We start from the raw sequence: 57,671 nt of genomic DNA, 5'->3' as shown, positions 1-57,671 counted from the left end.
AGGCGTCCAACAATCCTTAACAGTCGCTGCCTGACGCGTACGGATCGATCCGACCCAAGACATGCTATTCGACGGTCGCGTCTATACGGCCTGGTACCGGGCGATGCAGCCTTTGATCCGGGCAAGACTAAGCACGCCGGATCAGCGAAATGATTCAAATGATGTAGGTAGCAATCTGCATCTGGCTCGTTTGCTCTTAGACAAATGGCGGGCATATTAGACCAGAAGGTGTTGCAACGACCAGTTGAACGCGCCCTCGCCAGCTTTAAAATCTCGTTGGCACGGCGCAATTGCTTGTTCTCGCGCTCAAGTGCCTTGAAGCGCTCGCGTTCCGACGTAGTCGCGCCCTTACGCTCACCGCTATCCACTTCCTCTTGCTTGATCCACCCCAGCAATGTCTGGCTCGTGCAACCGACTTGGGGGCGATGGATTCGATCGCCGCCCACTGCGACGGATACTCGCCGCGATGCTCTTGCACCATGCGCACTGCACGTTCACGGACTTCAGCAGAAAATTTGTTCGACTTGTTCATAGCTCCATTCTCTCAAGAGTTGGAGCCTCCATCAAATCCGAGGCGGTTCAGCGACTTGAGCGAGGGGCTGCCCTAATATCGCGATACTTTCGGGTTACTTCTCTGTTTTTTATGCTCTCACTGAAGCTTAGCTCGAGGCAATCATTCACTCAATGCTGCTTAGTAGCAGCGGGATCTGTGCCCCTTTCAATCAAGGGGACGTCTTCTAACTCGATACTGGACCACGACACGATATCGGTAAGCGGAACTGTGTGGGCATGAATGGGGCCGACTGGCGAGTAGACTGCACAAAACTTGTCCGTACATGATATTGGCACGCCAGCGACAAGCCCTCCCTTGTCGCGAACGATTTCAACGAACTTCATTTGGTGTGCTTTCATGTCCTTGACGTTCCACTGGCGAATGGCGGTCATCGCCTTCGTAGCATCGTGTTCACCTCTATCACGGACCGGGCCGAGGAGAACAAGCGGCATGATGCTGCATACAAGCAAAACGAATATCACGATGGCTGCAACCCAGAAGAAGACTACTTCGGTTGTGACAAGATTCGCCGGCGCCCGTCCGTGGGTTTTCACTAACTTTGCCGCAACTTTTCGCGTAGCATGATGCTTGAATGCATTGCCGGCAACGAAAATTACTGCGAGCAACGCGGAGAAGACGACGAATAGGCCTAGCAGAAAAGCAAGATAGTCCTCCTGCGCGTAGTAGCCCAGGTACATGAGGTCGTCGACGCTCCACGGAAGTGCGTCCGGCTGGAAATCAAAGCCAAGCAAGTATCCGAGCCTATATGCGTGACCGGCGTTACGCAGTATCCAAAGAAAAAGTTAGTGCAACATTGTTTCTGTAAATTCGTAGCTGCTGGTGTTGCGTGGCTGTGACGGCCGCCGTGATGAGGGCGCGTAGCGCCCGAAGAGCGGAGGACGGCATAGCCGGGCAATGTCCCAATGCCAGTTGAAGGCTGGGACGGCGGGTGTTGCATAGATTAGGCAGACTTCAAATCATGGTCAACGCTTTTCTTCGTAGAACGATGCAAGGCGGTGGCAAGAATCCAGAGGTCGTCGACACCGCTGATTTTTCGGAAAGTCTTTTCAGCTTCCAGAAAGCCCGTGGCCGTCCAGCGCATCGCCATGTCCGCATCGCGGTAGCGCGTCACCCGGCGCGTGACGCGACGCACCGCGCCGTTCGGGTTCTCGATGATGTTGGTCGTGCACAGGCAACGCATGAGCGCCGGCGTCAAGCCCAGTCTGTTGACCGTGAAGGTCTCTTCGAGCCCTTCCAGCAGCGAAGCTGCTGCGTCCGGATACTCGGTCTTGAGCCACGTTGCCTGCGTCTTCAGTTTCGCCAGCCCCTCTTTTTCTGGCAGCTTGTAGGCCGCTTTCATCACTGCGCTAACTTGCGAGACCACTTCCTTGGGCAGACGATCAGTCACGTTGCGCATCTTGTGAGTCCGGCACCGCTGCACGTGTGCTCGCTTGCCGAAGACCGCCTCGATTGCCGCCCGCAGCGCCTTGGAGCCGTCTATCACGAACAGATAGTCGCGCCCGGTCGGCAGACCGCGCTCGATCAGACCATTCAACAGGTCCTTGACTACTTCTGCGTTCTCACTGGAGCCGCTCGCAAGCCCCAGCAGGTGCTTGCCGCCGTCGCTGTCCACGCCGATGGCCGCCAGAATGTGCCGCTTGTCGACAATGATGCCGTCCATGTAGATCGCCAGAATGTCCTTGTCATCGAAGCGCCGTGCCATCAGCGTCTCCAGTGCTTTCTCGCTGGCCTTGATGAACTGGCGCGACACGCTGCTTTTGGAGATGCCCACAGTGCCAGCCATCTTCGGCAGCACCTTCGCGTACTTGCGTGTGGACACCCCCGTCACCAAAATGTCGTGCACCCGCTTTCCCAGTCGCGGATTCTGGTTCAGTTGCTCGTACGCTGGAATCCCCACTTCGACGCCGCCTCTGTTACGCAATCGCGGGCGTTTGACCGCCAGCTTGCGCTCGTCCATCACGATCTGCCCACGCTGCGAACCATGCCAGCGGACGTCGCCACGCGATTTGCCCGGGTGTTTGTCACCCGCGACCTCCATCGCGGACAACACGAGCAACTGTTCGACCAAACCGCGCCCGGCCTCGTGCATCAACTCGTCAATGGTCGCGCGCGTGTTCTGCACCAGTTCCAACAACGGCAGCAGCATCTCACTGTTTTCCGCAAAACAGGCTTTCAGCGCGTCAGCGTCTTGCTTTGCCACGACACTAAACGCAACGCTAGCGCTGTGACGGGTCTTCTTGGTAGGCTTCATTTTGGCGGTTCTCCTGTCCGAGGTTTCGTCGTTGGCAAACCCGATTTTCTCGGATTCACCAGGAAACCGCCGCCTTCAACCTTCAACTACGCTTGGGACATTGCCCATAGCCGCGCGGCAAAACGCTCGCAGCGTCATAGTCGCAGGCGATTCCTTCGGAGCATTCTTACTCACTCTGACGAAGGAGTCGACAGCATGGCGCAACGCGTAGAACATCATCCCCTTGAAGACGCTTTTGCAGCGCTTCTGCTCAACGGCCTGGACGGCGCGGGCGAAGCCCTGCGCATCCTGGTCAACGAAGCAAGCAAGATCGAGCGGGCGCAGTATCTCAATGCCCAGTCTCATGAACGAACCGCGGAACGAATCGATTATGCGAACGGCTTCAAACCCAAAACCGTCATGACACGCGTCGGCGAACTGACCTTCAATGTTCCCCAGGTGCGCGGCAGCGGCTTCTACCCCAGCGCGCTCGAAAAAGGAACTCGCACCGAGCAGGCGGTCAATCTCGCGCTGGCCGAAATGTACGTCCAGGGCGTCTCCACCCGCAAGGTCACCGACGTCCTGGTCAAGCTGCTGGGGCCGGAGGTGTCGATCTCCTCGACTCAGGTCAGCCGGGCTGCCGAACAGCTCGACGCGGGTCTTGCAATCTGGCGTGAGCGTCCCCTTGATGAAACGCCTTACGTCTTTCTCGATGCCCGCTATGAGCGTATTCGTGAAGCGGGTCACCTCGTCGATTGCGCCGTGCTCGTCGCCGTCGGCATCACGGCAGGCGGTCATCGTCGGGTCCTGGGCGTGTCGGTTGCCCTGTCCGAAGCTGAAGTTCACTGGCGAGCCTTCCTCGACAGCCTGGTTCGCCGCGGCCTCAAGGGCGTCAAGCTCATCGTCTCCGACGATCATGCCGGTCTTAAGGCTGCCCGTCGCGCGACGCTGCCAAGCGTGCCCTGGCAACGCTGCCAGTTCCATCTGCAGCAGAATGCGCATGCTTACGTTGCTCGTCTCGATCAGCGCAAACCCGTGGCGCTCCGTATCCGGACCATCTTCAATGCCCCGGATCGCGCCGAAGCCCAACGTCTGCTGAAGCAGGCGGTCGAACTCTGGGCCGTCGAAGCGCCTGCGCTCGCTACCTGGGCCGAAGACAATCTGCCTGAAGGGTTTGCCATCTTCGAGCTGCCGCATGCCCATCGGATCCGCCTGCGCACTACCAATGGCCTCGAACGGATCAATCGCGAGCTCAAGCGTCGCACCCGCGTCGCCTCGATCTTCCCGAACGCCCCATCCTGCCTTCGTCTTGTCTCTGCCTTGCTGGCCGAGTGCGACGAAGAGTGGATGAGCGGAAAAATCTATCTCAACATGAACGCCTGATCTCCGCTTCTCGATGGAATCGCCTGAACGCTTTTACAGAAAAAAAGTTGCACAACCAACGGGTGCCAGGCTTGAAGTCCACCGGCACCGTCAACACCTTGGTCGACTCATTGAAGTCAACCGCGCCCACCGACCACGGAGCGCTGATCCCCAGCGCCGCTTCAAATACCTTGGCCGTCATGCCAATACCCCCGTTTTGCCGTTCAACCAGCCGAAACCTTACCCACTCGATTTTAAAGAGAGCCTGAATTTGGAAGATTTCAACCGCAATTCGATGAGGTCGATCAGGCCCTGACGAGTAGGAAAGTCATCTCTTTGCTAAGCCCCGACTGACCCACGCTAATTTTCAATGACGTATCGCACCGGGGCTTCGCTTCTTCTTTTCGAGGTCCGTCACGCTAGCCTCGAGAAAGAGCCTAATATTTCGACAACGGTCGCGCTCTGGCGATTGTCGGCCATCATGCGATCGTCAAAGTGATCTTCTTTGAGCCTGACGTTATACGACGCACGCCAACCGAATGGCGTCGGCGCAGTTATCGAGCGCTCTGACTCGCTCGGATGTTATTCGACCGCTGCAGCACGAGAGGTCGAAGAACAACACGCCTTCAAACCTTACACGGTCAGCTCAGGGATCACTGATTCAGGTGCAGGAACGGCTGCCGGCGTTGAAACTTTTTCCTTAACTGCGGGCACCTTGCGAGCGGCTTTTTCCGCCGCGCCGTTCTTCGCGACTACGCCAGACCTCTTGGCAGCGACTTTTTTGCTCACAGTAACTGATTTCGTGACCGGAGCTTTCTTCTCGACTTTCTTCTGGACCTTCTTCGCTACGGTTGTCGCCACCTTCTTCGCGGTCGGCACTTTGACCACACCCTTCTTTGCTGCAACCTTCCTAACAACCTTGTTCGTTGCGGTTGCTTTCTTGGCAACCGCGTTCGTCTTACGGCTTGCTTTGCTTGCAACAGGCGCTTCGACCGGGCTGACCTCAGCGTCAATCAGAAATTTAGCGCGGTTCTTTACATTGATTAGCCATGCAGGTGCACGCCCTTTCCCACTCCACGTGGCACCCGATTTCGGGTGCCGGTATTTTGCGGGTTGCGGGCCTTTGGCGTGACGATTGCCCTTCCCTGTCGTTGCTTTCGTCACTGCCGCTTTCGTACTTCCTGCCACGCTGGCCAGGACGTCAGCGCCATCTGCAATCAGGAATTTCGTGCGGTCTCTGACATTAGCAATCCATGCGGGAGCGCTCCCACGTCCCGTCCAGGTGGCACCAGTTTTCAGATTCTGATATTTCGGCGCAACCTTCGTACCCTGTGCGTTGGATACCTTTGATTTCGTCGTGGCTACTGACCCTGCGAGTGCGTTCGCATCTCGCTTTGCTTTTGCCTTGGCCTCAATATCGGCCGTGGTAAGCCCATGTTCAAGCATTAAGCTGCGAATCTGGTCGACTGCTAACTGAGCTTTTTTTGCGATGAGCACTTCAGCTTGTAGCTGCAGTTTCTTTAGCTTTTCCTGGATTACTTCGAGCGTAGGCATTGATAACTCCGAATTAGATTGTTCGCACTATGCCACGTGAACGTACTTCCGAGAACCAGATAGTCCGATTTCGCAGCCTGAATAATGTCAAAGCACTAAGAAATCCAGATATTTCTGTCTTTACCGCTCAGATGACTGCACTGACACCGAGCAGTTCCACGCGATGCGCCCTTTTATGTATGGTTTCCCGTAGCTGAACTTCTCAGCGTGCACGGGCATGCTATCGGGAAACATATCGACAACTGATCGACTTTTGAAAGCAAGTTGCTATGGGCGAGGTCGTGCTTCTTTTCGTGCCCCATGTCATTCACTTCACATGCAACATCGTTAGTCGACATCGCTTGGCGCCACACCGGCATCCATATGTCGCCTTCAGTGCTTTGATTGGCCGGGTCCCCACGTCAAGCCGGTAATCGATCAGGATTTCGTCGCCTGGTTTGATCTTCGCGATGGTGCGGATGTAAATCCTTTCTCCGTCCTGTTCCGCTTCGCAGTTCGGCGCACAGCTAGTAAGCGCTAGTTTAAGCACACGTTGAAGTTGAAGTTTTCGAGTTGAACAATGACGGCTTCGTTTATGAAGGAGTCGGCAGATGGCAAATCGATACGATGAGCGCAGACAGGTGTGGGCCAAGCGATTTGAGGACCAGAAGAACTCTGGTCTGAGCGTGCTGGCATGGTGCAAAGCGGAAGGGGTGAATCAGTCTGGATTTTACAGGAGCCGCCGTCGCATGCTCGAAGTGAGCGGCTCGCAGGCCAAGACGAACTTGATTGCCGTGCCGATGAACCCATCACCTGCTCGGCAGGCAGGATGCGATCGTTGATCAACCGGCGGATCGCGTGACTGGTGATGCCGAGCTGTTTTGCGGCTTCGGACATCGTCAACCATTCCCCATCCTTCTCTGCCGGCCTGTAGGCGTGGATGTCACGCACGCGCCGTATGGAGCTGACACGGTGTGCGGTCCAGGTCTTGCCTTGGCCGGTCCGCATTCCCATCCGGTTCAACGATGCAGCGATGTCCTGATCTGACCATCGGGTTGCCATGCTGCGGATGACCGCGAGCGCTTCGTCGGACGTGCTACATCCATGCTCGCCCGATCCGGGCTTGCGGACCCGTAACTGCGAATGCTGACCGCCTTGCCAGTGAATCGTCAGGATGACTTCACGCGCCGTTTCGTCCACGTCGGCAACAATATCGACGATCAGGGCGCGAACAAGTTGCTGGCGCATGCGCATCGTGACGTTCGGTGCATTCCAGGCAGCAGTGAGGTCTTCCGCAAGCTTCGCAAAGTCAGGAGTGGGGACATCCGCCGCCGGCGTGCTTACCGTCTCCAGGCGCGTCTGGCAGGCCAGCACGCGGTGCAATGCTGCTTCCCAATTCTTCTCCAGCTGCGCGGCAATCAGACGGTTGTCAGGATCGCAGGCGGCATAGCGCCGCTCGGCCAGTGTGGCTTCGTACTGCGCTTGCTGCAGTTCAAGTTCCACGATCCGTCGCTGCCCGTTCAGGGTGTCCACGTGCATTTGCTCGGCCTGCCGGGCTGCTTCGATTGCCATTGGTTCCACGACACGCAATAGCTCCTTCCCGATAGCGGCGTCGATGCGAGAGCCCCCGAAACTCATGCATTGCGGTGGCATGTCAAAGCGGGCACATCGGTAGACAGGTTGCGGTATGCGCCCAGTATAGGCCACGAACAGGCGGCGCCCACAGCGTGCGCAGGCAAGCAGACCTGCCAGCAGTGCCCGGCCTCCGCGGCTCGATTTTACGTCGCCCGCTTTGCCATAGGCATTGGTCGCGAGCTGCTTCTGGTTGCGCTCGAATTCAGCCCAGTCGATGTAGCCTTCGTGATGTTCCCTGAGCAGGACATCCCATTCATCAAACGGCTTGGGGTGCTTGTAGCTCTTGCGCGCGCGCCCATCCACGATCGCCATCTGCTTGCCGCTCTTGCCATATACGTAAGCTCCGGCGTAGAACGGATTCTTGAGCACCGAGATCACGTTTCGATAGCGCACCGGTATCCAGTCGAAGTGGGTCAACGTCCTGCCATCAGAGGGGCGCGGGAAGTGGACCTGTTCAGCTCGCAGCGACAGTAAAACCTGCCGTGCGCTGCCCAGTTCGCGGAAGCGTGCAAAGATCAGGCGTATGACTTCCTGCAATCGCAAATTCGGATCAAGACCCAATCCCACTTCCCGATGCCAGATGTAGCCGAACGGCACGCTGATACGCAAATCGCCGCGGTAAGCCTTCGCGCGTTTGGCATCGAGCATGCGCGTACGAAGCACGTTGAGCTCGAATTCACTGATGCTGCCTTTCATTCCGAGCAGTAACCGGTCGTTTGCCCGACAAGGATCGTACACACCGTCCAGGTCGATTACCCTGGCCTCGACAAGCCCGCAGAGTTCAAGCAGATGGTGCCAGTCGCGCCCGTTACGTGCAAGACGTGAGGCGTCCATACAAAGGACCGCTCCGACTTCGCCAGCACACAGTAAAGCCACGAGGCGCTCGAAACCGGGCCGGGCGACTGCGCCGCTGGCAGAACGGCCCATATCCTCATCGATAACCTCGATGTCGCGAAATCCCCGCCGCTTGGCTTCCTCCACAAGGTCGTATTGCCGACGCCGGCTTTCGAGGTTTGTCTGTACCTGAGTCTGCGTCGACTGCCGGACGTAGATCACCGCTTTGCGTTTAAGAAGGAGCTCAGGCAAACGATCAACGTTCGTCATCGTTATGCTCCTTTGGCGTGGCGACGCCGGCGGCCTGCATCAGCAGGCTCGCCAGATGGGTGATTGCCCTTGCGCGTTGTACCGCGCTCATCCCCTGAAGCTCGACGGCGTCGAACGTCATGTTCATCTGGCGCGGTATCGATTGCAACGACTGCAGACTTGCTGGAACGACGTTTGGCAGCTTGCCCATTGCGCTTCTCCCGGACGATGGTGGAATCGTCCGGTGAGTTTCCTCGCAAACGTCGATCAACAAGCAACTGGTGCAGATTGCGCAGCGCCATCACGGTGACTCTCGGGTCACCAAGCTCCATGCACGAACACGCGGCAGCATCCAGCATCCACCCGGCAATCATCTTGACCGTACCGCATCCGGCATCGATGTGGACTACTCGGCTTCCGCCGCGCTGCTCAACATCTCTAACCTTGACGCGGTGCCCATACAGCGGGTGCCAACGATAATGGACTTCAACTTCCTGCCCGATATGGGCAGAATGAACGGGCAATGGCGACCAGCAGAAAATCGTGGTTGTTCAATGATACGGTGGCCGGGGCGAAAGCCAGTGCAACGATCTACAGCTTGATGCTCACCTGTCGGGCGTGCGACGTTGAGCCGTTCGAGTACCTGTGCGAAGTGCTCACCGAGTTGCCCCAGCGCGCGGCTGGTGCCGACGTGAGCGACTTGCTGCCATTCAACATCGGCGAGCGACTCGCTCGACGCAAACCAACCTCCGACTAACGCTTCTAATGCGTCGGCTCCACGCCAACGCCCACTCCCATCCTTCGCTTTGGACATCGCCGACCTCGGTCGTCGCGGTGCGGCCGTCTTCGTCTTGTCAACGTGTGCGTAATTGAGCGGTTACCACAGCTATGATTGATCCAGCGAGCGGAATTGCCGCCGACTGCACCATCGATCGATCGTCCATCGCCCAGGTTAAAGTAGAAGGTATGGCCCTTTTCCGCCTGCGTGCGCGCAAACTGGCAATTCGCCTGCTGCTCGGACAATATTTCACCCTAGTACTCCAACAGGTAGTCGCCGCGTGCGATGAACGTCGAAGCAAAAACACCTCGTCCGTAATTGACGAGCGTCTAACGAAAAATCTACGCATGCTGCCTCTCTAAAAAACCGTAGCCGACCGCCCTCTTCTCACGGCACAATTCTAGAGGTACAAACGGCAAACGACATCCGGCTCATGCGAAAAGGTACGCTGCGTTTTAGACGACAACCTGCTCGGGGAACACTTGTTCGCTATGAAGAGCGTGTCGCCGAGGTGTTGGGGGGCGCACGGGGCGATCGCGTGATGATCAGATCGATCCATGCAGACGGGTCGACACGCATCACTGCAGTCAAATGGACGAACTTGATTCCACTGAGCAACTTGCTTTTTTGACCAGCGGTCACGACGACGAGTCCGCGAGTCCGTGAGTTCGCGCCTTCGATTCAAGCCGTTGCCTACACGTTAGATCGCCTCGCGGAATCGGTGGGTTTGCTGGTGACGATCAGGTCAAACTTGTACTGCGCAAGATGCCCTGTTGATCGCTCTGGAAAAAAATCCTTTTGCAGTGACTTGTTAATATCGATGCCAACATACATAACACGGATGCGCCTGCATCTGTCCCATCTGCCACATCTGCCACATCTGCCACATCTGCCACATCTGCCACGAAGGGGGTTCGCTTCGCTCGACGGTTTCAAGCAAACAGGTAATCGAAACCGGGAATTGCGTTGTATCGTGGCGGGTACCAGAGTCAACCGCTGGATCAAAGATTGTTCTGTGTTCGATGAATGGTTTGCATGGTCAACGTGATTTCCCTCGTGGCGTCGTTCATTCTCGCGAACGCCTCCGGGAGGTTCCAGCTGTGTAGAAGCTTTTGTTCGAACTCCTCCAGCGACAGGTAAATTGTTTAGGAGTCCGCTGCGTGTGTACCGCTCTGATCGAGCGAAAGTAGTTCGACCTGCTTTCGCTTTTTGCTGGACAGAGCATGCGGGTATTGTCCATCTTGAAGGTCTGGGCAATGCCTTGAGGGTCGCCTCGCCTGCGACTAGCTTCGAAGGCTATCAAGGCTAAAAAATACGGATCGAATGGTGTGACCGACACGTCCCTGAATCCGCAAAACAAACACGTCTGTCGTTGGCGCATACGCGAACATCCATTGTTTCTCGCATCAGCATACGTAGGCACGGCAACCTTGCTAGGGCCTACGCCCGTTATTTTAGCTGCCGGGCAGGGAGTCCTCGGGCACTCAGGCTGAGAACGGTTAGTTTGTCGAACGATACGAATGTTTCTCCACCAAGCCATTGCCCGTCAAATGCCGCAACGCCATCGGCGAAATCACCGCCCTCCTCCATCGCAGCCAGTCCAGCCTCTACCGCGGGTCGATTGACTGCGACGGTCGTCGTACTCATCAAACGGCGAACTGCGTCAGCGATCTCACTCGATGCGATTCCGTACCCTTTTGACAGCACCCATACAAGCTCACACAATGTAGGTAGGGCAATGGCAACGAGAGAGGCGCTGGCGAGCTGAGATTGGGCAAGCTCGCTTTGTTGCGCATCGTCGCCGATCAACGCCCGCACCAGCAAATTGGAGTCGGCGGTGATTCTCATTTTTTGTTATGCCAGGTGTCAGAGGCAAGATTGGCGATCGCTTCGATTGTGAGAGTCGGTTGTCCGGGCTTTTTCAAAAGATTGAACATCGCACTGATTGGCTCCCCTCCCCGCTCGGCGCTGATAACAACGCGACCCTCAGGGAACATCTCGACTGCGATTTTTCCTCCTGGCTGGACGCCGAGATGCTCAAGAACCTCCTTTCGAAGCGTGACCTGCCCTTTAGCGGTGACAGTAAGTTTGATCACAAAATTAGCGGCTTGTCGTAAGTAAGGCATATTAACCTTACTTTTCATTTAAGGCTGTTTGACTTAGCATCATTTGCATCAATACCCGTAGAAGAGCCTGACCTCGGTGCTTCCACACGCTGGAACGTAAATCCGCAGATGAGTGTTGTGGAAAGCCGTAATCTTTGTCAGTTCGACACCACGGTGCACGGCGTACTAGCGACTGTCTCTTTCGTTTAATCATCTTCCCGAAATCTCGCTGCTAGAGGCAGCATATGGTCGTTATGCATTTCCAGAAATGTCTGCGCGGCTTCGCGGTCGCAACAGATTCCGTAACTCTGCGAGATGATTGCGCGCCTTTATTGCGACAGTGGGTTTTGACGTTTCCTCATGGTGAAGTGCCGGTTCTTTCGCGACCTGTAACTTGCCAGACCTGAATGCTTTGGCAAAACCCAGTTGCCAATTAACGGCTTGTCGATGAACGCCTTCTGAAGAATCGAAAAGGGTCAATGCCTGTCCATCAGCACTTAGCGTATAGGTTCGTTTCCCGCCTGCTTCGACGAAAACTTTCCCAGCACATTGGGTAATGACTACGTCGGCTTCCCGCTGCTCGTGCGACTGTTTCTCGGCCTGCTGATGCTCGCGGACCTTGGTTCGAAGTTGATGTGCGAAATCCACAGGATTGCGCAGCAGGGCGCGAAGGTAGTTGATGGGAGCCCTCGCAGTTTTGAGGTGTTGCCATGTGACCTCGACGACGTCCGAGAGGCGTTTGCCGTGATCACGTGCTTCACGCATAAGTTTAAAAATCAAAAAATCTAAAAACCCCAGGGTCCGCAACCGTTGAAGATCGGCAGGCACTTGACCCGGTTGTCTCTTTTGAGAAGAAGTAGGGTAAAGATTCCTATGTATAGCACCGTCTGCCACGGTGGCAGACGGTGGCGTAAATGAAGGATTGTCTGCGAGGCTGGAGGTTGCGTTGGGGTTTGACTTTGTTCCCGAGAGCTCGGGTATGGTAGTTTCCACAAGACCGAGGAGGATTGCTGCACGCTCGGTGAGATGAAGGTAAGAGCGTCCAAAAAGACCCGCTTCGACGTAGCGCGATTGCGCACGGCGTTCGACCAGGCCAGCAGCTTCCAGATCGTCGAGGCTACGATAAAACGTTCGCATGGAAAGCATTGCGCGACCGGTAAGCAGCTCACGGCGCGCATAGATCGCTGCATAGGGTTTGGATGCGTCGACGGTGCGGGCGAGGGCGGCGAGCACCGCGCGGGCGCGCTGGGGGAGCTGTTCGGTTCGAGTCGCTCGAAAGGCCGCACGAAAAATGACCCACGGCAGGTTGACTGATTCTGCGTGAAAAGCGGAGAGGGCATCGCGATCTTCCAGATGCAATTCACCCTCGCCAGCAACGAAGCGTTGCGCGATAGACATGTCGAGCGTCCATTAAGAAATGGATGAGTTTTGCTTGACTGTCGATCTCGTTGCGCTACACTCCGGGATGTTGACATACCCTTTCCAGTTTCCAGCTGGGGAGTGTGGTGCGAGGTTTCCAGCCAAGCCCACTAACGCAAAAGCCCTCGGTTCCAGCCGCGGGCTTTTGTCTTTCTAGCGTCCCTGTTTCATTTCAGATCCAATAAAGTTGGTAATACGATCATGTTCAACCTGTCATCAAAAACTGATGTCGTTGATTTTTAACGAGTTTTAGTTTTCTGATGTCGTCTGGGCGGCTGATTCGGTTTCTAGGAGTTGCTGGAGTAAACCGCGTACTCTAGTTGCCTCCTCTTCCGATCGGAATTGCAACCGCATCACGTTTTTAGCCTGACGAACCTCGCAGTAGGTCGTCTTGCCCTGCCTGATTTTTGTTGCGATAGGTGCAGGAGAATCTTTCTTGGACTTTTGCGGGTCGGCGGATGCTAGCTTCACAGTTTGACCTTGATCGATTTCACCAGCGGCTAACTTTTCGACAGCGAGTGTCACTTGGGCTGCGCGCCCTTTTTTCGTCAAGCTCGCCAGTGCGCTAGCAGCAGATGCCCCCAAAATCGCTGGATTTTCAGCGCAGATTGACAGAACGTCAGCCGGTAAATTGTCGAAGGATAAGACGTACGAAACCGCTGTCTCTGACAAACCAGATTGTTTTGCTAGCTGCGCGTGCGTGAGACTGGGATGGCGGCTACGGCGATCTTTAAAACCCATGTACTTTTCGTAGTCGGTGAGATCCGACTGCATCAGATTGGCAAAGAAGGCGCCGTCGCTCGCCTCATCCGCGTTGCCTTCGTCGAAAACGGCCCTAATCGTCTTTCTACCAAGGTCCCTGAAGGCATCGATTCGATGGTGACCGGAAATGATCTCTAACCGTTCGTCGGGCAGCCGTCGAACGACAATGGGATGAATAAGGCGATTATGTCTAAGGTTTTCCCGTAGCTCGACGTATCGTTCTTCGGTCATGTGCCGGCGCCTTCCCGGTACTTCGACCAATTCACTCAGCGAAACGTCCATTGCGCCAGACGCGCCACTAGCGACCTGTTTTTGCAACGCGACCACCTGAAGCGACATAGCGTCTATTTCTGCTTGCTTCTCTTTAAGTATTGGAAGTGCTTTCATCATTGCCCCAGGGGCAGTCTTAGGGTCCCTCGGTGCACTAACTTCATCCGATACGACGATCGGTGCAATGAGCGCCGTTTTAGCAGCGAGCCTGTCTTTAATGCTCATGCTGACTCCTTCTGTGCTTGCCAAAGAGCAACTAATTCTTGATCAATCATTTCGGCGAATCGGTCGTAGGCCTCTCTTGCGCGCTGATACGTCCGATTGCTGCCGTCGTACTTACTGATGTCATAGACAGTGCCAAACTCAGCTGCGGCGCTTGCGGTAACAGTCGTAGTAGGAATTTCGATCGGCAAGACAAATGATTCATAGGTTCGGTTGATCCAATCCCGCACTGCGTGTGTGGAAGCGAGACTTGAGTCGACCTTGGAAAGGAGTACATGAATAAAGTCGTATCGCTTCTGCTCCACGTCAGGCACTAACCCCTTCATGTTGTCCGCAAGATCAGCGAATAGATTCCAAAACTGTGTCGATGATGCATAGTCAAGGGCCGACGGTGGCGTAGGAACAATCAGCGCGTCGGCTGCCATGAATGCGTTGATAGTCATGTACGAGAGAGCAGGGGGCGTGTCAATGATGACCACGTCATACTCTTCAAGAACAGGCTCCAACCCTTTGTTCAGAACGTTCCAAAATTCGAAATGCGGATCTTTGGACTGCTTGAAAGGAAGGTAAAATTCGGCGGAAAACAGCGCGGCGCTAGCGGCAATCAAATCTACGCCATCCCAATACGTCGGCTGGATAGCGTATTTGACATCGTCTTCTTCCCCGTAAATCAATGGCAAAACCGTTTGCTCTTCCTCGACCTCGCTGTCAGCAAGGGTGCCGGTCAATGCAGTAAGTGACGCTTGCGGATCGAGATCAATGATCAACACTCGCCTGCCATGGAGAGACAGGCCTTGGGCAAGAGTCATCGCGGTAGTCGTCTTTGCGACGCCTCCCTTGAAGTTGCCGATTGCGATTTTTTTGCCTTTGGTTCCGTCCGGGCGCTTAATAAAGGGTCCCAATTTATCTATCCACACCCGAGTCTCGGCGAGGGAAAACTCGCGGGTGCGATTGTTCGCAATTCCCGGTGGCAAGCCGAGCTCCGGCTTATCCCAAGAATAGATAACCTTCTTGCGCTCGACTCGACATAGCGCGGCCACCTGTGACGTCGTAAACACCGGTGATTTTTTTCGCGGATGTGGTGCTAGCATGCTTTCACGGACATTGACGAGCATCTGGCTCGCGCGGTCCGCAACTTTTCTTAGATCGCTCAGCGGTACACCGGGCAGCACATGCTTGATTTCCGGAGCTATCGACAAGATGGGTTTGTCGACACGAGGACGTACATCAGACATATGGGAAACCCCTGACTTTTGGCCGGAAACTAATGGATTACTCGAAACTTGCTCTTTTCGCCAACATCTAGTGCAGTAGCCGACTTTTTGGCGAATTGGAGCGACTGTAAACGGTAAACTTATACAAGACAAGTTTACTTTCCGGACGTGAGCGTCAAGGGGGAAGGGCCGGGCGGAGTCAAACCTCGAACAAACATCAAGTTCGTGAAGCAAACGCCTGTTGCCGTGAAACAATCCTCAGAAAATCGTAATCGGTTTAGCGCCATGCTCTGCAAGGAGCGGCAGCGACACGACATCAATGTTTCACGGAAAAGTGGCGACGCCGACCGCGCGGGCCTCGAAAATCTATAGAAGTCACGCGTTAGGGGCGGCAGTTGAACAAAGCGTAGCAAACAATACGTTTTTGACATCAAACGTAACACTCCCTCTCCTATTTGTTCTACTGCGGAATTGATTAGCACATCTTGCAGACCGATAAAATCGTACTTATAGAAGGTCTGGTGCCACCACTCGTCTATGAAATAAGCAAGATCTATAGCGTCAACGCGCACCAGTTGACTTAGTTGACAAAAGAGACATACGAGAATAGAGTCAATGAAGTCTGCACTGCAGCAGGATGCTTATGCCCAATACCCTCGAATTCATCGCCGACCACCTCCCGACAATCACAGCGGATGACGTGGTCCGTCGATTTTCGGCCACCGTCGACATCCGGGATGCCTCCGCGTTTGCTGCTGAATTGCAGGCGTTCGTTCAGGAGCACGTCGAAGCCGTGGAGCTGCCCGCGAGGCTAGATAGGAAGACCGCGGAACAGCATCTGGCCCGTCAAGCTTCATCGTTGCGAGCCGAAACGCACTGGACGCCCGGCGAGACGGATATTCAGCGCGGTCGCGCCGTGCGCTTGAACCTCTTTAACCAGCCGCACAATCTGCCCTTGGCCGAATTCGCCCGCTTGGCGAATAAATCGCGTCAGCAGATTTACAAGGACATCGAAGCGCGCCGACTGTTGGCGCTCAATGTCGGACCGCGTGGCCAGAAATTACCTGACTGGCAGCTCGATGGCGTGAAGCAGGCATTGACCCAGGCCGTGCTCGAAATGGGTGAGGGGGTCGACAACTGGACGGTGTATCGCGCGCTGTCCGAACCCCTCGAAGGCCTTGGTGGACGCACGCCGGTTGAGGCCGTCACGACGGGCTCGCTCGAGGACGTGGTCAACGCCGTATGCAACGTGTTGGGTGTGCATTGACGCGGGGTGTGCGCGCTGCGTTGCCGTCATTTTCCATTGACGCAGGTGAATTGCTCCAGCACGTGAGTCGGGTTATTTACCGCAACAAGCCGTTGTATTACGGCAATAAAGGCACCAACCGGTACGACGCCCCCGGGCGCAACTTTGGTGTCTTGTATCTGGGCCGTGACCTTCCCACAGCACTGATGGAATCCGTGTTTCATCAGCACGGTTGGCTTTGGGATACGAAGCGCTCGATCGCGTTAGCAGAAGTCGAAAGCCGGATCGTGCGGGTCGTCGGCGTGCTCGAGGATCTGTGTTTGGCCGATCTCACCGCGCCAGGTGTCATGGCGGGAGACTTTGGTTTGAATCTGGAGCAAATGGCCAGCCGTGACTACACCTGCACGCAGCAAGTGTCAGGTGAGGTGTATGCGCTCGTGGGCGATGATGGGCAGCCGCGGTTCGATGGCGTGCTATATCCGTCGCGCAATAATTATCCCGGTACCGGCGTGGCGGTTTTCGAGCGAGCCGAAGCGAAAATCAAAATAATCACGGACGTCGATCTCGTTGACCATATCGGGTGGCCCGACTTCGTCGCGCGCTATCGCATCGGGATAGAGCCCGATGTCGGTCCGACAAATCACGAGGACGAAGTCAACTGATTAAACGCAGATATGTTGAGGTCACGACGGAAAACCGAAGCAGAAGTGGGAGGTTCCTGTCGTTACTTTGCACGTTGCTGCATAAATCAGGTCGGCGTCGCCCGCCGCTGTTGTATCGATCTCGCTCGACTGCGCAGATGGCAATTTCGGCAAGAAAATCTCGGTCGTCAAAACGTAAGATCTTGTCGCTTCGGGACATTAAAAACGCCGATTAGAAAACGCAATTAACCGTCTGTTCGACTTGCCCGCGCGACAACTTCCAATGACCAATGCCGTCTCGGATCAGTAGTAGGAAAACCGTTGACAAGCGGTCGTCGTCATTTCATGCCTCAGCTTAGTTAATATGGTTATTAATGATCCGCAATGGTCGGTGAATCTGGTCAAACACCTTAATGCAGAAGATTAGTATTCCTGATAATTGTTATTATCAGATAAGGTTTTAATGCGTAAAATCCGGGGTATCGCACTTTATCACTGGCTTTGAGCTAATGATCTGCTTTAAAACGGGGTTCGCGGCGGGGCAGGGCACCTTCGGTGGAGCAAGGAGGGAGCTTGGCTAACCAGACCCAGCAACTGAACTTGCCGGCGCCTCGCACCTACACGCGCACCGACTTCACGGCGTTGCGTGCGTTCGTGCAGCACATCGCGCCCGCGTTGATCGCGCGGCGCTATTACGATCCGGATGACCGCAGGGTCTCGCCGCAGGCGGCGACGCCCGACGCGATGGAGCAGTTCCTGCGCACGATGCTCGATGACCTGGTGCAGCTTGCGTTGCGGCACGGCTCGGCCGTGCTCGCCACCCACCTGAAAGCGTCGATCAAGCAGCACGGCAGCGCGAAGCTCACCGCCGTCACGCTGCGCATGGTCGAGCAGGCATCGACCTTGGCGGCGGCCGTGCCCGCGCCCGATCATGGGCTCGGTCTGTGGTTTCGCCCGCTAGTGACCAAAAGACTGGTGGGAGAGGGGATCAACACGCTGGGTCAGCTGATCGCCTACTGCAATTCGCACGGCGGAAGCTGGTGGCGATCGATACCGCGCATCGGGCCGCATCGCGCCCGTGTGATGGTCGCCTGGCTGCGCCGGCACGAGCGCACACTCGGCGTAAAAGTCGACGCCGATGTCGACACCCGTCCGCTCGTACCAGCTTCCGATTTACACAATGTGGTGGTGATCGGCGGGTCGGTCGAGGCGCCGCGACTGGCGCCGTTCGAGCGGCTGGCGATTCCGACAGCGCTGTCGGGTGAACACGGCAGCAATCGCGCGCGCGAGTTCGCGTTCATCCGCGCGCAGCACGATCTCGCTGCCGTCCACGCCTACCTGAATCGCTATCGCGACCGGTTACCGACCCTGCGTGTGTACACCAAGGAGATCGAACGGCTGGTGCTGTGGCTGGTGGTGGTGCGCGGTGTCGCGCTCTCGTCGATGACGGTGGAAGACTGCGAGGCATATAAGGATTTTTTGAAGGGGCCGGTGGCGAGTTTTGTGGGACCGAAACGCTCACGGACGAGCGGCCGGTGGCGACCTTTTACGCCGGAAGGGTTGTCGCCCGACAGTCAAGCGTATGCGGTGCGTGCGATTCGCGCGGCGTTTGCATGGTTAACGACGGTCCGCTATCTGGCAGGGAATCCGTGGAGCGCGGTGACGGATCCCGCGACGGTAACGAAGGAAGTTTCCGTGCAGGTCGACCGTGCGTTGTCGGCCGATCTTTGGGCGCTTGTGCGCCGGGCACTCGATCAGCGCTGCGGGAATCAGCTGCTCAACGAAACGCCGGAACAAGTGCGACAGTGGCGAACAGCGCGCGCGGCGATTTTGCTGATGGGCGATTCGGGTTTGCGTCGCGAAGAAGCGGCGAACGCGCGGCGCCAGGATCTGCGCGCAATGCGTCACGTGGCGTCGGCGGGCGCCGCGAAAAAAGCGGGGGAGGGCGGGGCAGCGCAGGTTGAGATGTGGGCACTGAGCGTGGTCGGCAAGCGGCGCCGGCAGCGGACGGTGCCGGTGAGTGCGGCGACGGTTCGCGCGTTGCGCGCGCACTGGATTGATCGCGGTGAAAACTTCGATGCGGCTCAGGACGATGCTCCGCTGATCGCCCCGCTGGTGATTCCCGCGACCCTTAGCGCACGCGCCAAGCACGGCAATGAAGACGGCGAACGGGGCGAAGACGCGACCGAAGTGCAATCTGATGGCGATGATCGTACGCATGCGAAGAGGGCGTATGCCCCGGATGCGCTCGCGCGGCTGGTGCGGCAGGCCATGAAGCAGCTCGCCGGTGAGTTGTTACGGGAGGGTGTTTTATCGCACGATGCCCATGCGCAGTTGCTGGAAACCTCCGCGCATGCGTTTCGCCACACCTTTTTACAAGGGCCGTTGCTCAGGACATGCCGATCGACGTCGTTCAGCGCGTTCTCGGTCACGCCTCGCTGCAGACAACGTCCATTTATGTGCGCGCCGAACGGCAGCGCATGCTTGATGCCGCGGCCCAATACTATTCAGAAGACGGCGGTTAGCGTACGGATGTTGCTGCAACGTCGCCGACGTCGAGCAATACTGCTGGAAGGACCGCGCTGATGCGAGCGCGAACGGGATGAACCACCGGAGTTCACAGTGAGAAGAAACGCCGAAAACAAGTTGATCGTTGTCGCCGTGCGCATTGATCCGCAGATAGAGCAACGACTGCGACTGCTTGCCGAGACGACGGGGCGCAAGCAGTCGTTTTTTCTGCAGCAGATGATCGAGTGCGGTATCGACGCCATCGAAGAAACCTGGTTGCCGCATGAAACGCTGGGTCAGGTTCCGAGTGGCAAAATGCCGATGTCGCAACCAAACGGCGGAACGTCCGATCTTTTCGGCGATGTCGTCGACGATGAACGTTAGGTTAGAACTGACCTCAACGGCTTTTTATCGGCCTATGCGGTGCTCGGACACAGGCAACAGGACAACGCTATACCGCCGAAAATTTGCCCAACAGCGCAATGCCGGTTCGCTAACTTTGGCTGGGGCGAATGTATTCTGGAGGTGATTCGACCACGCTCAACCTCTGTCGCCATCAAATCAGGTTTTCTTTTCGCGCAGCGACTGCAACGGTGGTCGGCGAATCAGAAAGTGGAACGAAGCGTCGTGTTTCGCCGTCGAGCGCATCGATGCGACCCATCTCGATGTCGTAGACCCACCCGTGCAAATTCATGAGCCCTTGCTCGAGCGCGAGCGCCACCGATGGATGCGTGCGCAGATTCGCCAGTTGCGCGATCACGTTTTCGCGCACAAGGCCGTCAAGCTTCGCGCGAGGCGTGTCGAATTGATGTGCTGCGTTGATTGCTTTTGCGGCGTCCGAATGACGAAGCCAGTTAGCGACCGCCGGAAGATGATCCAGACACGTACAGCGTGAAATTGCACCCATCGCACCGCAATCCGAGTGGCCGCAGATCACGATGTCCTGCACCTTGAGCACTGCGACCGCATATTCAACGGTGGCTGAGACGCCACCGGGTTCTGGACCATAGGACGGCACGATGTTGCCGGCGTTGCGGATCACAAATAGTTCGCCCGGTTCGCGCTGGGTGAGGAGCTCTGGCACGACACGGCTATCCGAGCAGGTGACAAACAACGCCTTCGGGCTTTGGGTCGTAGCGAGTTGCCGGAAAAGCTCGATACGTTGCGGATAGATATCGCGCTGAAAGCGCAGAAAGCCGTCATTAATGTCACGCATGATTTCCTCCAAAGTCGAATGCTTTATGCTGGCACTCGTACTTGACATGCCGTGGCGCCGCTGGGGCCGTTATTATCGACGACATCGTGGATGGGTGTCGATCTACAACGGCCCTCAAGCTTGGGTAAGCCGACGGATACCCATGCGTCATACCCAGGATCGCTGTTGCGCGTTAACCCGATGCGCAAAACCAGCGTCACACCCGAAAACGCGAGTTGACATTTTTATACGCGCAATGTTGGCAAAATTGAGTCGGTGTACGTTAGTGCACGAGATCGCCGACTGCTATGCCGCCTCCTATGGCATGGCGCTCACTCCATCGAATACGTGTTGTCCTGGTCGGCATGGCGTCGAAGACATCAATACCGCGCGCAGCAGTGCCACTACCGGCGACGCGGCTGTGTACCACCGATCTCTGTACATCTACGGCTGTAGTACTAGCGAGATTTTTAACAGGCCTATCGAGTTAACGGCGTTTCTTGAGGATTTCGTAAATGGTATGCTTGCCATCATTGGGTTGGAGGCTTGCAGAAAATCTCAACACCGGGCCCGGTGGTTGATTGAGATGGGCGATCAGGTGAAGGTTACGGCTGTGACCGGCTGTTTTGTGCAATGCGTACCGGTGTACTAATCGTCCAGCATGCAAATGGAACAACATCTAAAAGGAAAATCGTGAAAGCGCTGAAAAAACTTAACTTGAAAGGTGTCGCTGTTTTAGGTGTATTTGGCTTGGGAAGCCTGACATATCTGACCGCGTATGGTCAAAGCCAGGCACTCCCCTTAGTTACTCACGCCGCGTTTTTTTCTGCTGAAACACATCAGATTCCCGTGTTAGACCCGCAAGTTTTCGTCACTGAGCCTTCGGGCTCCGCAGGTATCGGCCCGCAGGGGATCAGACACGTCGCAGGCGTCCGCAACGCGCGTCGAGATGATCTACGGACCTTGCCGATCTTGAATGCTTCCGGCAAACCGCTCGGCATGTCTCTAGGCGCATGGCTGGATGCTAACGGCGAAGTTTTACTAACTCCCCAGGCGAACGGGGGGGAAAAGGTCACGGTGATCCTTTCTAACCTCAAGCCAGGCGGTCACTACAGTCTGTTTGAGAATCACTTCGACCAGAAGCCGGTTGGTTTCACGCCGCTGGATGGAGCCGGCGAGGCGAACAGCTTTGTCGCTGATACCGTGGGCAAGGCGGTCCTGACGACGACTGCACCGGCACCACTTACGCATGACAATGCAGTGCTCGTTGTCTATCACTCGGACGGCAAGACGTACGGAAATTCCCGTGGAGACATTGGCGTCAATGCCCACCATCAGCTGATCGTACGACCGTAGTGGCTACTGACAATCCGGCGTCACTCATTCCCAAGGCATACAGCCCGATCGGCTGTCCCGGTCCTAATGAGGCAATGTCCGAAGCGTAGTTGAAGGTTGAAGGTGGCGGTTTCCTGGTTAATCTGAAAAAATCAGGCTTGCCAACGACGAAACCTCGGACAGGAGAACCGCCGCAGTGAATCCTACCAAGACGACCCGTCACAGAGCTAGCGTTCCATTTGTAAGCGCTAATTTAAGCACACGTTGAAGTTGAAGTTTTCGAGTTGAACAATGACGGCTCTGTTAATGAAGGAGTCGGGCAATGACGAATGGATACGATGAACGCAGGCAGATGTGGGCCAAGCGATTTGGGGACCAGAAGAACTACAAGGGCTTCCCCGTTGAGCAAAAGCTCAATCGAAGCTCGGAGTGCATACATGTTGCATTGCCATTCGGCGTGCGTGAGAAGGTGAAGGACTGCTGTACTACAACCGGTCATATTGGGCTGGTGGCCCGGACCCTGATGAAAGACGCGCGCAAGGACCTCATTCTTTGGATGGGATGGTAATCCCCGTTCTTCTGACAGGCACACCTTGCGCGGGTCCATCCCGCTTCATATCACCGCTGGGAGTGCAAAGTGATCGTTAATCTCTCGTGTTTGCTCTGATGCCTCTGGCTGCTTGCCTATCGGGCGTTATGTTCGTTCATGCGGACGCCGATACGTATTTGAAGGCGTCGCCTTACTTAAGAGTCGCCCGCGCCATGCGCGTATTCTTCGCGGCGATGGCGACAGCCGCCCGCCAGTAGCCGCGACGCTCGACGAGACTTATCACCCAGCGGCTGAAACGGTCCTGCTTGTCGCCCAGACTCGCCATCACCGAGCGAGCTCCGAGTATCAGCAGATTTCCTAGGTACGCATCTCCCGTCTTCGTGATGCCGGCCAGCCGTTCCTTCCCTCCGCTGCTGTACCGGCTTGGCGTGAGGCCTATTGCTGACAGTCGCTTCCATGACCACTCTCCTTTCCGGTGAAGGGAGAATCAGTGGGCGCCGACTGCCCTTGGCGGTACCCGACCGTCAGGTCAGGGTTGTTAAGTTTTCCGTGTTACGAAGGCGAAATTGCGTGTGCGGTCAAAGTTCATGGCATTGCGATGAAGTGTGACGGCGATGTTGTGAACACGTCCGGCACGCAGACAGTTCAACGTCATTGAGCGCAGGCGGCCCAGCACACCGGGTTTATTGCGTACCCTGCAGTGGTCCTCTCGCAGCGTTACGTCGCGCACATGATGATTCTGATTCTCGACGCTCCAGTGCCCTCGAATGGCTGCTTGGAAAGTTGCCGCACTGAGAGTGTCCGTGCTGATCCACCAGGCTGTTTCGTCGGTTTTTTCCCAGCCTGCGCCGTGCCTCTTGCGCTCGACAGTGCGTGAGATTCGGGCGACCTGCTGTACAACCGGCTGCCAACCATCGGGGAGCCAGTTTTGCGGCAAATCAAAGGTGTGCACGGTGCGCGTCTCGATGCGACCATGGCCCTTGTCATGCTGAACGTCGCATTGCGTGGCGGTACGGTGACGTGCCAAGTCCTCACACGCCGCGAGTAAAGTCGGCTGGTTCCCTTTAACCTGCACCAGGATATCGGCTTTCTTTTCTGAAGCGATCATGAGCGTTTTTTTTGACAATGAAGCGCATCCAGTGTGAAGACCCGCCCGGGAAGTCCCATCGATTCGATCAGCGCCTGCGCGGCGGGGATCTCGTTCGATTTTTCCGACACCTCAACGTGTCCGAGCACAATCAGATCATCGTGATCGAAGGCCGACACCAGTTGCTGCGCTGGCGTATCCAGTACGCGTGACGCGCTGCCTCGAAGCGCCTTGCCGTCAATGGCGATGAACTGTCGTCCTGACGCAGGCGTGCTCAGGCCGCAGGCATGGGAGCGAACCGCCGATTCAAGTTCTATTTCGTCTATGCTCAGCAAAAAATTCCTGATTCCCACCCAGCTCGGGGCCTTGCGCCAGGCCGTACCGAACAACTGGTTCAACTGTTCCAACCGCTCGTCGATAAAGGCTTCCATCTTCCTGAGTGAGAACGAGCCTGCCAGCATCGACAACACCACCGCACATAGCAGCGGTTCGAACTCGTAACGCTTGCCATGTGCACCACGCCCATCAACCAGTCCGGAAAAAACACCGCCGAAAATCATCCTTACCTCGCTCCATCATGTTTTCCGAAAGTTAACATGGACGAAGAAAAGTTAACAGCCCTGACCGTCAGGTGCCCTTCGCGTTTCTCCAAAGCAGCCGTCAATATTTTGTGGCGAGATGCCCTGATCTAATGATTGAAGCCTACAGGACAAGGAGCTTTCTGCCCTGTAGGGGTGTTATTTTCGCACTGTCGCCCGTCGGATCGGCCGATATAGAATGGGTAGTGGCAATTACACGGACCTCCCCAACGGTTTACCCTTTGATAAACTCGAGCAGATCAGCGTTAATGGTTTTGGCTTCCGTTGTCGGCATGCCGTGTGGAAAGCCTTTGTAAGTTTTCAAGATGCCCTTCTGCAACAATTTGGCGGTGAGCGGACCGGAGTCAGCATAAGGAACAATCTGATCATCGTCGCCGTGCATCACCAAGGTGGGAACTGTGATTTTCTTCAAGTCATCTGTGAAGTCGGTTTGCGAGAAGGCGACTATGCCGTCGTAATGCGCTTTGGACCCTCCATTCATGCCTTGCCGCCACCAATTCTGGATAATACCTTCGGACGGTTTCGCCCCCTCGCGGTTGTACCCATAGAAGGGTCCAGCGGGCAGGTCACGGAAGAATTGAGCACGATTGTTTGCAACTTGTTCTTGTAACCCGTCAAACACTGATTTCGGCAAACCTCCGGGGTTCGCGGCGGTCTGGAGCATCAATGGTGGAACGGAGCTAATCAGTACGGCCTTTGATACCCGGCTTTCTCCGTGCCGTGCAAGGTAGCGCACAACCTCGCCGCCCCCGGTGGAGTGGCCGATGTGAATGGCATTCTTCAAATCAAGGTGTGCGGTCACCGTAGCCAGATCGTCCGCATAGTGATCCATGTCATGCCCATCGGCGGTTTGAGTTGATCGACCGTGACCTCGTCGGTCATGTGCAATCACGCGAAAGCCGTGATTTAGGAAGAACATCATTTGAGTATCCCAATCGTCGGCGCTCAGAGGCCAACCGTGCGAAAAAACGATCGGCTGTCCGCTACCCCAGTCTTTATAAAATATCTGGATGCCGTCTTTGGTCGTTACCGTATTCATAGCGATATTTCCGTTGGTGTGACCGTTGTAGGCCGGAGTCTTCGTGGCGCGATCAGCGGCAGATGCAGATGCAGCGAAGGGTAAGGTTGAGGCCGCACCGACCGCCGCAGCGATTTTGAAGAGCGCTCGACGCGTCGTCACGAACGGTGATTGGCCCTGTGTATCTGACATAATTTTTCTACCTTTTATAAAAATTTGATGATCGCTTGATATTTAGTCGCCTGCAAGATAGCGATCCATAAGGGCGAGACCTTAAAATACCAGAAGAGTGCTCAGTACAAAAAAAATCGAGGCGGGCAATGTCGCAAGCGTAGATGAAGGTTTTGACGTCGTTTTGACGTGGTTTTGAAGTGGCTTTGAAGTGGTTTTGAAGGGGGTCTGAGCTTCCCCCTGTTTTTCGTGTTCCAAGGGTCGAACATTATGCCGCCAGATTCTTCTCCTGGTGAGTCGTGATCCAGTCTTGCATGAACTGGGTCGGCGACACTTGGCCGAGCGTGGAGTGGCGACGACTTCGGTTATAAAATACTTCGACGTATTCAAACAAGTCCGCGATCGCGTCAGCATGCGTGGCGTACCGTCTCTCGTGAACTCGTTCGTTCTTCAAGCTGTTGAAGAAGCTTTCAGTCGGGGCATTGTCCCAACAATTTCCTTTGCGACTCATTGAACACGTCATCCCGTACTCGACGAGTTTCGCCTGAAAGGCATGACTTGCGTATTGGCTGCCACGATCCGAATGGCACAGCGCACCCGGGGCCGGCTTACGGCGGAACCATGCCATTGTCAGCGCGTCGATCACCAAGTCGGTGCTCATTTTCGCTTTGATCGACCAGCCAACGACCTCACGGTTAAACAGGTCCAATACGATCGCCAGATACAGCCAGCCCTCGTCGGTCCAGATATAAGTGATGTCCGAAGTGAAGACCAGGTTACGGGCATCTGTCGTGAAGTTTCTGTCGAGCAAATTGGGGGCGATCGGCAGCTTGTGCTTCGAATCTGTGGTGACTTTGTAGCGACGCTGATCCCACCGATCACCAAGCCTTCTTCGCTCCAGTCAAACTGAAACGCTTCGCCTAATGAGAAGTGCAGCGGTACAAACGCGTTTGCTGAAATCGACTTGCCTTCGGCGACTCGCCACGTCCGGATAAAATCAGTCACCCGCGAATAACAGCCGTCATAGCCGGCGGCCTGAAGCTGCTCAAACAGCGTCCATGTCCTGCGCCGCTCCTTCCTCGGGCGCAGCGCGTCAACAACCAACGCCTCGATAAGCTTCTCGTGAAACGGCGTGAGCTTGGATACCCGCTCCGCGCGTTCGTACTTCGGTTCCTGCGCGGTACCTTCTTTTAAATACTTACGAATTGTGATGCGCGACAAACTCGTCAGCCGCGCGATCTCGCGCACCGACTTGTCCTGGCGGTGAAACATCCGCCGTACTTTGCCAATCATGGTCATCGGGAGCATCCTCTAAACCTCTGCTTCTAAAAGCAGCAGGTTAGGCTGGTTGCCCAGGTTACTTTTAAGTCGGCGAGACCCGAATCAGTGGTCTACTTTTCGGTCGGCGTCTACACCCTGCCCATCAATTCCGCTAATAAGTGATTCTTCAATTTTCAAAAAAATACAAAGATATCCTAAATAAAAGATGGCTAAAAAGTCGGAAAACACCTTGTTTTTGGACAGCGCGCATATTCGAATGGGTGGAGCAGCGAAACACTTTCTCCACGCGATGTTAGCCGAATTAGCAAGGCGCCGCGCTAGCAGAATTAATGGGCACGATTAGCGTTGCTATGGACATGGTTACCGTTAATAACGGACTTCAACAACAGCGGTTCAATATGGCGGATTTTAGTACAGCAGTCCTTCACCTCCTCACACGCACCGACGCGGCTTGCAGAATGTATCAACGTGCGAATTTCGATTGAGCTTGTGCTCAAAGAGGAAGCCCTTGTAGTTTCTCTGGGGAGCGGCGACTTCATCCAGCGCTTACTACATCTTGGCAAAGGTTGCCGAGAGCCGGCACGTTGTCTTCGAGCGTGTTGGCATTGATCATATCAAGACTTCGAAACAAGGCACCGAACTTTCCCATTGCTAAAGGACAACGCCTCGCCTAATGTTAAAGGTGTAAACCTTAACGAAGGCCCAACGAGCGGCTTTTCTTTCTACCAAAAGGCCTTAGCATGAACTGTGATCCAACCGATACGGCGGTGGTATTCATCGACCCACAGAACGATGTCCTGAGTCCTACGGGCAAGAATTGGGGCGCGGTTGGTGCGAGCGTCACTGAGAATAAAACCGTCGAAAACATGCTGAGAATTTTCAAGGCCGCCAAAGCCGCGAAGGTCAATGTATTTATATCTCCGCACTACTTCTTTCCGACCGATCGCGCATGGAATTTTAACGGCCCGCTGGAAACAGACGAGTTCGCAACCGGTACATTCGCGCGAGCGGGCACTCTGAACCTCCAGGGATTTGAAGGCTCAGGCGCAGACTGGCTCGTAGAGTTCAAACCTTACATCGATGACGGCCAAACTATCGTCGCGAGTCCTCATAAGGTCTTCGGACCGCAAACCAACGACCTTGTGCTGCAATTACGCAAACGGCATATAAGCAAAGTGGTACTGGGCGGCATGCTCGCCAACATGTGCGTGGAGGCTCATTTGCGAGACCTCCTCGAGCATGGCTTTGAAGTGTTCGTGGTAGCAGATGCAACAGCCGGACCTCGTCATCCAGTCTGGGGCGATGGGTATAAAGCCGCGATGATCAACTATGCGTTCCTCGCGCACGCCGTAGTATGCACCGACGAAGTCATTGCGGCGATGACTTGATGCGCCTGTCGTCAGCGTCCGAATATTTAGAACATTGCATCTCTCGCTGCTAATCGTAACAATCTGGTGCGACATGTACTGATAGTTGGTGCGAGTGGCGTTGCTTCGCGCGAGATACAGCGCTGGCAGTTATTTCGCCATTCTCCCGTGTTCGCCGTCAAACGAGCCGGCGACAGACTACGTCGGCTTTGTGCTAGGTGCTGTCCGGTGCAAATGCGATGGACAGTCCGAGCTGCGGGCCGATACGGTCGTGCAGAAATGATCGGGGAAAGGCTGTCTCACCAAAGGAGAATCGTAATGACCAGTTCCGCATCAAGTACTTCGTCAGCTGCCAATCTCCACACGCCCGCCATTCTGGTAACGCATCATCGGACGGCGATAGTCGACGGATTGAAGATTTTTTATCGTCATGCCGGTCCGGCGGACGCTCCCGTTGTCCTGCTGTTGCATGGTTTTCCAACCTCGTCGCACATGTTCCGGAACCTGATCCCTGCACTCGCCGACCGCTACCATGTGATTGCACCGGACTATCCCGGCTTTGGTCAGAGCGACATGCCGGATCGCGCCGCTTTCGCCTATACGTTCGACCGCTATGCCGAACTGGTGGATGGTCTGCTCGACCATCTCGGCGCTAGCCGGTACACGATGTATGTCATGGACTATGGCGCGCCGGTTGGCTGGCGGCTGGCTCTCAAGCATCCGGACCGTGTGGCCGGCTTCATCGTCCAGAACGGGAATGCCTACGATGAGGGCCTCAAGGCGTTCTGGGACCCGATCAAGACCTACTGGGCCGACGGCTCGGACGCCAGCCGGAAAGCGTTGCTGCCGCTGTTCACGCTCGAGACGACCATTTTTCAGTATACCGATGGCGTGTCCGACCGCACCCGTGTTTCCCCGGACAACTGGGTCCACGACCAGGTGCTGCTCGATCGTCCCGGCAACAACGACATCCAGCTCGACCTGTTCTATGACTATCGAACCAATCTGCCGCTCTACCCGAAGGTGCAGGCGTATTTCCGTGAGCATAAGCCGCCGATGCTAATCGTGTGGGGGAAGAATGACGTCATCTTCCCGGCGGATGGAGCTTTCCCGTATAAAGAGGACTTGCCGGACGTACAGACTCATATGCTCGACACAGGTCACTTTGCGCTAGAAGACAAGGCGGATGAGATGGTGCCGCTGATACGCGACTTCCTTGCTCAACAGGTCGATTCAAGAGCGTGATTAAATATTATGGTGATTCCTATGTTGACGGCGAATTTCGCTGGCATTGACTTTTATCCCCGGACCGCCGCATGACTCGGGGATGAACCTGGTTTGCAATGCGCCTTGTTGTTATTGCGAAGGTGGGCCGCCAAGCATTGCCTTCCGGGGAAGAATTTGTAGTTGATGGCTCCTGCCTCGAGTAATTTGCTTATGCTCGCAGCCAGCTAGAGAATAAATCATGAATCGCCTGACGATCCGATGGCTAGCGGCGACCTTGCTGTTTTGCAGGCTTTCCACTGAGCGAGACGACCCTACACCGCCGACAGCCCTAAACGGGGTGACTGCCGTGCTTGTACACGGCACGTTCGCCGATGAGTCGAGTTGGAGCAAAATCATCCCGCTTCTCGAAGCGCGCGGCCTGCAGGTGGTCTCCGTGCAAAACCCGCCGCGTTTGCTGAGTCAGCTGAAAGCTGTTGCCGCCGCCTTTATCGCAGCGGCGAGCAAAGTATGATAAGGGCCCGACAGCGTGGCGTTCGTTGACTTATCAATAGTCAAACCATATAGGGTGCCGACATCGTGCGGGGGTGCGACAAATTGCATTCAAGGGATTTGCTAACGGAGATTGCCATGAGCCTCAATGCTGCGGAGAGGGTCGAAGACTCAGAAACAGGAAAACGGAGCGGGGCTCTAGTTCCACTGCGCTGGACGCACAGAGCTGTTCGCTGTGGTACCGGAGGCTTCGCGAGGCAAGGCGCCCGGACCTAATGGGTACCTGATCGAGAGATCAAGCCCGGGATTTCCTGGATCAGTGCCGGTGGATACGACACAATTTTTATGCCGGCCGATCAGGGGGCATCGTTATGGACACCCCTCCTGTAGTGCACGACGTATAAGACTATCGCGCCAATCTGCCGCTCTATCCGCACATGCAGCGTTGATATTCTCAGCTATTCAAAGATAAATGTCATTAAACATGCATTCACCTGATCGGAGCAGCATTCTGCGTTCCTCGCTAGCGGTGGCGCAGGCCGCCAGGCGTATCCGTGGGGCGGATTCCGTTGTGTCGTTCGCTAGCAACGGCTTCGTCGAGGCCATTTTCTGATTTCGTAAGAAGGAGAACATGCATGATCGCAATCAAAGCAGTCAAGTTGGCAAGCGGAGTCCTGATCGTCCTGGCTTCATTCAACGCTTATGCGCAGTCAAGTGAAGCTGGCGCGATGGCATCCCCCGCACCGAGTGCGAAGTCCGCGAGGGCGGAAAACCGCGCTCTGGGCAAGAAAGTGCGCGCAGCGCTCGCAAAGGCCAACGGGATTGACGTTGCCAACATAAGCGTGCGTGTCCGCGGCAGCGCGGTCTCGCTGTCCGGCAGCGTGCCAGACGCGTCCCAGGTCGGTCAAGCCACGACGGCCGTGAAGGGCCTGCCGGGCGTCGCTTCCGTCGACAATCACCTCACGATCCGATCGGAGGAGGGCGGTCAGTAAGCAGACGAGCGCGCAGGGCAAAGCAGTGATAGCGCCTTCCCCGGAATGCTCCGGATTACCCCCAAGTTGAATGATCATGCTATTCGTTTTGCCTGAAGATCTGATACATCTTCGTGATCTCGTGCAATATGAGGAACCGGCACCAGATGACCGTTGGGCCCGTGGTCGGTCATGCTTGCGATTCAGGTATCCGCTGAGCATGGCGCTCCACAACACCGCTTGCTGCAAGGCTGGGGGCTTCTTTAGCGGGTGCCTGGTATGGTGGGATTGGCATCGCTATCAAGGCAGGTTACCTGAGTGCGAGCGCTGATGCAGCAAAATCCCAATGCCGCAAGCAAGGAGTGTCAAATGACGAAGAGAGTTGCGGAAGACATTCACGGTTACTCATACGGGATGGCCGAGATCGCATCATCGGCTGTTTCGCTGCAGGAGTTGGAGGACCTTAAGGCTACCGTGGGCTTCACCGAAGACGACAAGCGCTATTTGCTTCTTGCCGGCGAGGTGCTCGCGGACCAGACCCATGACGTCGTGCTCCGATGGCGCAGTGGCATCATTGCTGGCATACCACACCTTGCGAGGCACTCGCGCGCGAATGATCGGAGGCCGCTTCCTGACTATCTTGCGAAGAGTAATCTTCGGTTTGAACAGTGGATCCTCGACACCTGCTTTCGTCCATACGACCGCGATTGGCTCGATTATCAACAGGAAATTGCCCTGCGGCACACCAGCCTGAAGAAGAACCAGACGGACCAGGTCGAATCCACTTCGCATGTGCCACTGCGCGACATTATCGGATTTGTGGCCGTCATTAACGAAACCATCAAGCCCTATCTTGCCAGCAAGAGTCACTCGAAAGCAGAGGTTGAGAAGATGCACCGGGCATGGTGTAAATCCATTCAACTACAGATGGCGCTTTGGGCAGGCCCCTACGTCAACGCATCACAGGCGCCCAATGAGTGGTAACCGCCTGGCGCAGACCAAGAAAAGCGGCTCGCTGGGGGGTTGTCGGGCTCTTTCGCTTGTTGACGAAGGTCCGGTCACCGGCTTATTTGATTTTCGCCGCCCATATGCGGCCCGATCTTGCTGCGCCGCCGCAGAGTAGCATGGACGCGATTGAAGCAACGAATACGAGGCCGAAAAAAGGGCCGGCATATTCGCGCCAAATCTCCTTAGCCACGCCCAGCCCACCATGCCGGACATTCGCAAACGCGCGGTGCCCGCAGCATTGGCCACAGGGATCCCAGTCCCTGAGCCGCGAAGACGAGGACGAACGTGGTAATGTCAAGCTAGACGTCGCCTCAACGATTAAATTTAGGCGGCTTTTCGCTCCTTTCTGTGGACGCGTTTGATGGGTTCGAAATTGTCTGAAATAGGTGGACAAGTGAACACTATTGACTTGGCCCTGCAAAATTCAGTTTGCTTAACGCACGACACCGATCGAGGCATTTTGAGATGATGCCAACACGGATGGCGACCTCCGTCGCTTGTGAACCAATGCAGCGTGCCCAAAGACAATTCCCCGTGAGCGTTTTATACCGTTACATCGTATTTTCGATCGGCGAACGTCGGTGGTAGCCACTGCACTTTTTCCATTCGCCTCGGCCATCTCGCGCAATGTCGTCGATCGCCTCATTGCGCCAGCTTGCTCCTGGTGTGTCCTCAGACCAAGGTTTGGCGCCTTCACGCGGCGCAATCGATGGCGTAGCGCCGCGCCCAGCGATCGCCTGATGGCACTGCTTTGTATCGTATGCACCGTCACCGCCTATCGTATCGATGGGCTCATCGGCAGGAATCTGGGCTAACAAACCGGGCAATGCACTAGCGTCGTCGACGTCTTGATGAGTCATCATCGCCGCGCGTATCTGGCCCGTCTTCACGTCCAGCCGGAGATGGACCTTACGCCACGTGCGCCGCTTGGAGTAGCCGTGCTTGCGCACCTTCCATTCGCCTTCGCTCTATACGCGTAGTGTTGACGAAATTATGTTGGTTTACGATAACAGAGCGGGCCAGCCCCTTCGATATCCTGACCGTTAAAGTTCGGCTCTGTCGTATCGGCAGTGCACAGCACCACGGCAACTGTCCCATGCGTGCCGTGGTACGGTCCCAATGCGGCGGTTGTGTCGCAGTAAGACGGGAGGGACGAGTAAATTTGATACCGAAGAAATACCTTATGAAACGAGCGAGCAGAACTGCTGGGCAGCGGACAGCGGGATTTTTTATCCAAGCGTTTCATCTGCCCTTTCTTGACCATGTGCATAGTCTCAATGCCACTGAGAATAACGCGCGCACAGTCAAAGTCCGTGAACCCCTGCATCGGGCAAGCGATGCGTTTGATGGCCCGATGGTCCTGTTCGACCACGTTGTTCAAAAACTTGGCTTGACGAATCTTGATGGGCGTCCCGCGCTCGGCATTCACCGCATGAAGCGCGGACAGTTTGGAACCGCTCTTGTCGATTGTCACCGTCTCGGGCGAGCCGTTCTGACCGATTGCCTTTTTAAAAAAACCGCCGGGCAGCCTTGTCCCGCTTGGCTCTGAACAGAAACTCGATAGTGTTGCCCGCCTTGTCCAAGGCGCGATAAAGATATTTCCACGAGTCTTTGACCTTGATATAGGTTTCATCCATGCGCTAACTCTTGCCCACCGGGCGCTTGTGCTTGCGAAAAGTCTTTTCAAACAAAGGCACCAGCTTGATGACCCAACGATGCACTGTTGAATGATCCACGCCAATGGCGCGCTCAGCCATCACCCCCTCGAGATTTCGAAGACTTAGCGAATGGGCCACATACCACCGCACGCACAACAACATCACGTCCAGCGGATAGTGTAACCGCTGCAGCACCTTGGTAACGCCAGCAGCAAGGTCCGTTCGTGGTGTTGCGTTCTTCTTTATCGCGGGCCCAAGCAAAGTTTTGGCAACCCGAACTTTACCGCGGCACCGCTATGCGACAAAACCACTGCGATGACGTTTAGTAACAGACTCCTTCAGAATTTAATGAGAACGTTGCCCGATTTCGAGGGTGCCGTCACGGCCGAAATGGCCGAGGATAAATCGCCGACCTCAAACTGATCGGCGTGACCGAATAGTTCCGGATGATTTCGGGCGACCTCGAGCGCTTGACCGATGTCGGCATGCTGCTGTTTCGCTGCCGCACCGAACCAGTGTCCAACCGTGACGCCCTGCAGACGCTGGCCGCGATTCATCAGTTTTGCCGTTGCGGCTGGACTATCGTCGAGCGCGCCATAGCTCATAATTGTAGCGCTGTCAGCCATCAGGTCCGAAAGCTCGCCTATCATGTCGCCGCTCACGCAATCGAAGGCCAAGGCAAGCTCGCCGCTCGCGTGCTCGCGTACCTGATCACGCCAGTCGGGCTGGGATATGCTGATAACGGCGCCTCCTGGCAAGACGCTCCGCAGCACGTCGGCGCTCTGCTCGGAGCGTACCAGCCGTATCGGTGAGATGCCACGCTGCAAGGCAAAATGGGTGATCAACTTGCTTACCGCTGAGGCGGCACCAGTCTGGATAATGGTCTGGACGTTTGCATGGACCGCTGACGCTTGGCGTAGCACGTGCAACGCGGTAATGGAGTTAATTAACATCTGGGCAGCGATGTCATCAGGTATCTGCGCCGGCACTGGAACGAGCGCCGCAGCTGGGAGTACGCGCCAGCTTTGCCAGGCGTCAGGCGCAAAAAAAGCGACTCTGGCACCAATCTCCAGCCCGCTGGCCGCCAATGTGGCCGATGCCGCTTCGGTGACAACTCCCACGGCTTCCAGTCCGGGCACGCGCGGGCCGTCCGTGGACTGGCCGCGCTTGCCTGCATAAGTGCCGGTAACCAGATGAAGGTCGCCGCGATGGATGGCGCTGTGCGTTACGCGCACCAAGACTTCGCCGTCCGCCGGCGAAGCAGGACGATGGGCTGCGCTCACGCGCAATACGGATGCGGGGTCGCCGAAAGTGTTGTGCACTACCTGGCACGCGGTTTCAAGATTGCTGTTCATTGAGATACTCCTGTGGCAAACCGAAAGGGAAAGAACGTGGGGCGGGCCAGGGCACGAAGAAGTCGTGTCCGGCAATGGGCGCGCCCATACCTTGAATCGCGCCCCCACGTTTGAGGTTGCCGAGGTCTATCGGGGCAAAACCTAAAGTTTCAAATAGCAAGGCCACGGTGTTTTTGGCTGCTGCGTTATCGGCCGAGACAAACAGCACACGGCGCATGCCGTTACGTTGTGGCTCTTGTGAAAAGTTACTCATGAAGGAGGTGTTGATCGCCTTCACAACAGACGCACCTGGCGCCAACTGCGCCACGATTTCGCTAGAAGTCTGGCCGCCTAGATCGACCAGGCCACCCTGCGGAGTGCCGTCGAAAGGGTTGGTGGCATCGATCAGGATTTGCTGCCGCCACGCCGGCAAACCCGACAGCGCTGACGCGACGTTTTGCCAAGCCACCCCTAGCAGCACAAGCGGCACCTGAGCCGCGTCTTCCTTGCTCACTGCCCGAGCATTGGGTCCCAGCTGCGCGACAACACTCGCCAGGCTTTCCGGCCCCTTGCTATTGCTGATCATGACAGTGTGTCCGGTGCCGATCACCTTGCGAGCGAAGGCGCATGCGACTTGACCTGCACCAATAATCCCAATATCCATCTTTTTGCTCCTTAGCCACTATGCAATTGTTGCGCTGCGCAAGCCTAAGACGGGGTTTGCACCCAATGGTGGCCCACTTGAAAGACCACCAGTATTCATCGCTAAAAGGTGTATTTATTAACCATGCTCTAGATTTTGCCGATCTCCCGCAGTGAAGCGCCCGGGTTTGTCGGAGACCACCGAGATTGGCGCTACGCCGCGCGAGCGAGTAACTCCTTTCCGATTGTAAGCTTCCTCCGCTTCGGCAGGCGAGATATAGCCCAGTGGGCCGAGCAGCCGACGATGGTTATACCAATGGGCCCATTCGAGTGTCGCCAGTTCGATTGCCTGCACGTGCGGCCACGACCTTCGATGGATCACCCCGCTTTGTATAAGCAATTGATGGTTTCGGCCAATGCGTTGTCGTACGAATCACCGACGCTGCCCGCTGATGGTTGCACACCCGCACCCAGCAAGCGGTCTGTATAGCGAACGCAAAGATATTGCGATCCGTCGTCCGAATGATGTTTGAGACCCTCGCCCGGCTGCGTTCGTGCAGCGCCTGATTTAGCGCATCCAGTACGAAGTCTGTGCGCATCGAGGACGACACGCGCCAGCCAACTATACGCCTTGCGAACACATCGGTTACGAACGCCACGTACACGAAGCCCGACCATGTCGAAATATATGTAAAATCCGCAACGCACAGCGCGTTAGGTCGGTCGGCCCGGAACTGCCGCTTCACCTAATCCGACTGGCACGGCACCGCATCATCTCGCTAAGTGGTCCTGATCACGCGGCCGCGCCGCACACCGTGGATGCCCATCGCTTTCATCGGGCGCTCGACCGTGCAACGCGCAACCTTCACCTCGTCACGCAACTGCTTTCGCCACACCTTGCGTGCTCCATACACGGCGAAATCGTCTTCCCAGATCTGTCTAATTTGAGCCTTCAATACAGCGTCGCGGCGAGTTCGTGTCGACCATTGCTGCGGGTCGTGGCGTCGGGCCATATGCCGATAGTATGTCGACGGGGCGATCGGCAGCAACCGGCAGATCGACTCGACCCCGTAGAGCGCACGATGATCGTCGATAAACGTGATCATGGCTTCGGTCGGCGGTCGAGCTCCGCCTGCGAGAAATACGCGGACGCCTTACGGCAGGATCTCGTTGACTGTACGCAGTTCCCGAACCTCACGTTCAAGCTCTTTGAGTCGCGCCAGATCCGCCGTAGTTATGCCAGCCCGTTGCCCTGGATCACGCTCAGCTTGATTAACCCAGTTGCGCAGCGTCTTTCGCGACATTCCCCTCTTCGCGGCAATCGAGCGCATCGCCGCACCCTGCGTCTCGTATCGTGCTGGTGCTCTAACACCATCCGGACCGCACGTGCCCAAACCTCGTCAGAGTATCTCGCCCCTGTCGGCTTCTTCACTTTGCTTGCGTTTTCCATTCTTCAAATCTCCCGTTACAGCCAAGATCGAAAGTCTCCTACATTTCCGGGGCGCCTCAAGGAGTTGCGCCGCAAGGGCATGACGCCGATGCTGCTGTGGGAGGAATACCGGGCCGAGCAAGCGGACCGCCAGACCTACGCCTACTCCCAGTTCTGCGACAACTATCGGCGCTTCGCCAGGCAGTTCAAGCGCTCGATGCGGCAGATTCACCGCGCAGGCGGGAAGCTGTTCATCGATTACGCCGGCCCCACCATCGCATTGACCGACGGCAGCCGGGCCCACATCTTCGTCGCCGCGCTGGGTGCCTCCAGCGGCTTTGGTGCAAATAGGCTCGGCGAATCGGTTAAAGTATTAAGCCCAACAATCTGGTGGTCGGTGATGAGCAAGCGCGAAGCCGTTGAAGCGTTGATTGAGGGGCGGCATTTTGATCGGGAGATCATCATTCTCTGCGTGCGCAGGTACCTTCGCTACAAGCTCAGCCTGCGCGATCTGGTCGAGATGATGGCCGAGCGAGGTTTGTCGCTGGTGCACGGTTTGCCGGCGCTGCGACAAAACGGGGCCGACCTCGCGGATCGGCCCCGCGGATGAAGCGCAGGTCGAAGCGATCGTGGCAGCAACGGTGGAAAAGTTTGGACGGCTCGACGGCACCTTCAACAATGCAGGATTCGTGCAAACGAACGTCCTGTTGCACGAATTGATCGCAAAAAAATGGCGCCGTATTCAAAGCGTCGACTACGATGGCGTATTTTTCTGCATGAAACACGAGATACGGGCGATGCTGCAGAGCGGTGGAGGCGTTATTGTCAACACATCGTCCGCGCTGGGCCGGGTGGCCGTGCCGCTCTCGGCTAACTATTGCGGATCGAAGGGTGGGGTATTGGGTTTGACCAAGGCTGCCGCAGCGACTATGGTCGTAGGCAGATCCGGTGTCAACGCCATTCTTCCCGGCGCCGTAAATACGCCCATGGTCCAGGCGCTGACGTCGGAACCGCAATTCGCCGACTTGCTGGAGAAGCTGCGGACGTCTCACCCGGGCGGGCGTATCGCCTTGCCGCAAGAAGTGGCTCGCGCTGCGGCGGGGCTCCTTTCGGACCAGTCGTCCTTTGTGACGGGCGCTGAGTTGGCCGTGGACGGCGGCTTTCTCGCCACGTAACGTGTTTAAAATGCGGGCTCGGCCGCCCCCGCAATCGCAGGCCAGGATTTACAGGTAGATTGACAGAGCGAGGCAACACGATAATGTCCGGCCTGGTCACGCGGGCTGGACGGCCAGTTACCCAAAAATCTGGCTAATTTTCTACCGCGGTCTCACCGCAAAAAAAGGAAGGAGGTCGAAGATGTCAAAGGTTCTGGTTCTGTACTATTCCACGTATGGTCATATGGAAATGATGGCCGAAGCCGTCGCCGAAGGGTCGCGCTCCACGGGCGCCACAGTCGACATCAGGCGGGTTCCGGAGACTGTAGCTGAGGAAGTGGCCAAGGCCGGACACTTCAAGCTCGACCAGAAAGCGCCGGTTGCCGCAGTCTCCGAACTCGCTGACTACGACGCGATCATTGTTGGCACGCCGACGCGCTTCGGGCGCATCTCATCGCAGATGGCGGCCTTCCTCGATCAGGCCGGCGGCCTGTGGATGCGGGGTGCGCTGGTCGGCAAGGTAGGCGGTGCCTTCACTTCGACCGGCACGCAGCACGGCGGACAGGAGGTGACGTTGTTTTCGGTTATCACCAACCTAATGCACTTCGGCATGGTCATTGTCGGCCTGCCCTACAGCTATGCAGGGCAGATGACGGTGGATGAAGTCACCGGCGGTTCTCCATACGGCGCCACGACAATCGCCAGCACAACAGGTCAACGTCAACCAAGTGTTATTGAGCTCGACGGCGCCCGCTTCCAGGGTGAACTGATCGCCAGGACAGCGAACAAGCTGTTCGGCTGAAGCTCAGAAGCTAACGCTGCCGGTTCAGACCTTCGCATCCTGCGACGAGTGCGTCGAGCAGGTGACGCACGGCCGGCACCATGCCTCGGCGCGTGGGGAAGATTGCATGGACGAGGCCTGGCGTGCTGGCAAGCCCTGGGAGCAGATGCTGCAAACGGCCCGCATGAATGTCGGCCTCGACCAGTTCTCTTGGTAGCTGCACACTCTGACCTATATCGACGACGAAGCGAAGCGCCGGGGGACGTTGACGCAACTCAACCGCGGCGAAAGTCGCCACAGCGTCGCACGTGCCGTCTTTCACGGCAAGCGCGGCGAGCTGCGTCAGCATTACCGCGAGGGTCAGGAAGACCAGTTCGGCGCACTCGGCTTGATGCTCAATATGATCGTGCTTTGGAACACGATCTACGTCGAAGCCGCCTTGAACCAACTGCGTGCGGAGGGTTACGCGGTAAACAACGCAGACGTGGTGACACTGTCACCGCTGTCCGCACGAGCACATCAACATGCTGGGGCGGTATTCATTCTCGGTGTCAGATGCAGTGGCCAAGGGCGAATTACGGCCCCTACGAGATCCGGCGGACACCGACTCATGAAAATGCTTAACCCGGTTTTCCGTTCCACTGCGCCTCAAACCCCTACATAAGGGATGCCCGCCGCTCGATCTCAACGCCCCAGAGGTTCGGCGAAGTTGGCCTGGAATTCTGCAGGTTGTAAGCCCTCCCCCGGAACTTGAGACGATCAAGCAGCACGATGAGCAGTCGGAGTCTGGTTGGGGAAGGCCGTATGTCCCAGACTCGTCAATTCTCTCGAACCCTCTCGGCCCCCTTATGTCAAAAATCGATCACCTGCTCGTTTCCCTTAGTCGCGCGGACAGATTAGGTACCAACCTGATTCGCATCTCGATAGCCATCGTCTTCATCTGGATCGGTCTGCTCAAGTTTGTACCCTTCGAGGCCGACAGCATCACACCAATGGTCGCCCGCAGCCCAATGATGTCGTTTTTTTACAAGCATCCGGAGCAATACAAAGATCATATGACGAAAGAGGGCCAGCTTGTGCCCGCATCGCGTGAATGGCAAGAACAGAACAATACCTATCGATTTTCACGTGGACTCGGCAGCGTTGAATTATTCATTGCATTTCTTGTGCTTCTAAATCCGATTTCGCGGAAGGCGGGTTTGATTGGTGGCCTCTTATCATTCCTGACCCCTTTTGTAACGCTGTCTTTTCTCGTCACGACGCCTGAGGCGTGGGTTCCCGCGCTCGGTGACGCACAGCATGGTTTTCCGTACTTATCGGGAATGGGTCGGCTGATCATCAAGGACACCATAATGCTGGCTGGCGCTGTGGTAGTAGTTGCCGATTGTGCAAGAAAGATATTGGAAGAAAGGCAATCCGAATCTGCTTTGCGAATGAAGACAAGCCGTCCAACACTACCTTGAACACGAGTGCCTTCGCGATAGTCGATGTTAGAGACCTTCGTCGTCATAGTATGAAACTGCGTCTTGGAAATTCTATAGAAACTGTATGGATGCTTCACTCAAATTTCAGGGGGATACGGTGAGTATATCTTCATGCTGCCTCAATCCATTACATACTCGATTTCTCGGTGGCATCGAGCATTTTTTCTGGCTCGCAGACCAAAACCGGCCAACTCACTTCGCTATGGTTGCGAAAGTGAAGGGACCTACGTCAATCGATCAATGGCGTCATGCGATTGGGGAGGTTCACGCAATGCACGTTGTGTTGCGCTCGCGCATTGAAGTCGATGTAACAGGTTCGCCTTTCTTTATTCTAATACCTGAGTGCGAGCCTTCTCTTCGGATTGTTGGCACGGGGATCTGGTCTTGGGAAGACGAAGTCGCGCTAGAGTTGCAATCGCCGTTTGTCGTAGGAGATGGGCCGCTTGTTCGATTTGTTCTCCACTACAATTCGAGCTGTGCAACATTGATTATAGTTGCTCACCATGCAATTGCTGATGGTATGTCGGCTGCGTACCTTTTCCGCGATATCCTAAGCGTGCTAGCCGAAGGGCAGTCCCGTCAAGCGAATGCCCCATTTCAGAATCTCGAATTTATCGAGTCACTTGAGACGCATTTGGTTGATCAGATGCTGGAGTCGGCAGTAGAAGGACAGATCACGCCGATGCAAAGTGCGCAACCTCGGACAGCCAACTTTCGCCCAATCAGTGGGAATCTTCCACACGTCGAAGCATATGCGCTCAATAGGGCGTGTACAGCTCGTTTAATAGCAAGCTCGCGTGAAAGAGGCATTACAATTCACAGCGCTCTAGGCGCTGCATTATCTCTTGCCTCTCGGAATCTCACAGGAAGTTCCGGTACTTCGATGCGCCTATTTTCACCGGTGAATATGCGTCAAAGTTTAGCAACGAATAATGAGGCGATCGGAGTTTTCATCGCGGCGATTACCAATGATGTCCCGCTTTCCGACAACGAACTCTGGTCATCAGCGAGTGCGTTTGCAGAACTTTTGCGCGCGGAAAGAACACCCGCCCGCTTGCTGCAATCTATAGATGGGCTCGCTAGGGTGATGAGTACTAGGCCCGCCGTGGCGCAAGTCGCGGCACTCCTGCATAGCCACTTGAATTGGGATATCCTGCTCAGTAACCTTGGCGTGTTGCCTATCCCTAACCGTTACGGCCCAGTAAAATTAAAGGAGATTTGGGGCCCTATTGTCTCTCTCGGCTTTGCGGAGGAGCAAGTAGTTGGAGTTGCTACATTGGGGAGTACGCTACGATTAGTGCACACCAGTTATTCTCCTATTGATGGGTTGCTTGCTGAAGCAGCGCGGTTACTTTCCGGTTAAACCGTAGTCGCTACAAATCGGCAGCATTAGGCTAACTGAGGTTCCCCCTGTTTTTCGTCTTCCAAGTAGGTCAGGTAAATTCTCAACTTGGAGGGAAGAGCAAATGCAGAAGATACCGAAGGGGGGCTTCATGGCTGAGTTCAAGCAACAGGCTGTTCAGCGGATCGGCAACGGCCATTCAGTCACGGTCGTAGCGCGTGAGTTGGGCGAAACCCCTCAGACGTTGCGCAACTGGGCCAAGGCATTGGCGCCAGACGAACTTGGGGCGCTCAAAGGCAAGCCTGTCACGGCCGATCAGATGGAGATGTCGAGGCTACGCGCTGAGAACAAGCGTTTGTCCCTGGAGCTTTAAATCGCAAAAAAAGCGGCGTACTTCGCGAATAACCTGCTGTGAAGTACGGTTGGATTGATATGGAGCGAAGTACGTATCCGCTAAATTGCTGTGCGCTGTGCTGTCGGTCAGTCCGAGCGGTTATCGGTCCCGGAAACGGGGCGGCATCGCGCAGCGCAAGCGTCTGAGCGATGCGCAAATGCTCGAATTGATTCGTAGCGTCCACGCGCAATTGAAAGGTGCGTATGGCTTGCCTCGCATGCTAAAAGAGCTTCGTGCACGGGGTTTCCCGGCGGCCAAATCACGCGTGGAGCGACTCATGCGCGACAACGGAATCTGGGCTCGTCACAAGCGGCGCTACAGGGCGACGACTGATTCGAACCATGTGTTGCCGGTGGCGAAGAATCTGCTCGAACGCAAGGTTTTTGCCTCAGAGCCCAACCAGGTCTGGACAGCTCATATAAACTATGTGTGAATAGGTGCGGGCTTTTTATACCTGGCGGTGGTGATTGACCTGTTCAATCGCGAGATTGTCGGTTGGTCGATCAGGCCTACGATGTCAACGCAAATTACCATTGATGCGCTGAAGATGGCGTGTTTCCTTCGCAAACCGGCACCGGGGGTGATACATCATTCGGACGCGGCAGCAGTACGCCAGCAACGCATTTCAAGCGGAGCTAGCCGAACACGGCAGGGTGTGTTCGATGAGCAGAAGGGGACAATGCCCCAAGCGAAAGCTTTTTTAACGTCTTGAAGAACGAACGGGTACACACGCAACACTACGCTACGCATGGGGAGGCGCAAGCGGATTTGTTTGACTACATTGAAGTGTTTTACAACCGGAGTCGCCGCCACTCCACGCTCGGCTATCTGTCACCAACCCAGTTTATGGAAAACTGGATCGACGCACAGAAACAGCGAAGTCAGGCAGCATGAAACCAACCCCTTGGGCGCTGAAGAACGAGTGAAGCTCAAACTCGCAAAGGCTATGCTACGGGCAAGTGCGCACGTTTGCTTCGGTGTTGCATTTGCTTAAGAGGGCTGGATGGACTAATTTTTTCGGTTTTGCTTTGATGAAACATTGGCAGAGGCTGTCCGGAAGATGCTGAGCGGATGGCTCGCCCGCAGGGCGCCACGCTGCTCCGGCATGCGATTGTCCGGTCATCTTGACAGTGGGAGGGCGGCATGAGAGCCAAAAAAAATCGATCGTCAGTTCGATGCTTATCATTCCGGGCTTTTAGGCGTCTGATGAAACCGATAAATGCTGCAATGCTTGCAGGAATAGTGCGTCGCTGCTCCCGACCAGCGGATCTGCAAACGGCTAAAGACGCGCAACGTCGATGATTGCATCGGCGAAAGCCTTTGGCGCTTCCTGTGGCAGGTTATGTCCCACGCCGCCGCTAATATTGCGATGCGCGTATTTGGCGGTGAACTTCTTTGCATATACAGAAGGATCGGGATGCGGCGCGGCGTTGGCATCGCCTTCCATCGTGATGGTCGGCACGGAAATGGTCGGCGCCAGCGCGAGACGCTTCTCGAGTTCGTCGTATTTCGGCTCGCCTTTCACCAGCCCCAGACGCCAGCGATAGTTATCAATCACGACAGCAACGTGATCCGGATTGTTGAACGACTTGGCTGAGCGCTCGAAGGTGGTATCGTCGAAAACCCATTTTGGGGAGGCTGTATGCCAGATCAACTTATTAAAGTCGTGCCGGTTCGCTTCGTAACCCGCGTAGCCGCGCTCGGTTGCGAAATAAAACTGATACCACCATGCAAGTTCGGCCTTGGGCGGCAGCGGCGTCCTGTTCGCTTCCTGACTGCCTATCAGATACCCGCTGACCGAGACCATCGCCTTGCATCGGTCGGGCCACAACGCAGCGATAACGTTCACCGTACGAGCTCCCCAATCGAAACCGCCGAAGATGGCCTGGCCGATTTTTAGCGCGTCCATAAGAGCGATGATATCGACGGCAATGACTGCTTGCTGTCCGTTGCGGGGCGTATCCGCCGACAGGAACCGCGTCGTGCCGTAACCTCGCAGATACGGTACTAAGACTCGATAACCCGCCGCCGCCAGTTGCGGCGCGACCTCGACAAAGCTGTAGATGTCGTAGGGCCATCCGTGCAACAGGATGACGACCGGTCCATTTCTCGGACCCGCTTCGGCGTATCCCATGCTAAGTACGCCGATGTCGACCTGGCGAAGACTCTCGAACGACACAACGCTCGAGCCGGTCGCAGGGTTGGTTGCAGTGCCATTAGACTGCGCCTTGGCGAGTTTGCTCATGCTTAGGTTCATCAAACCGAAACCGGCCATAGCCGAACCAAAAAGCCGGCGGCGAACATTAATCGGGTCTGACATCGCTAGATTCTCCTTGAAGATAGGCCGATAAGGGGCGGTTCTGTAATCGCCATGCCCTTATCGGAAAGACGCTCTTATTGCTGTCTTTGCGAGGTAATCGCCTTCTTTGTACTTACCAAGACGCACTGTGGTGTCTCGGTAGGTTCGCTAAGAGCAACTGCGCAAAAGTGACGTAAGCATCGGTAACGATCGATACATCGCGTTAAAAAACGGACGGCTCGCTTCTCTCTGCCATCCTTATTGGCGCATAGCTGTGCATGGACCTGGGTCCGTAGCACGAGTCAGATACGTCGGCAATGCATAGTGCATCAACGCCGAACGTCGAGCAACGCATCTCGCGACTGGCTCGGCCGCAATGATCAAAAGTTATGTATCAGGCCGATGCCCGCACCGAACTGGCTACGCGATGACGACGGCCCGTTGTTGAATCCGTTGCCTATCGATGCCGTTGCGTCGATGACCTGTCTGCCATTGGGCGTCTTGCCGTTCGCGCGCTGGTAAGCCTCGACTGCGTAGAGGCCCGTGCGCTTCGACAGTAAGTAAAACTGTGTCAGCGTCAACTGTTGGTACTGCGCTGCGCTTGTGATACCGTTCGACCGAGTTGCACCCGTATAGCTATAGCCCCCCGCAACGGCCCACTGGCCAATGGGATTCCATCGCAGCACGCCGCCTGCCGTGTTAAATGTCGCTTGGCTGCGGAATGTCGAGCCGACACCCGGGATGTACTGTACATTCGAGTAAGACGCCGTGACGTCCCACTCCGACGAAAGGTAGCCCGCCGTCACCGCCGGGCGCTGCTGTGCTTGCACCATCTATTATTGATCGCCGACACGGCTGTCTGGCCGCCGCCGTTCGACAACGTCGATTCCGAACCCCAAGTACCCCCGCCCGGCGTCGAATTGTTCACACGCCGAAAGCCGGCAGCGATGCCATAGGGGCCGCCGACATACCGGACGCCTCCACTCCAGGTCGAGCCGGCGTTCAGGCTGCCCGGCGCGCCACCGAACGCGTACGAGTCTCCAACCGTGAAGCCGTAAAACTTCGGCGAAATATAGACGAGTGAAGTGTTAGCGCGGTAGTCGACGTCGAGCGCGTCGATGTCGCCAGGGTGTGCGCCCAAAATGGCCGGTCATCCAGTTGTTCGGAGTGTACGTAGACACCAGCGTATAGTACAGCTTATTGCGGGTCGGACAGTCCCACCCACAATTGACGCGTGAACATGTCCGCTGAATTGCGAGGTCCCGTTATTGGTGTTCACTCCCGCTTCGAGTAGAAAGACGGCCTTCAGGCCACCGCCCGGGTCGGGCACGCCCGGCAAGATGCTCCCGCCGCTCGCTGTGCTGGTATGGCTGACATTTTCTGCACGCAGCAGGGCCAATCGACATTAGCTCAGGGCCGTTGGCAACAAGTGCCGGTAGTCACCGCGGTCGATATGGAACGTGGGCTGTCAGGGTCCGCTGTGACCGCTAGTCCATCGCGTCATTTAAAAAGCACCTAATTAGGTGCTTAATGAGATGCATGGAAAAGATGAATTTGACCGCGCTTGAGCGCGAACAATTGCTCTCAGAAACTCGAAGCCAAACGCGCGCGCGGCGGACGCGCGACGAGCTCGACTAATTCTCATGCTTGATGAGGGCGAATCACGTGAGGCGGTCATGCAGCGGCTGCGATGTGACTCGCGCTTCATCTCGCGGAGGTCGAGTCGGTTTTGGCTGAGCGCCTGGCAGGCTTGTATGCGCGCCATCCTGGACGATCTCCCGTCCATCCACCTGAAAAGCTCGAGGCGCGCGTGCTCAAGCTCACGCTCACGCGCCGGCCCTCGGACGGATCGACGCATTGGAGCAGCTGAAAGCATTGGGTAATCGATGGTACGGCGCATCTGGCGCAAGCATGGCGTGCGCCCTCATCGGCTTGATAGTAAGCGGTCAACGAACCCGCCCGTTGCGGTGTTACGTCAGTTAGGTTTGCGAGCAAACGGTCGGCTTACGAGCGGGCTTGCCAAGCTTCCAGGGCAGCAGTGCTTCGTAATCGTCCGCGACTTTCGCATACGGTAACGCCTTGAACAGATCGACCAGATACCGATATATATCAATGTCGTTGGCCTTGCAGGTTTCGATTAGCGAGTACAGGTTGAGACTTGCCTTGGCGCCCGCCACCGTGTCACTAAAGAGCCAATTTTTTCTTCCGACGACAAACGGTCTGATTGAATTTTCACAGGCGTTATTACAAATTGGCCAGGTTTCGTTTTCAACGTAACGACACAACTTCGACCACTGATTGCCGAGATAGCCCAGCGCCTGGCCAAGCTTTCCGCCGGGCAGCGTCGTCTCCAGGTGCTGATCCAGCAACGCCTTGATCTGCCCGAGCACCACGCGGCTGTAGCGCCGGCGTAGGCGTGCGCATCGTTGTGGTGCTTTACGTGCCCGTGCTTCGGCTGCATACAGTTTGCCAATCAAATGAAGAAACTGCGTGGCCGGCTGGTGCATCCCGTGCGCCTCTTTTGGCAAGACCTCTTGGGCCTCTATGAAGAAGCGTCGCGCATGACTCCAGCAGCCCAAGTGCACCAGAGCGTTCTTCTTCGCGATGAGATCGTACACAGGGCCGCCGTCGCTCATCAACGCCGCACCCTCGCGCATTCCCACCCACAGCTTGTCGCCATGTTCGACATGATGCCCGGGCGCATAGCTAAACAGTCGCACCGGGGGTGGCCCGACACCGTTCATTTGCACCCAGACCGCGCTTTTGGACTGCGCCGCACGCCCAGGTTCCTTAAGCACCTGGACGTTGGTCTCGTCGGCATGGCCCACGGCGCTCTCCAGCAGCACATCGCGCATCAGGTTGATCACCGGTTGAACTGCTTGACCAACACGGATCACGCACGCGGCCAGTGTGTTGCGCGAGATGTCTCCGCCGAAACGGCGCAGCAGCGCCGCAATCCGGTACAACGGCAGAGCGTCCATGAACTTCGACAGGATGATCCACGCCAGCGCCGCTTCCGTGAACAACCCCTTCGCAATGATGCGCAGCGGCGCCGGGGCGACTTTCAGAGTGCGGTCGCAGACCTTGCACGCATACTTGACCCGCTCGTGACGGATCACGCGAATCTGCTGCGGGATAATGTCCAGTTGCTCGCTGACTTCGACGCCGATCTCCACCAGCGCTGAACCGTCGTGCGGGCACACGAGCTGGTCTTCAGGCAACTCGTATCGGATTACCTCGCGCGGCAACGCCGGATCGAGCGGCTTGCGTCCGCCTTTCTTGCGTTTGTGCGCAGCCACTTCAATCTCGGGGCCATCTTCCTGGGCCGGGCGCGTCGCCGGCGAGGGCGCCAGCGTCTCCGCTTCGTTCAGGAACAGGTCGCCCTGGCGGGCGTCGCGCTTCTCGCTACTCGCACCGAAGAGCTTGCGCATCATGAGCTTCAACTGCTCCTTCACCAGATCGCGCTCGGCCTTCGTCACGCGTAACTCGCCACGAAGCTCGTCACGCTCACCGCGCAGTGCGTCACGCTCATCGCGCGCGGCGATGAGCGCATTGAATTCGGCGGTGGTAATCGTGAGGCGTTCGCGGGTCATGCAGCCACTCTAGCGAATCACGCGTCCCAATGGGTTTACCTCAATTTGTAACAGCCACCGTCGCGTCTTCGCGACAACTCACGCCCGCGCGTAGCGACGCTCGGGGTGCTTGCGCATCGCAGCAAGATCAATACCCTCGAGCAGCCATTGAAATTGCTCGACGCTCAGCTCGATAACCTCGCCGGAGCGTGGCCAGGCAAAACGGTCAGCCTCAAGCCGTTTCATCATTAGCCAAAATCCGTTGCGCTCATAAAGCAGCAGCTTTATACGGTCGGCTCGCTTGTTCCGAAATCCGTACACCGCTTGGGCGAAGGGATCACGCTTCATCGACTGCTCAACGAGCACTGACAAGCCGTTGATGCTCTTACGAAAATCAACCGCGTCGCGATGTAGATAAACTTTTAGACTTTGGTCGAAGTGGAACACGACGTCCTCCCCAACGAATCCATCATTGCCATCAGCAGATCGACATCGCCGCTCGTGCACAACAGCTCGACATTCACGCCATTGGGCAGATGTGCCCACAACCGTGCGCGCGGCGCCAATGGACTGGCAGGCGTTGCCGCCACCTTCACCTCAACGAACGCCAAGTCCACTCCCGGTGGTTCGCTCGACTTCTCCGCGGTGATCCGGGGCTTCCCAGAACCAGCCGAGCGTGCTCGCATGTCTCGCCTAACTTTGTACAAATGTTGCTTGCTCAGCCCATGCTCACGCGCATATGCCGAAAGCGTCTTACCCTCACGCTGCGCGGCTTCAATGTGCGCCATCGCATGCTCGCCAATCTTCTTTCCACCATCATTCATATAGCCATCCTCAGCCTGCTGAAAATGCTACATGCTCCGCTATTCAATCCCTTGCGCAAGGGGCGTGCTTGACCGATCGCTTACACTTGATACGCACATGGTCTAGAACAACCCGGACTTCGAGGCCATGGCTGCAGACGTGAAAGGGCTCTATTTGAACCCTCCCACCCATACTGTGGTGTTCTGCGTGGACGAGAAGACAGCCATTCAGGCGCTGGATCGTAAGGACTGGATGTTGCCGTCGTCGCCGGGCCGTGCCGAGAGCTATGGCTTCGAATACAAGCCCAACGGCACGCTCAGCCAGTTCGCTGCGCTCAATACGGCAACGGGGGAAGTCATCAGCAAGACGGCACCGCGTCATACAAGCGAACAGTTCGTCGCCTTTCTCACTGACGTTATTGCCAGCCAGCGGCCCAAGCAAGAAATTCATGTGATTTGCGACAACGTAAGCAGCGTAAGACCGGCCGAGTGCAGGAGTTCCCGCAGCAACACCGCAACGTGCGGCTGCATTACACGCCGACTTATACCTCTTGGCTGAATCAGGTAGAAAAATGTTTTGCACGCATTCAGCGCGACGTAATTACGCGGGGCATCTTCCCCACCGTTAAAGATTTGGATCGCAAGCTGATGCGCTATATCCGCGAAAACAACAAGAATCCGAAGCTGATTAAATGGAAGTACAACGTTCCCTCGCGACGAATTCGACCGGTACCATTTCACTGACGTAATGGACTAGTATGACATCCGCGGAATATCTTTCAATAAAAAAGTACAAGTAAACTTGACTGCGTGGGACGCGGATGGCAAGGACAGACAATCACACTATCTCGAAAGGAACTTAAATCGCTTTCGTCGGCGGCGGCAAGTGATGCGAGCGCAGATTGCGCTGGTGGCTCACCGGGGCAAGTTCACGACGGCGATTGTGCAGGCGCTCGGCGTGTCGGTGCACACCGTTTCGTATTGGCTTACCCGCCTCGTGCTTCACTGCGACGAAGCGACAGGTTACTCCTGGAAGACGTGACCTTGACTCGCGAAGAACAAATTACCGGTCAAATCCGCTTCAAGGGTGGCGTTTATAAAACCCTCATGCTGCCGTTACCACTGAAATCTTAGCAGCACTGTCGACTCCCGCTGCGGTGGTCGCGCAGATCGGCGAACTGCTCAATCACCAATCTATTCTGCAAACCGCGAACATCCTGAACGAACGCAGTGTTCCGTCGGGCACCGGCAGGCAGTTCCGCAAAGATAGTTGCTCGTCCGCAGCGCGATTACTGTTTGAAGCCGAGCTATGATCGGCTACGTGAGGCCGGTTTCTTTACGCTGCGAATTCCTGGCGCCTTTGCACATCTCGCCTACACACAAAAGGCTTTAGTTATTGCAGCGCGAGGAATAATCTAATGGTCACGGTAGCTAACCGAACAGGGAAACAGATCATGACCTCGCCCAGCGTTCACACCTCAAAACACGCGAACAAAATCGTCCTCGTCACCGGCGGAAGCAGCGGAATCGGCTTGGCCGCAGCGCAGCGATTTTCGCTCGAAGGCGCAACCGTTGTGATCACCGGAAGGCGCCAGGCTGAACTCGACGAAGCAGTGAAGAGCATCGGCCACGGCGCGCTGGCGATCCAGGGCGATATTTCATCGAATGCCGATCTCGAACGCATCTTCAAGACGATCTCGCAGGAGCACGGCAAGCTCGACATCCTGTTTGCCAACGCGGGCGGCGGCGAGTTCTCGCCCCTCGGCCAGATCACCGAGGTGCAGTTCGACAAGTACTTCGGCATCAATGTGAAGGGCACCTTGTTCACGGTGCAGCATGCGGTGCCGTTGATGCCGCCGGGAAGCGCAATCGTGATCACGGGGTCGATCACCTCGATCCAGGGCGTGCCCGCGTTCGGCGTTTATGCCGCGACCAAGGCGGCGCTGCGTTCTTTTGCGCGCACGTGGGCATCGGACCTGAAGGGACGCGATATCCGCGTGAACGTAGTTTCGCCGGGCGTAGTTGTGACGCCAGCCTACAAGACGGAGCTGAAGATGAGCGACGAGCAGATCGAAGAATATAAACAGCACGTCAAGGAAACGACGCCGCTGAGCCGGACTGGCGAAGCCGATGAAATTGCGAAAGCGGTCTCGTTCCTGGCCTCCGATGATGCAAGTTATATCACTGGCACTGAATTGTTTGTCGATGGCGGCCTTGCTCAGGTTTGAAACCGCTACGAATGCTACCCTTGGCGGACATTGTCGTTTGACGAGATTCTGTCAATTCAAAATCGTTTCCCTCAAGGAGGCAGCGGTCTTTAAAGGAGCCCGCCGGCAATATCCTTTCCATGTTTGAATCGGACGGACAAGCCTTAAAACGGCATTTTCCGGTTACTGGGATCTTCTCGTAAGATGGCGTGATGAAGAAATTAGCATAGCTTTATCACGGTCATGGTTTCCCCGCTGGCGTCAACAGCTCCACCGTGCGCTAGTATTTCCGCTTCCAATTGAGCTTGCACGAGATCGAAGGCTTGCTCTTCGAACACGGGGTGATTGTGGCATATGAGAAAGGAGCAGTCTTTAGAGGGTAGCCACGTTCCCTCCCGGAAACGCAGCCCTCGAAGAACCGTACGTGCGAGTTTCCCCGCACACGGCTCGCGCACGGCATTAAACATCGCATTGATGCCGGTTGCGTCATCGCGCACGTAACCTTCGCCAACGTCACATCATCGATTCGTCCCGTTGCCGGGACAAGGACGCTGAACCGTAGCTCAACCGGTCTCTCACAAGCTGCCCTTTGTTGAATCCCAGATGTTGGCTAACGACAGCCGCACCACGCGCACGTCAGCACCCTTTCAGGTCGGAGCAAATCTTGAACTCCTATGTCGCCGATTACAGGCAACCGTTCGCTTTTTGCGCGTTCTCATTCCCGCTTCCCCAACAGAGTTCCTTGCGGTTCAGCTGCCATCGTTTCAAAAAAAAGCCGAAACATGGCGGAGAATCGGGGTTTCCGCGTTCCCATCCCTGTCGACCCAAGCATTCCGGGCCTATCCGTTTAGCACCTGTCTATTCCCCGGTGGCACTACGACGACGTGTATCCATTTCAAAGGGATGCAACCAGCCACATACCGTTTTGGTCAGAGCCTTTCAGCAGCTTTGGCTCCTTGAGACTAACGAGGTTTATCAACAGTTCACATATGTTGTGCATGCGGAATTTGCCTGGCCGCTATACCGCGCGGCTGTTGGCAGTATCGATTCCTTCCTGGTCACCCGGGTGAATCGCCTGTAAGGCGGGTACGTTGTCCCCAGAGCTTCGAACCCGACCGTTACCAATCGAGCACGTCGGGGTAGGTAACTGCTGCTCGTACAGCAGGTCACAGCTTCGATCTCCAAAGTTCAGGTCAACGAATGTGACAAGGCAGAGAAGAGCTTTGCCATCCACTACATTGCCGATTTACGTCCGGCGGACGGCGACACGCGTCGCACTTGAAATAGTCTTTTAGGGATGTCCTCACTCGACTGCCGACCCACAGAGCCATCGACAACGCCGCATTGCTGCCTCATCGCTGTAGCCGACAGTGCTTATCCGCTAGCCTCGTCCGTCAAGACGCGTTCGCTAGCCGTTTTAAACTGCGTTTTTTCCGCACGGCTTTGACTGCAGATGCCTCGCGTCGGGACGCGCAACCAGACTTCTATCGCTGGCCAGGTTCGGCGCGCAAGTCACCTTGCCGAAGTAAATATGACCGTGTCGAAGCACAGTGCATCTTTTTTGGATCTGCCTAGACTGGCTGGCCGTTAGCATTCGAGAAATGGCCCCTATCGGAAAAGCATGCACCACGTTTTTCAGCGCGAAAATGCGTGAATACTAGTGCTGTGCTGGCGCCTGAGTGGTCGGTGTAATTATCGCAGGCCTTTCGCTCGCCGATTGATTTGTGAGCATCCAATTTCACGCTAGGGATTTGCACGGCAATCGAGGTCTTGGGCGGTGAATCCCAGCGGCTACCGCAGTTGGGAGCGTGGCGGCACGCCGTAGCGCAAACGGCTGACCGACATTCAGTAGTTGACGCTGATCCGATCGGTCCATCAAACAGTTGCGTGCGACATCCTCTAATGATCTATCTTGTGAATACCGGCTGCCGCCGAGCCTCGCCAAGGATACTGTCCGATCTGTTTCGAGGGTCCGTCTGAGCAGGGCGGCAGCGCACAGAGACTTTGCGCGTTGCGTAGCATGGCGGCAACTTGGCACAGTCCGCTGATCGATGGCACTATTGTTGCCACCTTAGTAGATTTCTACTCAGTCGAATCACTGATCGGGAGCGAGCGATGGCTGATAGACCGACTTCCAAGGCCTCGACAGTCCGTTCGCTGGTCCTGATTGCCGTTGTGATGGTCGCGCTGGTCGCGGCCTTCGCGTTTACGGCCGGCTGGCTCTCGCCGGGGCGCCTGACGCCAGCAAAGATCGTCAACGCATTTGCGCCACCGGGAGGTGCGGCGCTCGGTTTCCGGCGCAATCACGCCAAGGGCATCTGCTTTACCGGCAGCTTCGAATCGAATGGCGCGGCCGTGGGTCTCTCCAAAGCGCCGATGTTCGCGCCGGGCTCCTATCCAGTCACGGGACGTTTCAATCTCGGTACGCAGGACCCCAAAGCGCCGGACGCCACGGTTCGGGTACGGGGCCTTAGCCTACGTATCGTCGCGTCGGATGGCACCGAATGGCGCTCGGCGATGATCAACGCTCCCGTTTTCGCGGTTGCCACGCCGCAGGCCTTCTACGGTCTGCTTCAGGCCTCTGCCGACAAGAGCGACCCGGATGCGATGAGGAATTTTGCCACTGCGCACCCGGAGTTCGGCGCTTTTGTTGCGTGGGCCGGTAGCGCGCCGTGGACGGGCTCTTACGCGCAGGAGCAGTATAACGGCCTCAATAGCTTCATCTTTACCAATGCTGCGGGACAGGACCAGGCCGTGCGCTGGTCTTTTGTGCCAGCCGCACAGCCCGAGACCGTACCCGCTGACCAGTTGAAGGCACGTGACGCCGACTTCCTTGCCGCGGATATTACCAAGCGGGTGCACGGCGGGCAGCAACGATGGACGATGGTCGTCACGGTCGCCAATCCGGGTGACCCGACCGCCGACCCCACCAAAGCGTGGCCGGAAGATCGACGCAAGGTGGAGGCGGGTACGCTCGTACTCAACGCCATAGAACCCGAGCCTGACGGGCCGTGCCGCGATCTCAATTTCGATCCCACCGTCCTGCCGCCCGGCATGCACGTCTCAGACGACCCGTTTCCCGCCGCGCGCTCAGCCGCCTATGCAGTATCGTTCGACCGGCGGACCGCCGAGGATAAAGACTATCCGCGCCATCTGGCGGGAGGAGCCACGCCATGACCCCAATCCACGATCGCTTCACACCGCTGCAGCGCGCGCTTCACTGGCTCATGGCGGTTTGCATTTTAGCGATGCTGTTCATCGGTATCGGGATGGTGTCCACAGTTCGTCCGGATTATCTTACGCTGGTGTCCATCCACAAGCCGCTCGGTATCGTGATTCTCGCGCTTGCGCTAATCCGCCTCGTGACGCGGCTGACTCGCGGAGCGCCGCCGTTGCCCGCGTCAATGCCGGTACCGATGAAGCTGGCCGCCTACCTGTCGCATCTCGCGTTCTACATACTGATGATTGCGCTTCCGTTGATCGGATGGGGCATGCTTTCTGCCGCCGACTATCCCATCGTGGTGTTCGGAATACATTTGCCAGCCATCTTGCCACATAGCAACCAGTTGCACACGGTGCTGTGGAACGCGCACAGGTTCTTAGCGCTGTGTTTCTTTGTGCTGATCGTGCTTCATCTGGCGGCGGCGCTTTTGCATGCGCTGGTCAGACGCGACGGAGTGTTCCAGGCGATGGCGCCCTGGCGGTGACATGCGCCTTCGGCTGTAATGTAACGTTGTTGGCATGTTGCCAAAAATGCAGCGAAATTTGCGAGTACAAAACGGACTGCTCTACAACTTAACATTCTGCGAACGACGCTATTTCCTATGCCGGCTACCAATTCCCGCCCGACGTGCTCAGGTATCCGGTACGTGTGTGCTTCCGTTCTCCGCTAAGCCTGGGAACGGCCGAGAGTTGCGGGTTTCGCGGGTACTGACACGTTGTTAACAGTCGCGCGAGCGAAAACGTCGAACATGTGTATCCATAATTTATGCAGCATTGCGATCCAGATTGAATTGCCGGCCGCGATTTCCCACGCCTCAAAGGCATGCCTGCACGCCTGTCGCTTTTCTTGTAAATCGCTGCGGGTGACGCGCTGCCTTGAAGCGGCGCACCTTTTCTCGCACTCGCGTCGACTGATGCGAGTTCACTGTCGGGTTGATCAATCCCGTGCTGGCAGTGCTCAGCATTAACCCCAATATCTGTTCGCTGCGGCGTAGCTATTGAGCTTGTTTGTGATTATTGGACACGCGCTTGTTGTTCTCGACAGTCCGGTTCTCCGTCACGCTTGCTCCCACTGCTCCCCAGTTTTTCCCGTGCTCGCTTAGCACGTCGTTCTGCGAATCGATTATGACGACCGCAGTAGCGCTTGAATGAGTGTCCACCGTGTTTCTCCTTTGTTTGCCTTATCAAAGATCAAAATGTAATCGGCAGACGCTGCCGTCCGAAGACTTTGCGAGGCCGCATACAAAAAAAGCACTTCACTATTTGCCAACAGAATGGAAGCGGACGTTAGATACGCGGCCACAGCATCATGGTTTTCGTCCAATAGGTTCCATAGTGCCGCCGCGAGGGCAAAACGTAAGATGCGGTTGCGTCCTTCGACGTGTCGAGCAGTGATCTGGTATCCTGAAATTTTTGTTTGTTAATGTTTACTGTGTGACGACTAAGAATGCTTTCATGAGGCTTAACGCCACTACTTAGAGTAGCTCGTAAAGACTAGATCAGCAGCAGTAGGAAGTTTAGTGTGACAAGAAAAGCAACTGTTGATGATTTTGACACTTGGATTAGCTTTACCATTTTCAAATTGCCCGTAGCCCCATCCGCCCGTGCTGGCATAGCGTTTAGTGTTTTTGATCTCAACCTGAACGTTTGTTGGAGCTCCGGCGACAAACGATTGTTCTCGGCCGAAGATTGCATTGTTTCGATCAGACGGCACATATTCATATGCGAGTCGCACGATGATCGATCCTTCAGGGAAGGGCAGGGTTCCGTCTCTTAGCGCTTTAATCGCGACGTCGTTCCCGAGAATTCCGCGAATGTCGTTATTGTTGCCCGCCTCGTGGGCAACGCTAATGAATTGCCAGCTACGGTAGCCTGGCGGGAGTGTCACGCCGAACACCGGCGACGCCTGCACGCTTGAGTCCGGCGTGCTTTCCTCAGCCGCAACAGATAAAGCAATCGCAGCAAAGATAGATGTCGAGACAAAAGCCAGGGGGGAAAATTTCTGTCTCATCGCAAGATCCTCTATATCAGATACGACGGAGTTACGCCCCAACATTCATTTAATTAAACCGAAGCGCGCCTGCCATCAATCACCGCTGCTAACGCAATCGTCAATTAATTGTATGGCCGCGGCTAGACACCCGCGCTCCGCGCCCCTCGGATTGACAGCGCTGCGGGTATCCTGACGAACCTGCAATTACGACCGCCCGATCTTACCGTTCTCTAAATACCTTAGGTCGGTAGTATCAACAACGCAAGCGTTTTCGAAAGCACGTTCGTCGGCTTCCTTCATGCCCATAAATTCTGCGCCTGCGCCGGCAGAGGTGGCCCCGGAAATCTGGACAGTCGGTTAGGTGGAATCGCTAGGTTCTGAGATAGGCATAATGCCTACAAAGGAAACCAGACGATGACGAAGAGAACCCGGCGCATGCACTCAGCGGCGTTCAAGGCGACGCTGGCACTGGCAGGCGTACGCGGGGAATGCACATTGGGAGAATTCCGCAGGAGTTTAACGATCATCCGAACGAATCACGGAGTGGAAGCGGCAATTGCAAGAACGGGCAGCCGACGTGGTCGGTGCGGCCGGCGCCCCGTCGATAAGCCGGCCGTGGGTCTGAAGACCTTGACCCGTAGATACGCCAAGTGGGGCTGGAGAACGATTTTTCATATGGTCTTTTCCTGATAGAACGGCGAGCGTCAGCCTCAGGTGATGCGATTTCATTTTTCCATTCCCCCCAATCTGATCGGTAACGCGGCTCGCAGGCCATTTCTCGACGACGGATCAAGCTCATATCCGCAGATGGGTCACCGAATTTTATCTCGTCGACGCGGGGCTACCTCTCTCTTATCTCGGAGATCAAGTTCCGCTGACGATACGTTTTTCCTGGCGAAATCGTTGCGATATGTTGCTAAGCGATATTCGTAAAACTACTACTTGGATTGCGCCCAGCACGTCACGCTGCGCTTCTCAGAGCGTTAGTTCATCGAGGTGGTCCACCCATTTTATGATCGACTGACACAACTTGCATCTAAAAACCCGAATCAAGCGCTCGCCTTGCCACGAGAGAAGGCCACGATAAACACCCACCACCTCCCTGGCGTCGGTTATACGGCAAACGGCTGCCGAGGTATCTGTCTTGCTGAAGAAGGCACGTACAATCGTCATCCGCGACGGTTGCGCTTGCGTAGCATCGACGACCGCTCGCGCAGCGCCAAACTCGCACGCCACAGCGACCGGGTACGCGCGTTCCTCGAACGCAAATGGCCAAAATACATTGAATGCGGACTCATCAAATCACATTCGAAGCTGCACTTGCCGGGGATCCGGTCCTGTTCGATGCTGCGGCAACTTATAGGCCTAGCTCGGACAGGCCGGGATGATCGTCGGGGCGCCGGCCCAGCTTCCAGTGGAATTTGCGCTCCGATTCCTGTATCGGCATGTCGTTGATGCAGGCGAAGCGCCGCGCCAT

The 57,671-nt window shown here is 56.2% G+C and carries 45 protein-coding genes, 16 pseudogenes and 1 other annotated feature (1 of these 62 only partly in view); of the genes and pseudogenes, 27 read left to right on the top strand and 34 right to left on the bottom strand.

Annotated elements, in window-relative coordinates:
- Positions 1 to 251: 251 nt before the first annotated feature.
- From AX768_RS33105 to AX768_RS30230, 3 genes and pseudogenes are all read right to left on the bottom strand, one after another.
- A pseudogene (locus AX768_RS33105) lies at positions 252 to 532 on the bottom strand (transposase); the annotation flags it as partial.
- Between the two features lie 149 nt (positions 533 to 681).
- Complete coding sequence (locus AX768_RS30235) at positions 682 to 1,305, bottom strand: hypothetical protein (protein ID WP_155524383.1); 624 nt, start codon at positions 1,303 to 1,305, stop codon at positions 682 to 684.
- A gap of 209 nt (positions 1,306 to 1,514) precedes the next feature.
- Entirely contained in the window at positions 1,515 to 2,825 is a 1,311-nt protein-coding gene (locus AX768_RS30230; RefSeq protein WP_062003854.1) for an IS256 family transposase, read from the bottom strand.
- Positions 2,826 to 3,020: 195 nt separating this feature from the next.
- Here AX768_RS30230 and AX768_RS30225 point away from each other — a divergent pair, with 195 nt between their 5' ends.
- Complete coding sequence (locus AX768_RS30225; RefSeq protein WP_061999926.1) at positions 3,021 to 4,187, top strand: IS256 family transposase; 1,167 nt, start codon at positions 3,021 to 3,023, stop codon at positions 4,185 to 4,187.
- 55 nt (positions 4,188 to 4,242) lie between these two features.
- Here AX768_RS30225 and AX768_RS33100 read toward each other — a convergent pair.
- From AX768_RS33100 to AX768_RS30205, 5 genes and pseudogenes are all read right to left on the bottom strand, one after another.
- A pseudogene (locus AX768_RS33100) lies at positions 4,243 to 4,368 on the bottom strand (ISL3 family transposase); the annotation flags it as partial.
- A gap of 431 nt (positions 4,369 to 4,799) precedes the next feature.
- On the bottom strand, positions 4,800 to 5,720 hold the full coding sequence (locus tag AX768_RS34220; protein ID WP_062003852.1) for an H-NS family nucleoid-associated regulatory protein: 921 nt from the start codon (positions 5,718 to 5,720) through the stop codon (positions 4,800 to 4,802).
- A gap of 307 nt (positions 5,721 to 6,027) precedes the next feature.
- Positions 6,028 to 6,249 carry an SET domain-containing protein-lysine N-methyltransferase gene (locus AX768_RS33985; protein WP_231941665.1) on the bottom strand — a complete coding sequence of 74 codons (222 nt, stop codon included), beginning with the start codon at positions 6,247 to 6,249 and terminating at the stop codon, positions 6,028 to 6,030.
- Positions 6,237 to 8,438 (bottom strand): recombinase family protein, encoded by a 2,202-nt coding sequence (locus AX768_RS30210; RefSeq protein WP_082779173.1) that lies wholly within the window; start codon positions 8,436 to 8,438, stop codon positions 6,237 to 6,239. Before AX768_RS30210 ends, AX768_RS33985 begins: the two co-directional genes overlap by 13 nt.
- Positions 8,425 to 8,628, bottom strand: a complete 204-nt coding sequence (locus tag AX768_RS30205; protein ID WP_062003851.1) for a hypothetical protein — start codon at positions 8,626 to 8,628, stop codon at positions 8,425 to 8,427. Before AX768_RS30205 ends, AX768_RS30210 begins: the two co-directional genes overlap by 14 nt.
- Positions 8,629 to 8,934: 306 nt before the next feature.
- Between AX768_RS30205 and AX768_RS30200 the strand changes: the two are divergent.
- Together AX768_RS30200 and AX768_RS30195 are read left to right on the top strand one after the other, a co-directional pair.
- A pseudogene (locus AX768_RS30200) lies at positions 8,935 to 9,174 on the top strand (transposase domain-containing protein); the annotation flags it as partial.
- Positions 9,175 to 9,305: 131 nt separating this feature from the next.
- On the top strand, positions 9,306 to 9,557 hold the full coding sequence (locus tag AX768_RS30195; RefSeq protein WP_062003849.1) for a hypothetical protein: 252 nt from the start codon (positions 9,306 to 9,308) through the stop codon (positions 9,555 to 9,557).
- Between the two features lie 1,087 nt (positions 9,558 to 10,644).
- Here AX768_RS30195 and AX768_RS30190 read toward each other — a convergent pair.
- The 5 genes from AX768_RS30190 to AX768_RS30165 all read right to left on the bottom strand — a co-directional run bounded on the left by AX768_RS30190 (position 10,645) and on the right by AX768_RS30165 (position 15,208).
- Positions 10,645 to 11,043: a type II toxin-antitoxin system VapC family toxin gene (locus AX768_RS30190; RefSeq protein WP_062003848.1), complete on the bottom strand. Its 399-nt coding sequence runs from the start codon at positions 11,041 to 11,043 to the stop codon at positions 10,645 to 10,647.
- Positions 11,040 to 11,339, bottom strand: a complete 300-nt coding sequence (locus AX768_RS30185; RefSeq protein ID WP_218778458.1) for an AbrB/MazE/SpoVT family DNA-binding domain-containing protein — start codon at positions 11,337 to 11,339, stop codon at positions 11,040 to 11,042. Before AX768_RS30185 ends, AX768_RS30190 begins: the two co-directional genes overlap by 4 nt.
- Before the next feature lie 213 nt (positions 11,340 to 11,552).
- Entirely contained in the window at positions 11,553 to 12,698 is a 1,146-nt protein-coding gene (locus AX768_RS32350; protein WP_082779171.1) for a Replication protein O, read from the bottom strand.
- Between the two features lie 270 nt (positions 12,699 to 12,968).
- Positions 12,969 to 13,976 (bottom strand): ParB/RepB/Spo0J family partition protein, encoded by a 1,008-nt coding sequence (locus AX768_RS30170; protein ID WP_062003845.1) that lies wholly within the window; start codon positions 13,974 to 13,976, stop codon positions 12,969 to 12,971.
- Positions 13,973 to 15,208, bottom strand: coding sequence for a ParA family protein (locus AX768_RS30165; RefSeq protein WP_082779170.1), 1,236 nt, complete (start codon positions 15,206 to 15,208; stop codon positions 13,973 to 13,975). Before AX768_RS30165 ends, AX768_RS30170 begins: the two co-directional genes overlap by 4 nt.
- A 622-nt stretch (positions 15,209 to 15,830) precedes the next feature.
- On the opposite strand from AX768_RS30165, the gene AX768_RS30160 reads away from it, so the two are divergent.
- The 4 genes from AX768_RS30160 to AX768_RS30145 all read left to right on the top strand — a co-directional run bounded on the left by AX768_RS30160 (position 15,831) and on the right by AX768_RS30145 (position 19,966).
- Positions 15,831 to 16,454 (top strand): hypothetical protein, encoded by a 624-nt coding sequence (locus AX768_RS30160; RefSeq protein ID WP_062003844.1) that lies wholly within the window; start codon positions 15,831 to 15,833, stop codon positions 16,452 to 16,454.
- Between the two features lie 8 nt (positions 16,455 to 16,462).
- Positions 16,463 to 17,095, top strand: coding sequence for an RES family NAD+ phosphorylase (locus AX768_RS30155; protein ID WP_086383870.1), 633 nt, complete (start codon positions 16,463 to 16,465; stop codon positions 17,093 to 17,095).
- Positions 17,096 to 17,647: 552 nt separating this feature from the next.
- Complete coding sequence (locus AX768_RS30150; RefSeq protein WP_335340497.1) at positions 17,648 to 19,660, top strand: site-specific integrase; 2,013 nt, start codon at positions 17,648 to 17,650, stop codon at positions 19,658 to 19,660.
- 36 nt (positions 19,661 to 19,696) lie between these two features.
- Positions 19,697 to 19,966, top strand: a complete 270-nt coding sequence (locus AX768_RS30145) for a hypothetical protein (RefSeq protein ID WP_062003842.1) — start codon at positions 19,697 to 19,699, stop codon at positions 19,964 to 19,966.
- A gap of 172 nt (positions 19,967 to 20,138) precedes the next feature.
- Here the strand turns inward: AX768_RS30145 and AX768_RS30140 are convergent, their stop codons facing one another.
- The gene (locus AX768_RS30140) at positions 20,139 to 20,798 is read right to left on the bottom strand and encodes a carbonic anhydrase (protein WP_062003841.1); all 660 of its coding nucleotides are present in this window, start codon (positions 20,796 to 20,798) and stop codon (positions 20,139 to 20,141) included.
- A 672-nt stretch (positions 20,799 to 21,470) separates the two neighbouring features.
- Between AX768_RS30140 and AX768_RS30130 the strand changes: the two genes are divergently transcribed.
- A complete protein-coding gene (locus AX768_RS30130; protein WP_231941664.1) occupies positions 21,471 to 22,133 on the top strand; it encodes a hypothetical protein in 663 nt (220 codons plus the stop codon).
- A 301-nt stretch (positions 22,134 to 22,434) separates the two neighbouring features.
- Positions 22,435 to 22,680, top strand: a complete 246-nt coding sequence (locus tag AX768_RS30125) for a hypothetical protein (protein WP_062003839.1) — start codon at positions 22,435 to 22,437, stop codon at positions 22,678 to 22,680.
- Between the two features lie 172 nt (positions 22,681 to 22,852).
- Here the strand turns inward: AX768_RS30125 and AX768_RS32340 are convergent.
- The 6 genes and pseudogenes from AX768_RS32340 to AX768_RS32335 all read right to left on the bottom strand — a co-directional run.
- A pseudogene (locus tag AX768_RS32340) lies at positions 22,853 to 23,101 on the bottom strand (transposase); the annotation flags it as partial.
- A 99-nt stretch (positions 23,102 to 23,200) separates the two neighbouring features.
- A complete protein-coding gene (locus AX768_RS30120) occupies positions 23,201 to 23,788 on the bottom strand; it encodes an ISAs1 family transposase (protein ID WP_155524382.1) in 588 nt (195 codons plus the stop codon).
- Complete coding sequence (locus tag AX768_RS30115; RefSeq protein WP_062003837.1) at positions 23,767 to 24,309, bottom strand: ISAs1 family transposase; 543 nt, start codon at positions 24,307 to 24,309, stop codon at positions 23,767 to 23,769. Before AX768_RS30115 ends, AX768_RS30120 begins: the two co-directional genes overlap by 22 nt.
- Positions 24,310 to 24,562: 253 nt before the next feature.
- Positions 24,563 to 25,387: an alpha/beta fold hydrolase gene (locus AX768_RS30110; protein WP_062004069.1), complete on the bottom strand. Its 825-nt coding sequence runs from the start codon at positions 25,385 to 25,387 to the stop codon at positions 24,563 to 24,565.
- A 418-nt stretch (positions 25,388 to 25,805) separates the two neighbouring features.
- Positions 25,806 to 26,405 (bottom strand): annotated as a pseudogene (locus AX768_RS30105) (IS3 family transposase); the annotation flags it as partial.
- A pseudogene (locus AX768_RS32335) lies at positions 26,405 to 26,836 on the bottom strand (IS21 family transposase); the annotation flags it as partial. The pseudogenes AX768_RS30105 and AX768_RS32335, both read right to left, overlap by 1 nt.
- Positions 26,837 to 27,558: 722 nt before the next feature.
- Here AX768_RS32335 and AX768_RS30100 point away from each other — a divergent pair.
- From AX768_RS30100 to AX768_RS30085, 5 genes and pseudogenes are all read left to right on the top strand, one after another.
- Positions 27,559 to 28,206: a cysteine hydrolase gene (locus AX768_RS30100; protein ID WP_062003836.1), complete on the top strand. Its 648-nt coding sequence runs from the start codon at positions 27,559 to 27,561 to the stop codon at positions 28,204 to 28,206.
- A 297-nt stretch (positions 28,207 to 28,503) separates the two neighbouring features.
- Entirely contained in the window at positions 28,504 to 29,430 is a 927-nt protein-coding gene (locus tag AX768_RS30095; protein WP_155524381.1) for an alpha/beta fold hydrolase, read from the top strand.
- Between the two features lie 298 nt (positions 29,431 to 29,728).
- Positions 29,729 to 29,896: pseudogene (locus tag AX768_RS34575) on the top strand (alpha/beta hydrolase); the annotation flags it as partial.
- A 640-nt stretch (positions 29,897 to 30,536) separates the two neighbouring features.
- Complete coding sequence (locus AX768_RS30090) at positions 30,537 to 30,893, top strand: BON domain-containing protein (RefSeq protein WP_062003834.1); 357 nt, start codon at positions 30,537 to 30,539, stop codon at positions 30,891 to 30,893.
- 348 nt (positions 30,894 to 31,241) lie between these two features.
- Positions 31,242 to 31,856 carry a protoglobin domain-containing protein gene (locus AX768_RS30085; RefSeq protein ID WP_062004067.1) on the top strand — a complete coding sequence of 205 codons (615 nt, stop codon included), beginning with the start codon at positions 31,242 to 31,244 and terminating at the stop codon, positions 31,854 to 31,856.
- 425 nt (positions 31,857 to 32,281) lie between these two features.
- Here the strand turns inward: AX768_RS30085 and AX768_RS30080 are convergent.
- The 5 genes and pseudogenes from AX768_RS30080 to AX768_RS32315 all read right to left on the bottom strand — a co-directional run.
- Positions 32,282 to 32,845 (bottom strand): annotated as a pseudogene (locus AX768_RS30080) (IS5 family transposase); the annotation flags it as partial.
- Between the two features lie 216 nt (positions 32,846 to 33,061).
- A pseudogene (locus AX768_RS32320) lies at positions 33,062 to 33,700 on the bottom strand (IS6 family transposase).
- A 176-nt stretch (positions 33,701 to 33,876) separates the two neighbouring features.
- Positions 33,877 to 34,893, bottom strand: a complete 1,017-nt coding sequence (locus AX768_RS30065) for an alcohol dehydrogenase catalytic domain-containing protein (protein ID WP_062003830.1) — start codon at positions 34,891 to 34,893, stop codon at positions 33,877 to 33,879.
- On the bottom strand, positions 34,877 to 35,536 hold the full coding sequence (locus tag AX768_RS30060) for an NADPH-dependent F420 reductase (protein ID WP_082779167.1): 660 nt from the start codon (positions 35,534 to 35,536) through the stop codon (positions 34,877 to 34,879). Before AX768_RS30060 ends, AX768_RS30065 begins: the two co-directional genes overlap by 17 nt.
- A gap of 117 nt (positions 35,537 to 35,653) precedes the next feature.
- A pseudogene (locus AX768_RS32315) lies at positions 35,654 to 36,964 on the bottom strand (IS3 family transposase).
- Positions 36,546 to 36,662: a sequence feature (AL1L pseudoknot), on the bottom strand. (Overlaps the previous pseudogene by 117 nt.)
- Positions 36,965 to 37,043: 79 nt before the next feature.
- Here AX768_RS32315 and AX768_RS33090 point away from each other — a divergent pair.
- From AX768_RS33090 to wrbA, 3 genes are all read left to right on the top strand, one after another.
- Complete coding sequence (locus AX768_RS33090) at positions 37,044 to 37,553, top strand: hypothetical protein (protein ID WP_155524380.1); 510 nt, start codon at positions 37,044 to 37,046, stop codon at positions 37,551 to 37,553.
- 19 nt (positions 37,554 to 37,572) lie between these two features.
- The gene (locus AX768_RS30045; RefSeq protein WP_231941663.1) at positions 37,573 to 38,118 is read left to right on the top strand and encodes an SDR family NAD(P)-dependent oxidoreductase; all 546 of its coding nucleotides are present in this window, start codon (positions 37,573 to 37,575) and stop codon (positions 38,116 to 38,118) included.
- 181 nt (positions 38,119 to 38,299) lie between these two features.
- On the top strand, positions 38,300 to 38,899 hold the full coding sequence (gene wrbA / locus AX768_RS30040) for an NAD(P)H:quinone oxidoreductase (RefSeq protein ID WP_062003827.1): 600 nt from the start codon (positions 38,300 to 38,302) through the stop codon (positions 38,897 to 38,899).
- 10 nt (positions 38,900 to 38,909) lie between these two features.
- Here the strand turns inward: wrbA and AX768_RS32310 are convergent, their stop codons facing one another.
- A complete protein-coding gene (locus AX768_RS32310; protein ID WP_231941662.1) occupies positions 38,910 to 39,101 on the bottom strand; it encodes a hypothetical protein in 192 nt (63 codons plus the stop codon).
- Here AX768_RS32310 and AX768_RS32305 point away from each other — a divergent pair.
- The 4 genes and pseudogenes from AX768_RS32305 to AX768_RS30015 form a co-directional block, all read left to right on the top strand.
- Positions 39,096 to 39,492, top strand: a pseudogene (locus AX768_RS32305) (Tn3 family transposase); the annotation flags it as partial. The gene AX768_RS32310 and the pseudogene AX768_RS32305 overlap by 6 nt on opposite strands.
- A 234-nt stretch (positions 39,493 to 39,726) precedes the next feature.
- On the top strand, positions 39,727 to 40,341 hold the full coding sequence (gene rclC, locus AX768_RS30030) for a reactive chlorine resistance membrane protein RclC (RefSeq protein ID WP_062003825.1): 615 nt from the start codon (positions 39,727 to 39,729) through the stop codon (positions 40,339 to 40,341).
- 85 nt (positions 40,342 to 40,426) lie between these two features.
- The gene (locus AX768_RS32300) at positions 40,427 to 41,725 is read left to right on the top strand and encodes a condensation domain-containing protein (RefSeq protein ID WP_082779166.1); all 1,299 of its coding nucleotides are present in this window, start codon (positions 40,427 to 40,429) and stop codon (positions 41,723 to 41,725) included.
- A 103-nt stretch (positions 41,726 to 41,828) separates the two neighbouring features.
- Positions 41,829 to 42,992 (top strand): annotated as a pseudogene (locus tag AX768_RS30015) (IS3 family transposase).
- A 385-nt stretch (positions 42,993 to 43,377) separates the two neighbouring features.
- On the opposite strand, the gene AX768_RS30010 reads toward AX768_RS30015, so the two are convergent.
- The gene (locus AX768_RS30010) at positions 43,378 to 44,418 is read right to left on the bottom strand and encodes an alpha/beta fold hydrolase (RefSeq protein ID WP_062003822.1); all 1,041 of its coding nucleotides are present in this window, start codon (positions 44,416 to 44,418) and stop codon (positions 43,378 to 43,380) included.
- A gap of 359 nt (positions 44,419 to 44,777) precedes the next feature.
- A pseudogene (locus AX768_RS32295) lies at positions 44,778 to 45,736 on the bottom strand (porin); the annotation flags it as partial.
- Positions 45,737 to 45,927: 191 nt separating this feature from the next.
- Between AX768_RS32295 and AX768_RS33975 the strand changes: the two are divergent.
- Positions 45,928 to 46,358: pseudogene (locus tag AX768_RS33975) on the top strand (helix-turn-helix domain-containing protein); the annotation flags it as partial.
- A gap of 18 nt (positions 46,359 to 46,376) precedes the next feature.
- Here AX768_RS33975 and tnpC read toward each other — a convergent pair.
- The 3 genes from tnpC to AX768_RS33395 form a co-directional block, all read right to left on the bottom strand.
- The gene (gene tnpC / locus AX768_RS29995; RefSeq protein ID WP_062003819.1) at positions 46,377 to 47,990 is read right to left on the bottom strand and encodes an IS66 family transposase; all 1,614 of its coding nucleotides are present in this window, start codon (positions 47,988 to 47,990) and stop codon (positions 46,377 to 46,379) included.
- Between the two features lie 78 nt (positions 47,991 to 48,068).
- Positions 48,069 to 48,416, bottom strand: a complete 348-nt coding sequence (gene tnpB, locus AX768_RS29990) for an IS66 family insertion sequence element accessory protein TnpB (RefSeq protein WP_062003818.1) — start codon at positions 48,414 to 48,416, stop codon at positions 48,069 to 48,071.
- Positions 48,392 to 48,793, bottom strand: coding sequence for a hypothetical protein (locus AX768_RS33395; RefSeq protein WP_062003817.1), 402 nt, complete (start codon positions 48,791 to 48,793; stop codon positions 48,392 to 48,394). Before AX768_RS33395 ends, tnpB begins: the two co-directional genes overlap by 25 nt.
- 127 nt (positions 48,794 to 48,920) lie before the next feature.
- Here AX768_RS33395 and AX768_RS29980 point away from each other — a divergent pair.
- The 5 genes and pseudogenes from AX768_RS29980 (at position 48,921) to AX768_RS29960 (ending at position 54,686) form a co-directional block, all read left to right on the top strand.
- Positions 48,921 to 49,516: pseudogene (locus AX768_RS29980) on the top strand (IS630 family transposase).
- A gap of 145 nt (positions 49,517 to 49,661) precedes the next feature.
- Positions 49,662 to 49,814, top strand: coding sequence for a hypothetical protein (locus AX768_RS33085; protein ID WP_155524378.1), 153 nt, complete (start codon positions 49,662 to 49,664; stop codon positions 49,812 to 49,814).
- Positions 49,815 to 50,226: 412 nt separating this feature from the next.
- Positions 50,227 to 51,000 carry a glucose 1-dehydrogenase gene (locus tag AX768_RS29975; RefSeq protein WP_062004065.1) on the top strand — a complete coding sequence of 258 codons (774 nt, stop codon included), beginning with the start codon at positions 50,227 to 50,229 and terminating at the stop codon, positions 50,998 to 51,000.
- Between the two features lie 2,094 nt (positions 51,001 to 53,094).
- Positions 53,095 to 54,156 carry a catalase family peroxidase gene (locus tag AX768_RS29965; protein ID WP_062003815.1) on the top strand — a complete coding sequence of 354 codons (1,062 nt, stop codon included), beginning with the start codon at positions 53,095 to 53,097 and terminating at the stop codon, positions 54,154 to 54,156.
- Positions 54,153 to 54,686 carry a cytochrome b gene (locus tag AX768_RS29960; protein ID WP_062003814.1) on the top strand — a complete coding sequence of 178 codons (534 nt, stop codon included), beginning with the start codon at positions 54,153 to 54,155 and terminating at the stop codon, positions 54,684 to 54,686. The genes AX768_RS29965 and AX768_RS29960 overlap by 4 nt, the downstream gene beginning before the upstream one ends.
- 516 nt (positions 54,687 to 55,202) lie before the next feature.
- Here AX768_RS29960 and AX768_RS33965 read toward each other — a convergent pair.
- The 3 genes and pseudogenes from AX768_RS33965 to AX768_RS29945 form a co-directional block, all read right to left on the bottom strand.
- A pseudogene (locus AX768_RS33965) lies at positions 55,203 to 55,361 on the bottom strand (cysteine hydrolase); the annotation flags it as partial.
- 311 nt (positions 55,362 to 55,672) lie between these two features.
- The gene (locus AX768_RS29955) at positions 55,673 to 56,212 is read right to left on the bottom strand and encodes a cytochrome P460 family protein (protein WP_062004064.1); all 540 of its coding nucleotides are present in this window, start codon (positions 56,210 to 56,212) and stop codon (positions 55,673 to 55,675) included.
- Between the two features lie 1,339 nt (positions 56,213 to 57,551).
- Positions 57,552 to 57,671: the end of a nuclear transport factor 2 family protein gene (locus AX768_RS29945; RefSeq protein ID WP_062003812.1), read on the bottom strand. The gene runs 360 nt beyond the window's last position; 120 of the gene's 480 nt are visible here — the last part of the coding sequence; its start codon lies off the right edge, out of view; its stop codon occupies positions 57,552 to 57,554.

Origin of the sequence: Burkholderia sp. PAMC 28687, assembly GCF_001577465.1 — a bacterium.
Lineage (GTDB): Bacteria > Pseudomonadota > Gammaproteobacteria > Burkholderiales > Burkholderiaceae > Caballeronia.
This window is presented reverse-complemented; position numbering and strand designations above follow the sequence as displayed.

What these genes read in the sequence shown, in the direction of transcription:
- AX768_RS30230 (WP_062003854.1), bottom strand. Translation starts at nt 2,825, where the DNA reads ATGAAGCCTACCAAGAAGACCCGTCACAGCGCTAGCGTTGCGTTTAGT.
- AX768_RS30225 (WP_061999926.1), top strand. Translation starts at nt 3,021, where the DNA reads ATGGCGCAACGCGTAGAACATCATCCCCTTGAAGACGCTTTTGCAGCG.
- AX768_RS29965 (WP_062003815.1), top strand. Translation starts at nt 53,095, where the DNA reads ATGGCTGATAGACCGACTTCCAAGGCCTCGACAGTCCGTTCGCTGGTC.
- wrbA (WP_062003827.1), top strand. Translation starts at nt 38,300, where the DNA reads ATGTCAAAGGTTCTGGTTCTGTACTATTCCACGTATGGTCATATGGAA.
- AX768_RS32300 (WP_082779166.1), top strand. Translation starts at nt 40,427, where the DNA reads ATGGATGCTTCACTCAAATTTCAGGGGGATACGGTGAGTATATCTTCA.
- AX768_RS30100 (WP_062003836.1), top strand. Translation starts at nt 27,559, where the DNA reads ATGAACTGTGATCCAACCGATACGGCGGTGGTATTCATCGACCCACAG.
- AX768_RS30205 (WP_062003851.1), bottom strand. Translation starts at nt 8,628, where the DNA reads ATGGGCAAGCTGCCAAACGTCGTTCCAGCAAGTCTGCAGTCGTTGCAA.
- AX768_RS30010 (WP_062003822.1), bottom strand. Translation starts at nt 44,418, where the DNA reads ATGTCAGACCCGATTAATGTTCGCCGCCGGCTTTTTGGTTCGGCTATG.
- AX768_RS30065 (WP_062003830.1), bottom strand. Translation starts at nt 34,893, where the DNA reads ATGAACAGCAATCTTGAAACCGCGTGCCAGGTAGTGCACAACACTTTC.
- AX768_RS33090 (WP_155524380.1), top strand. Translation starts at nt 37,044, where the DNA reads ATGACGCCGATGCTGCTGTGGGAGGAATACCGGGCCGAGCAAGCGGAC.
- AX768_RS30160 (WP_062003844.1), top strand. Translation starts at nt 15,831, where the DNA reads ATGCCCAATACCCTCGAATTCATCGCCGACCACCTCCCGACAATCACA.
- AX768_RS29975 (WP_062004065.1), top strand. Translation starts at nt 50,227, where the DNA reads ATGACCTCGCCCAGCGTTCACACCTCAAAACACGCGAACAAAATCGTC.
- AX768_RS29955 (WP_062004064.1), bottom strand. Translation starts at nt 56,212, where the DNA reads ATGAGACAGAAATTTTCCCCCCTGGCTTTTGTCTCGACATCTATCTTT.
- AX768_RS30090 (WP_062003834.1), top strand. Translation starts at nt 30,537, where the DNA reads ATGATCGCAATCAAAGCAGTCAAGTTGGCAAGCGGAGTCCTGATCGTC.
- AX768_RS30095 (WP_155524381.1), top strand. Translation starts at nt 28,504, where the DNA reads ATGACCAGTTCCGCATCAAGTACTTCGTCAGCTGCCAATCTCCACACG.
- AX768_RS30195 (WP_062003849.1), top strand. Translation starts at nt 9,306, where the DNA reads ATGATTGATCCAGCGAGCGGAATTGCCGCCGACTGCACCATCGATCGA.
- AX768_RS32350 (WP_082779171.1), bottom strand. Translation starts at nt 12,698, where the DNA reads ATGTCTATCGCGCAACGCTTCGTTGCTGGCGAGGGTGAATTGCATCTG.
- AX768_RS33395 (WP_062003817.1), bottom strand. Translation starts at nt 48,793, where the DNA reads ATGAATGATGGTGGAAAGAAGATTGGCGAGCATGCGATGGCGCACATT.
- AX768_RS34220 (WP_062003852.1), bottom strand. Translation starts at nt 5,720, where the DNA reads ATGCCTACGCTCGAAGTAATCCAGGAAAAGCTAAAGAAACTGCAGCTA.
- AX768_RS30190 (WP_062003848.1), bottom strand. Translation starts at nt 11,043, where the DNA reads ATGAGAATCACCGCCGACTCCAATTTGCTGGTGCGGGCGTTGATCGGC.
- tnpC (WP_062003819.1), bottom strand. Translation starts at nt 47,990, where the DNA reads ATGACCCGCGAACGCCTCACGATTACCACCGCCGAATTCAATGCGCTC.
- AX768_RS30125 (WP_062003839.1), top strand. Translation starts at nt 22,435, where the DNA reads ATGACGAATGGATACGATGAACGCAGGCAGATGTGGGCCAAGCGATTT.
- AX768_RS30060 (WP_082779167.1), bottom strand. Translation starts at nt 35,536, where the DNA reads ATGGATATTGGGATTATTGGTGCAGGTCAAGTCGCATGCGCCTTCGCT.
- AX768_RS30165 (WP_082779170.1), bottom strand. Translation starts at nt 15,208, where the DNA reads ATGTCTGATGTACGTCCTCGTGTCGACAAACCCATCTTGTCGATAGCT.
- AX768_RS33085 (WP_155524378.1), top strand. Translation starts at nt 49,662, where the DNA reads ATGCGAGCGCAGATTGCGCTGGTGGCTCACCGGGGCAAGTTCACGACG.
- AX768_RS30140 (WP_062003841.1), bottom strand. Translation starts at nt 20,798, where the DNA reads ATGCGTGACATTAATGACGGCTTTCTGCGCTTTCAGCGCGATATCTAT.
- AX768_RS30185 (WP_218778458.1), bottom strand. Translation starts at nt 11,339, where the DNA reads ATGAAAAGTAAGGTTAATATGCCTTACTTACGACAAGCCGCTAATTTT.
- AX768_RS30210 (WP_082779173.1), bottom strand. Translation starts at nt 8,438, where the DNA reads ATGACGAACGTTGATCGTTTGCCTGAGCTCCTTCTTAAACGCAAAGCG.
- AX768_RS30110 (WP_062004069.1), bottom strand. Translation starts at nt 25,387, where the DNA reads ATGAATACGGTAACGACCAAAGACGGCATCCAGATATTTTATAAAGAC.
- AX768_RS30170 (WP_062003845.1), bottom strand. Translation starts at nt 13,976, where the DNA reads ATGAGCATTAAAGACAGGCTCGCTGCTAAAACGGCGCTCATTGCACCG.
- AX768_RS30085 (WP_062004067.1), top strand. Translation starts at nt 31,242, where the DNA reads ATGACGAAGAGAGTTGCGGAAGACATTCACGGTTACTCATACGGGATG.
- rclC (WP_062003825.1), top strand. Translation starts at nt 39,727, where the DNA reads ATGTCAAAAATCGATCACCTGCTCGTTTCCCTTAGTCGCGCGGACAGA.
- AX768_RS29960 (WP_062003814.1), top strand. Translation starts at nt 54,153, where the DNA reads ATGACCCCAATCCACGATCGCTTCACACCGCTGCAGCGCGCGCTTCAC.
- AX768_RS30115 (WP_062003837.1), bottom strand. Translation starts at nt 24,309, where the DNA reads ATGATTTTCGGCGGTGTTTTTTCCGGACTGGTTGATGGGCGTGGTGCA.